Source organism: Plantactinospora sp. KLBMP9567, assembly GCF_033446045.1.
Lineage (GTDB): Bacteria > Actinomycetota > Actinomycetes > Mycobacteriales > Micromonosporaceae > Plantactinospora.
This window is the reverse complement of sequence record NZ_JAWQRR010000064.1, coordinates 1-57,671: the sequence shown is the minus strand read 5'-3', so window position 1 is coordinate 57,671 and position 57,671 is coordinate 1. Positions and strand designations below refer to the sequence as shown.

The 57,671-nt window shown below is 69.7% G+C and carries 44 protein-coding genes (1 of these 44 running past the window's edge); 27 read left to right on the top strand and 17 right to left on the bottom strand.

What is annotated here, in order from left to right; genetic code table 11:
• The 3 genes in view from R6Y94_RS43185 to R6Y94_RS43175 are tightly spaced (each overlapping or abutting the next) and all read left to right on the top strand, a layout consistent with a single transcriptional unit that may run on beyond the window.
• Positions 1 to 169, top strand: the 3' portion of a protein-coding gene (locus tag R6Y94_RS43185) for a hypothetical protein (RefSeq protein WP_318403068.1). It extends 374 nt beyond the left edge of the window; only the last 169 of its 543 coding nucleotides appear in the window; its start codon lies off the left edge, out of view; its stop codon occupies positions 167 to 169.
• A complete protein-coding gene (locus R6Y94_RS43180) occupies positions 94 to 621 on the top strand; it encodes a hypothetical protein (protein ID WP_318403066.1) in 528 nt (175 codons plus the stop codon). The genes R6Y94_RS43185 and R6Y94_RS43180 overlap by 76 nt, the downstream gene beginning before the upstream one ends.
• Positions 618 to 1,430: a CBS domain-containing protein gene (locus tag R6Y94_RS43175; protein WP_318403064.1), complete on the top strand. Its 813-nt coding sequence runs from the start codon at positions 618 to 620 to the stop codon at positions 1,428 to 1,430. The genes R6Y94_RS43180 and R6Y94_RS43175 overlap by 4 nt, the downstream gene beginning before the upstream one ends.
• Positions 1,431 to 1,443: 13 nt before the next feature.
• Here R6Y94_RS43175 and R6Y94_RS43170 read toward each other — a convergent pair whose 3' ends face one another.
• Together R6Y94_RS43170 and R6Y94_RS43165 are read right to left on the bottom strand one after the other, a co-directional pair.
• A complete protein-coding gene (locus R6Y94_RS43170; protein WP_318403062.1) occupies positions 1,444 to 3,126 on the bottom strand; it encodes a serine/threonine-protein kinase in 1,683 nt (560 codons plus the stop codon).
• A 123-nt stretch (positions 3,127 to 3,249) separates the two neighbouring features.
• A complete protein-coding gene (locus tag R6Y94_RS43165; RefSeq protein WP_318403060.1) occupies positions 3,250 to 6,429 on the bottom strand; it encodes a type I restriction endonuclease subunit R in 3,180 nt (1,059 codons plus the stop codon).
• 227 nt (positions 6,430 to 6,656) lie between these two features.
• Between R6Y94_RS43165 and R6Y94_RS43160 the strand changes: the two genes are divergently transcribed.
• Genes R6Y94_RS43160 through R6Y94_RS43145 form a run of 4 tightly spaced genes read left to right on the top strand, consistent with a single transcriptional unit; the run spans position 6,657 to position 9,836 of the window.
• On the top strand, positions 6,657 to 7,130 hold the full coding sequence (locus tag R6Y94_RS43160) for a hypothetical protein (RefSeq protein WP_318403058.1): 474 nt from the start codon (positions 6,657 to 6,659) through the stop codon (positions 7,128 to 7,130).
• Positions 7,131 to 7,982 carry a hypothetical protein gene (locus R6Y94_RS43155; RefSeq protein ID WP_318403057.1) on the top strand — a complete coding sequence of 284 codons (852 nt, stop codon included), beginning with the start codon at positions 7,131 to 7,133 and terminating at the stop codon, positions 7,980 to 7,982.
• Positions 7,975 to 9,366, top strand: a complete 1,392-nt coding sequence (locus R6Y94_RS43150; RefSeq protein WP_318403055.1) for an alpha/beta hydrolase — start codon at positions 7,975 to 7,977, stop codon at positions 9,364 to 9,366. The genes R6Y94_RS43155 and R6Y94_RS43150 overlap by 8 nt, the downstream gene beginning before the upstream one ends.
• Before the next feature lie 23 nt (positions 9,367 to 9,389).
• On the top strand, positions 9,390 to 9,836 hold the full coding sequence (locus R6Y94_RS43145; RefSeq protein WP_318403053.1) for a hypothetical protein: 447 nt from the start codon (positions 9,390 to 9,392) through the stop codon (positions 9,834 to 9,836).
• Between the two features lie 16 nt (positions 9,837 to 9,852).
• Here R6Y94_RS43145 and R6Y94_RS43140 read toward each other — a convergent pair whose 3' ends face one another.
• Both R6Y94_RS43140 and R6Y94_RS43135 read right to left on the bottom strand, forming a co-directional pair.
• Complete coding sequence (locus R6Y94_RS43140; protein ID WP_318403051.1) at positions 9,853 to 11,088, bottom strand: helix-turn-helix domain-containing protein; 1,236 nt, start codon at positions 11,086 to 11,088, stop codon at positions 9,853 to 9,855.
• Positions 11,085 to 11,234: a hypothetical protein gene (locus R6Y94_RS43135; RefSeq protein WP_318403049.1), complete on the bottom strand. Its 150-nt coding sequence runs from the start codon at positions 11,232 to 11,234 to the stop codon at positions 11,085 to 11,087. Before R6Y94_RS43135 ends, R6Y94_RS43140 begins: the two co-directional genes overlap by 4 nt.
• A gap of 233 nt (positions 11,235 to 11,467) precedes the next feature.
• Between R6Y94_RS43135 and R6Y94_RS43130 the strand changes: the two genes are divergently transcribed.
• The 3 genes from R6Y94_RS43130 to R6Y94_RS43120 are packed head-to-tail and all read left to right on the top strand — an operon-like array spanning position 11,468 to position 13,513.
• The gene (locus R6Y94_RS43130; protein WP_318403047.1) at positions 11,468 to 12,835 is read left to right on the top strand and encodes a hypothetical protein; all 1,368 of its coding nucleotides are present in this window, start codon (positions 11,468 to 11,470) and stop codon (positions 12,833 to 12,835) included.
• A 20-nt stretch (positions 12,836 to 12,855) separates the two neighbouring features.
• Positions 12,856 to 13,044: a DUF397 domain-containing protein gene (locus R6Y94_RS43125; RefSeq protein ID WP_318403045.1), complete on the top strand. Its 189-nt coding sequence runs from the start codon at positions 12,856 to 12,858 to the stop codon at positions 13,042 to 13,044.
• Between the two features lie 19 nt (positions 13,045 to 13,063).
• Complete coding sequence (locus R6Y94_RS43120) at positions 13,064 to 13,513, top strand: NUDIX hydrolase (RefSeq protein WP_318403044.1); 450 nt, start codon at positions 13,064 to 13,066, stop codon at positions 13,511 to 13,513.
• Positions 13,514 to 13,651: 138 nt separating this feature from the next.
• Here R6Y94_RS43120 and R6Y94_RS43115 read toward each other — a convergent pair whose 3' ends face one another.
• Genes R6Y94_RS43115 through R6Y94_RS43105 form a run of 3 tightly spaced genes read right to left on the bottom strand, consistent with a single transcriptional unit; the run spans position 13,652 to position 19,112 of the window.
• Positions 13,652 to 14,941, bottom strand: a complete 1,290-nt coding sequence (locus R6Y94_RS43115) for a restriction endonuclease subunit S (RefSeq protein WP_318403042.1) — start codon at positions 14,939 to 14,941, stop codon at positions 13,652 to 13,654.
• On the bottom strand, positions 14,938 to 16,989 hold the full coding sequence (locus tag R6Y94_RS43110; protein WP_318403040.1) for a class I SAM-dependent DNA methyltransferase: 2,052 nt from the start codon (positions 16,987 to 16,989) through the stop codon (positions 14,938 to 14,940). The genes R6Y94_RS43115 and R6Y94_RS43110 overlap by 4 nt, the downstream gene beginning before the upstream one ends.
• A complete protein-coding gene (locus R6Y94_RS43105; RefSeq protein ID WP_318403039.1) occupies positions 16,986 to 19,112 on the bottom strand; it encodes an N-6 DNA methylase in 2,127 nt (708 codons plus the stop codon). The genes R6Y94_RS43110 and R6Y94_RS43105 overlap by 4 nt, the downstream gene beginning before the upstream one ends.
• 207 nt (positions 19,113 to 19,319) lie before the next feature.
• Here R6Y94_RS43105 and R6Y94_RS43100 point away from each other — a divergent pair, with 207 nt between their 5' ends.
• The 5 genes from R6Y94_RS43100 to R6Y94_RS43080 all read left to right on the top strand — a co-directional run bounded on the left by R6Y94_RS43100 (position 19,320) and on the right by R6Y94_RS43080 (position 28,555).
• Entirely contained in the window at positions 19,320 to 20,546 is a 1,227-nt protein-coding gene (locus R6Y94_RS43100) for a DNA sulfur modification protein DndB (RefSeq protein WP_318403037.1), read from the top strand.
• A 113-nt stretch (positions 20,547 to 20,659) separates the two neighbouring features.
• Positions 20,660 to 23,113 carry an AAA family ATPase gene (locus R6Y94_RS43095; protein WP_318403035.1) on the top strand — a complete coding sequence of 818 codons (2,454 nt, stop codon included), beginning with the start codon at positions 20,660 to 20,662 and terminating at the stop codon, positions 23,111 to 23,113.
• On the top strand, positions 23,110 to 23,472 hold the full coding sequence (locus tag R6Y94_RS43090; protein ID WP_318403034.1) for a hypothetical protein: 363 nt from the start codon (positions 23,110 to 23,112) through the stop codon (positions 23,470 to 23,472). The genes R6Y94_RS43095 and R6Y94_RS43090 overlap by 4 nt, the downstream gene beginning before the upstream one ends.
• Before the next feature lie 149 nt (positions 23,473 to 23,621).
• A complete protein-coding gene (locus tag R6Y94_RS43085) occupies positions 23,622 to 27,683 on the top strand; it encodes an AAA domain-containing protein (RefSeq protein ID WP_318403032.1) in 4,062 nt (1,353 codons plus the stop codon).
• A complete protein-coding gene (locus R6Y94_RS43080) occupies positions 27,683 to 28,555 on the top strand; it encodes a hypothetical protein (protein WP_318403031.1) in 873 nt (290 codons plus the stop codon). Before R6Y94_RS43085 ends, R6Y94_RS43080 begins: the two co-directional genes overlap by 1 nt.
• A 301-nt stretch (positions 28,556 to 28,856) precedes the next feature.
• On the opposite strand, the gene R6Y94_RS43075 is transcribed toward R6Y94_RS43080, so the two are convergent.
• From R6Y94_RS43075 to R6Y94_RS43055, 5 genes are read right to left on the bottom strand one after another with little or no spacing between them, the layout of a single operon-like run.
• The gene (locus R6Y94_RS43075) at positions 28,857 to 29,192 is read right to left on the bottom strand and encodes a DUF4387 domain-containing protein (RefSeq protein ID WP_318403029.1); all 336 of its coding nucleotides are present in this window, start codon (positions 29,190 to 29,192) and stop codon (positions 28,857 to 28,859) included.
• Complete coding sequence (locus R6Y94_RS43070) at positions 29,182 to 30,555, bottom strand: acyclic terpene utilization AtuA family protein (RefSeq protein ID WP_318403027.1); 1,374 nt, start codon at positions 30,553 to 30,555, stop codon at positions 29,182 to 29,184. The genes R6Y94_RS43075 and R6Y94_RS43070 overlap by 11 nt, the downstream gene beginning before the upstream one ends.
• 29 nt (positions 30,556 to 30,584) lie before the next feature.
• Positions 30,585 to 32,249, bottom strand: coding sequence for an FAD-binding dehydrogenase (locus tag R6Y94_RS43065; protein WP_318403026.1), 1,665 nt, complete (start codon positions 32,247 to 32,249; stop codon positions 30,585 to 30,587).
• Complete coding sequence (locus tag R6Y94_RS43060; RefSeq protein WP_318403024.1) at positions 32,246 to 33,190, bottom strand: phosphoglycerate dehydrogenase; 945 nt, start codon at positions 33,188 to 33,190, stop codon at positions 32,246 to 32,248. Before R6Y94_RS43060 ends, R6Y94_RS43065 begins: the two co-directional genes overlap by 4 nt.
• Positions 33,190 to 34,449: an MFS transporter gene (locus tag R6Y94_RS43055; RefSeq protein ID WP_318403023.1), complete on the bottom strand. Its 1,260-nt coding sequence runs from the start codon at positions 34,447 to 34,449 to the stop codon at positions 33,190 to 33,192. The genes R6Y94_RS43060 and R6Y94_RS43055 overlap by 1 nt, the downstream gene beginning before the upstream one ends.
• A gap of 99 nt (positions 34,450 to 34,548) precedes the next feature.
• Between R6Y94_RS43055 and R6Y94_RS43050 the strand changes: the two genes are divergently transcribed.
• The 9 genes from R6Y94_RS43050 to R6Y94_RS43010 all read left to right on the top strand — a co-directional run bounded on the left by R6Y94_RS43050 (position 34,549) and on the right by R6Y94_RS43010 (position 44,710).
• Positions 34,549 to 35,238 carry a GntR family transcriptional regulator gene (locus R6Y94_RS43050; RefSeq protein ID WP_318403021.1) on the top strand — a complete coding sequence of 230 codons (690 nt, stop codon included), beginning with the start codon at positions 34,549 to 34,551 and terminating at the stop codon, positions 35,236 to 35,238.
• On the top strand, positions 35,235 to 36,317 hold the full coding sequence (locus R6Y94_RS43045) for a tartrate dehydrogenase (protein WP_318403019.1): 1,083 nt from the start codon (positions 35,235 to 35,237) through the stop codon (positions 36,315 to 36,317). The genes R6Y94_RS43050 and R6Y94_RS43045 overlap by 4 nt, the downstream gene beginning before the upstream one ends.
• Before the next feature lie 400 nt (positions 36,318 to 36,717).
• On the top strand, positions 36,718 to 38,049 hold the full coding sequence (locus R6Y94_RS43040) for a cytochrome P450 (protein WP_318403085.1): 1,332 nt from the start codon (positions 36,718 to 36,720) through the stop codon (positions 38,047 to 38,049).
• A complete protein-coding gene (locus tag R6Y94_RS43035; protein WP_318403018.1) occupies positions 38,046 to 38,966 on the top strand; it encodes a terpene synthase family protein in 921 nt (306 codons plus the stop codon). The genes R6Y94_RS43040 and R6Y94_RS43035 overlap by 4 nt, the downstream gene beginning before the upstream one ends.
• A gap of 155 nt (positions 38,967 to 39,121) precedes the next feature.
• Positions 39,122 to 40,696 carry a prenyltransferase/squalene oxidase repeat-containing protein gene (locus tag R6Y94_RS43030; protein WP_318403017.1) on the top strand — a complete coding sequence of 525 codons (1,575 nt, stop codon included), beginning with the start codon at positions 39,122 to 39,124 and terminating at the stop codon, positions 40,694 to 40,696.
• Between the two features lie 122 nt (positions 40,697 to 40,818).
• Positions 40,819 to 43,239 (top strand): nitrate- and nitrite sensing domain-containing protein, encoded by a 2,421-nt coding sequence (locus R6Y94_RS43025; protein WP_412103012.1) that lies wholly within the window; start codon positions 40,819 to 40,821, stop codon positions 43,237 to 43,239.
• Positions 43,240 to 43,293: 54 nt separating this feature from the next.
• Positions 43,294 to 43,716 (top strand): roadblock/LC7 domain-containing protein, encoded by a 423-nt coding sequence (locus R6Y94_RS43020; protein WP_412103011.1) that lies wholly within the window; start codon positions 43,294 to 43,296, stop codon positions 43,714 to 43,716.
• A 9-nt stretch (positions 43,717 to 43,725) separates the two neighbouring features.
• Positions 43,726 to 44,115 (top strand): DUF742 domain-containing protein, encoded by a 390-nt coding sequence (locus R6Y94_RS43015; RefSeq protein WP_318403014.1) that lies wholly within the window; start codon positions 43,726 to 43,728, stop codon positions 44,113 to 44,115.
• A gap of 19 nt (positions 44,116 to 44,134) precedes the next feature.
• Positions 44,135 to 44,710 (top strand): ATP/GTP-binding protein, encoded by a 576-nt coding sequence (locus R6Y94_RS43010; protein ID WP_318403013.1) that lies wholly within the window; start codon positions 44,135 to 44,137, stop codon positions 44,708 to 44,710.
• Between the two features lie 119 nt (positions 44,711 to 44,829).
• On the opposite strand, the gene R6Y94_RS43005 is transcribed toward R6Y94_RS43010, so the two are convergent.
• Together R6Y94_RS43005 and R6Y94_RS43000 are read right to left on the bottom strand one after the other, a co-directional pair.
• Positions 44,830 to 45,705 (bottom strand): alpha/beta hydrolase, encoded by an 876-nt coding sequence (locus tag R6Y94_RS43005; RefSeq protein WP_318403012.1) that lies wholly within the window; start codon positions 45,703 to 45,705, stop codon positions 44,830 to 44,832.
• A gap of 227 nt (positions 45,706 to 45,932) precedes the next feature.
• Positions 45,933 to 47,255, bottom strand: a complete 1,323-nt coding sequence (locus tag R6Y94_RS43000; protein ID WP_318403011.1) for an alkaline phosphatase PhoX — start codon at positions 47,253 to 47,255, stop codon at positions 45,933 to 45,935.
• Positions 47,256 to 47,716: 461 nt separating this feature from the next.
• On the opposite strand from R6Y94_RS43000, the gene R6Y94_RS42995 reads away from it, so the two are divergent.
• The gene (locus R6Y94_RS42995) at positions 47,717 to 47,845 is read left to right on the top strand and encodes a hypothetical protein (protein WP_318403010.1); all 129 of its coding nucleotides are present in this window, start codon (positions 47,717 to 47,719) and stop codon (positions 47,843 to 47,845) included.
• Here the strand turns inward: R6Y94_RS42995 and R6Y94_RS42990 are convergent, their stop codons facing one another.
• Together R6Y94_RS42990 and R6Y94_RS42985 are read right to left on the bottom strand one after the other, a co-directional pair.
• A complete protein-coding gene (locus R6Y94_RS42990; RefSeq protein ID WP_318403009.1) occupies positions 47,846 to 50,650 on the bottom strand; it encodes an AfsR/SARP family transcriptional regulator in 2,805 nt (934 codons plus the stop codon). It lies immediately after the preceding gene.
• Positions 50,641 to 50,829: a hypothetical protein gene (locus tag R6Y94_RS42985; protein WP_318403008.1), complete on the bottom strand. Its 189-nt coding sequence runs from the start codon at positions 50,827 to 50,829 to the stop codon at positions 50,641 to 50,643. The genes R6Y94_RS42990 and R6Y94_RS42985 overlap by 10 nt, the downstream gene beginning before the upstream one ends.
• An 882-nt stretch (positions 50,830 to 51,711) precedes the next feature.
• Between R6Y94_RS42985 and katG the strand changes: the two genes are divergently transcribed.
• Both katG and R6Y94_RS42975 read left to right on the top strand, forming a co-directional pair.
• Positions 51,712 to 53,925, top strand: coding sequence for a catalase/peroxidase HPI (katG, locus tag R6Y94_RS42980; RefSeq protein WP_318403007.1), 2,214 nt, complete (start codon positions 51,712 to 51,714; stop codon positions 53,923 to 53,925).
• Between the two features lie 163 nt (positions 53,926 to 54,088).
• Positions 54,089 to 55,090, top strand: a complete 1,002-nt coding sequence (locus R6Y94_RS42975) for a hypothetical protein (RefSeq protein ID WP_318403006.1) — start codon at positions 54,089 to 54,091, stop codon at positions 55,088 to 55,090.
• A 332-nt stretch (positions 55,091 to 55,422) separates the two neighbouring features.
• Here the strand turns inward: R6Y94_RS42975 and R6Y94_RS42970 are convergent, their stop codons facing one another.
• Positions 55,423 to 57,567 carry a tetratricopeptide repeat protein gene (locus tag R6Y94_RS42970; RefSeq protein WP_318403005.1) on the bottom strand — a complete coding sequence of 715 codons (2,145 nt, stop codon included), beginning with the start codon at positions 57,565 to 57,567 and terminating at the stop codon, positions 55,423 to 55,425.
• Between the last annotated feature and the right edge of the window lie 104 nt (positions 57,568 to 57,671).

Here is a 57,671-nt window from a genome sequence, read left to right as displayed (position 1 = left end):
CATCGTGCGCTGGTACTGGTGTGGCGTTCTCGGTGAGATGTACGGCGGTTCGACGGAGAGCCGGTTCACCCGGGACGTCGAGCAGCTCATCGCGTGGGCGCAGGGTTCGGGGGCACACCCGACACGATCACTGAAGCGGCCTTCCTCTCCGACCGCCTTGACAGCCTGATCACTCGTAACAGCGCCGCCTACAAGGGCATCTACGCCCTCCTGATCAAGCAGGGGGCGGTGGACTGGCATCACAGCGAGGCTCCGTTTACGCCTGGAACCCTGGTACAGAACTCCGTCGACATCCACCAGGTCTTTCCAAAAGCGTGGTTCGCCCGGCACGCTGGTCAGGATCGGCGCGGCAATTCCATCGTCAACAAGACTCCGCTGTCGTACCGGACCAGCCGGAGCATGACCGGCTCGCCTTCGGCGTACCTCAAGGTGCTGGCACAGGAGTCTGGTACCCGGCCTGAACGGTTCGACGACGTCATCGCGACCCACCTGATCGACCCCGCGACGTTGCGGCACGATGACTTTGAAGGCTTCTACGCCGACCGCTCCAAGCGGCTGCTCGAGCTGGTGAACGAGGCAATGGGTAAGCGTACGGTCTTCCGCGACCAGTCAGATCGGTGACGACAGTGATCACCCAGCCACCTACGCCGCAGCAGATAGGTGCACTCAAGGGCAAGAAGCTGCCGGTCTCCGAGCTACTTGCCATGTTCGGCGTCCGTGTACGCAACCACCAGACAGTCCCGGTCATCGTCGACGCGTTGCGGCAGGTCGGCCTTGACACCGTCCCGTCCTTCACCACCTGCAATCTCGGGGCAAACGTGTTCGTGGTCGCCGCGGAGAAAGCAGACGCGACCGAGGCGGAGGTCGAGGAGGAGGACTTCCAGCCCGGGACGCTGCCGCAGCAGTCGTTCAAGATCGGAGACGTTCCCTCCGCCCGTGCCGGAGTCGACTCCGTCCCGTCGACCGCACCACTCCACCACGCCATCCACATGATGCGCCAGAAGAACTACTCCCAACTACCCGTCATCGACGGGACTTCCCATCTCAAAGGCGTCATCACCTGGAGCGCTGTCGCCGCCTGCTACGAGCAGGGGAAGACACCCAGCCTCGGCACCACGATGTTGACAGACGACCTTCCGGTCGCCGAAGTTCATCAGGCACTCTTTCCCCATCTGACAGCCGTCGCCGAACATGGCTACGTCCTCGGGTTGTTGGACGGTGAGCAGTCCAACAAGGAGTTGCGGGCCAACGCCGACAAGAACTGGGCTACCCTCGGCTGGAGCAGTGTGAACCGGCCGCATTTTGTATACCAGCTGGATCAGGTGCGACGCATTCGCAACCGGATCGCCCATTTCGACGACACGCCGCTTACGCCAGAACAGATTGATGAGCTCATGCAGTTCTCCGGCCTGCTCAAACAGTTCATTTAGCTGACGATCGAGGTCACACGCACGGCCAGTGCTTGGTTGTGGGCTGACGCTCCGGGCCGGCGGAGTGGCGTTCATCGTCGCGTGGCGTCGGTAGCTCCGGCTGCGCCATGTTCCCCGCAAGTCGGAGTCGGGTCAGGATGTCCCCGATCTCGTGAGTTTCCTCGTGGTCCGGCCCATACAAGACCAGGAGATCTTCGTGTAGCGGGACGAGTTCGGCCTCTGCCTGCTCGACGTCCCGCTCGGCGAGCAACAGCATGGCAATGTCGCGGCGCAGTTCCAGAGCGGTACGGGAGGCATCGCCCTCGGCCGTGCGTACCTGGGCCAGGACCTCGCGGAACTGACGTAGTGCGATCGTGGACTGGCCGAGGTTGGCACGGCAGAGGGCCGCCTGCCGGAGGCAGGCCATCGCCTCGTCGCTTTTCGGTCCTCTCGTCCGGGTGAACGCTCCGACGAGCGCGTCGAACTCGGGCAGTGCCTCGCGAAAGTCGCCTCCGACGACGAGAACCGCCGCCCGGCGTTGACGCAACTGCAGTACGCGCGGGCTTTCCCGCCCCAGTTCGGCAGTGGCCGGCTCGATGACCTGGCGCAGCGCCTCGGCGGCCTGGGTGTAGCGGTCGTCGTCAAGCAGGTCGTTCGAGTACGCGACAGCCTCGTCGATCAGGTCCCGTAGTGCCGTGCCGGCGGTGGTGTCCGACCCCTGGGGCGGGACCGACGGCTGCGCCAGGGCGGCCGACCCGGGTGGGAGACGAGTTGGTTCGCTGCGCGGGCGGGGGGCGTTGGGGCGACGGTAGAGCAGCGTCGGGTCCGGTACGTCCGCAGGCTGCACCACCGTCGACGGCATGGCGCCGGGCAGCGGGAGAAAGGGCAGCAGTTGCTCGTAGACCTCGTAGGCATCGCTCGGCCGCTGCTCCGGTGCCTTCGCGGTGAGCCGGAGTACCAGCTGTTCGATCTCGTCGGGCAGGTCGGCGCGGAGTTTCCGCAGTGGCACGGGGGCCTGGGAGACGTGCTGGAGCATGAGCCGGAACGCGTTGTCACCGTCGAACAACGGTTTGCCGGCCAGCAGCTCGTGTAGCACGCAGCCGAGGGCGTACAGGTCGCTCTGCGGGGTTATCTGCGCGCCGCGAACCTGCTCGGGCGGCATGTACCGGTGGCTGCCGAGAACCTGGCCGGTCACTGTGAGCCGGGTGACGTCGGTACGCAGGATCGCGGCGATGCCGAAGTCGAGCACCTTCACGGTCCCGGTCTCGGTCACCAGGACGTTCTCGGGCTTGAGGTCGCGGTGCACGACGGGGATGGCATGGGCGTGCGACAGCACCGTGCAGATCTGCGCGGCGACCGCAACAGCCCAGCTGACCGGCAGCGGTTGCCCCGGCGTGAGGTAGGCCCGCAGTGACGTGCCGGGCACGTACTCCATGACCAGGTAGACCCGGTCGTACGACTCGTCGAGTACCGCGTCGTACACCTGTGGCACGCCGTGGTGCTGGATGCGCGCCGTGACGCGGGCCTCGCGCCGGAAGCGTTTCGCGAACTCCTCGGCGGCTTCGACCGAGGCGATCACGTCGGTCCGGATCAGCTTCACGGCGATCTCGCGGTCGAGCACGGCATCATAGCCGCGCCAGACCTGGCCCATGCCACCCGAGCTGATCTGCTCGACCAGTTCGTAACGGTCGGCGATCGGCTCTGGCCGCACTGCCACCCCTCCAGCGTTCGGCTATGTCCGCTGCGGAGAACAGTCTTCCCTCCGGCACGACAGCAGTCCAGAGCCACCGGGTCACCGAACGTAGACGGGTGGCCCGTTTCTCCGGGCCGATGGTGGACGTCAGGCCGCGTCGTCCGTGACGCCTTCCTGCTGGCGGATCATCCGCCAGGCGGCGCTGCGGGCGCTGCGGTTGAGCGAGCTGCGGAAGTCGCGGTCAGGCCCGAAGTACTTGCGGCCGAGGTCGGCGACGGTGTCGAAGTGGTCCATCATCTTCTCTTCGAAGACCGGCTCGAAGACGTGGCCGAAGTTCTCCTCGTCGTCGTTGGCGACAGCGGCGAGCCGTACCTTCGGATCGGCGACCGCCTCGTTGAAGGGCGTGACCACGTCCTCGTCGGTGAAGCTGGTGCCGAACCGTTCGTTGAACCGCTCGATCAGCTCGGAGAGCAGCGACTTCTCCGGCTCCTTCGCACCGCCGGCACCGTCGCCGAAGCCTGGCATCTCGGCCGGACCTTCCGGGTTGAGGCTGATGTTGTGCTCGCCGGTCTTCTCCACCCGCAGGTGGCTCAGGTCGACCTCGCCGATGTCGACGCCGCCGTCGCCGAGCCGGGGCAGCTTGTTGAGCAGATGCCGGCCGTAGAGGTAGAGCCGTTCGAGGTCCGGGTCGGCGTAGGGGACGATCTGGGCGAGGAAGCCGTACTTGCGGACGTAGTCGTTCAGGTCGGCCCGGAACGCTTCGGCGCTGTCCCGGTCCTCCTCGTCCTCGCCGTGCAACAGCGCGGCGAAGCGCTCGACGGCGGGGGCGAGGTGCCGGTACAGCTCGGCGTGCAGCTTCGCCCACTTCGCGGTGTTGCCGGCGGCCTGCTCCTCGGCCGCCAGGTACGCCTCGACGAGCGCCCGCATCTCCGCCTCGACCAGCAGCGATCGGGACATCACCCGGCTCTGCGCGGTGTAGAGCAGGTTCGGGTCCGAGGGCAGCGTCTCGGCCTCCTCGAAGTACGGCCGGAACGCCTCCTTGATCTCCTCGGCGTCATTGACGAAGTCCAGCACCGCCAGGTCACCCTGACTCTTTCGTTCGGCGGTGCGGTTGAGCCGGGAGAGGGTCTGCACCGCGGAGATGCCGGCGAGCTTCTTGTTGACGTACATGGTGGTGAGCAGCGGCTGGTCGAAGCCGGTCTGGTATTTCTCCGCGACCACCAGGATCCGGTACTCGCGCTGCCCGGCGGCGGTGCCGGCGCGGGCGCTCCGGTCGTCGGCGCGGGCGTAGCCGAACGCCTTGGGCAGGGACTTCTCCGGCAGCCCGCCGTTCTCCTTCGACTCCGTGACCTCCTCGCCGTCGTAGCTGAGGGTGCCGGAGAAGGCGACCAGGACGCCCGGGTCGGGGTAGTCGCGGTCGCCGAGGTACCGCTTGATGGCCCGGGACATCTGCACCGCGCTGTGCCGGGAGGCGGTGACCACCATCGCCTTGGCCCGGCCGCCGAGCCGACCGGCGGTGTGCGCCCGGAAGTGCTCGACGACGATTTGCGCGTGTTGGGCCACCGTGGACGGATGGGTCACCGCGTACCGGGCAAGTTCCTTGTTCGCCTTGGAAGAGTCGACCTCGCGTTCGTCCGGCTTCTGGCTGATCAGCTTCCAGTACGTGGCCCAGGTGACGTAGTTGCGCAACGGGTCGAGGATGAAGCCCTCCTCGATCGCCTGCCGCATCGAGTACGTGTGGAACGGGTGGTATTTGCCGTCCTCGCCGAGGGTGCCGAAGAGTTCGAGGGTCTTGTGCTTCGGCGTGGCGGTGAAGGCGAAGTAGGAGAGGTTGCCGCTGCGCTGCCGCCTGCGTGCGCTTGCCGCCAGCTTCTCGTCGGTGGTCTGCGGCCCGGCGGCGCTGGCGGCGCCCGCGTCGTCGGAGTCGGTGTCGAGGCCGAGGTCGCGCAGCACCCGGCGGACGTCGGTGGCGGCGTCGCCGGACTGTGACGAGTGCGCCTCGTCCACGACGATCGCGAACCGGCTGCCCCGGATCTCGGTCGGGCTGCGCCTCAGGTAGTCGACCAGGGCGGGGAAGGTCTGCAGGGTGACCGTGACGATCTTGCCGGTTTCCTGGGAGAGCGCCTTGGCGAGCTGTTCGGATTTGGCGCCGTAGTTCTCGTCGATCGTCACGACGAGCCCGGCGGTCTGCTCGAAGCTGCCGACGGTGTCCCGGAGCTGGGCGTCGAGGTTGCGCCGGTCGGTGATGATGACGATCTTGTCGAAGACCGGCGTGCCGGGCCGGAGGCCGGCGGCGAGCGCGTCCGTGTCGAGCGCGGCCGGATCGGTCGGGGTGTGCAGCGACGAGAGCCGGTGCGCGAGCCAGGCGATGGTGTTCGATTTGCCGGAGCCGGCCGACGCCATCACCAGGTAGTTCTGCCCGGCGCCGTGCCGGGCGGCGTGCGCGGTCAGCTGCTTCACCGCGTGCCACTGGTGATAACGCGGGAAGATCAGGACCTTTCGGGTACGCCCGTCCGCGCCCTTTTCCTGGTGCAGGTGGGCGAAGCGTTCCAGCAGGTCGAGCCAGTTGTCCCGCTGCCAGATCTCCTCCCAGAGGTAGGAGGTGGCGTACTTGCCGAACTCGGTGGCGGGCGGGTTGCCCTTGCCGCCGGGGCGTCCCGGTCCGGCGCTGCCGGTGTTGAACGGCAGGAACCGCGTCTTCGTGCCACGGAGCTGGGTGGCGACGAAGACCAGGTCGGGGTCGACGGCGAAGTTCGCGATCACCCGGCGCGAGAAGATCAGCTCGGTGGGGTCGCGCTCGGTCCGGTACTGCTCCTTGGCGTGCTCGACGCCGGAGCCGGTGAGCGGGTTCTTCAGTTCGGCGGTGGCGACCGGAATGCCGTTGAGGAAGAGCGTCAGGTCGAGTTCGTTGCCCCGGTCGGCCTGCTTGGTCGCGTACGCCAGCTCTCGGACCACGGTGAGCCGGTTGTGCCGGTAGTCCGTCAGGATCGCGTCCGATTCGACGAACGACGGCCGGAAGTACGCGAGCCGGATCCGTATCCCGTGGTCCTTGACGCCGTTGCGGAGTACGTCGAGCAGCCCGTCGCTGGCGATCGCCTGGTCGAGCCGCTTGGCGAAGCCGCGCTCGGCGTCGGCTGGGTCGCCGCCGTAGTAGGTGACCAGGTCAGCCCACTCGTCGGGCTGGGTCGCCCCGATGAAGGTGAAGAGCTGGTAGGTGTCGAGTCCGAGTTCGGGCCGGTAGTCAGCCTTGCTCCCCTCCGCCCAGCCGTTGTCGAGCAGGGCGGCGACGATCGCGTCGCCGAAGACCCGTTCGTGGTAGACCGCCATCTCGCCTCCCGCACCGGGTCCGCGTAACGGCCGGACCCCCCGCTGGAGCCTACTGCGCCGCGACCACCCGGGTCCGTGGTCCGACGTCGGCTGCGCCGAGGATCTGGCTTGCGGGTGTTGACCGGGTGGGACACGCTGGACGTGGCGTGTTGACGGACGGCGATGAATCGGATGCTCTGCGCGTCTGACGGCTGCTCCGCTGCGGCCTTGGCGTGGAGGGATGGCGCGTGCTTCGGATGTACGGGGATCCGGACGAGTTGGATCGGCTGGCGGGCCGGCTGCGGCAGCGGGCCTTCGAGGTCCGGGAGCAGGCGGCCGACCACGAGCGGCGGGGGCAGGCGGCGCGCTGGGTGTCGGTGTCGGCACAGGCGTACCGCGATCAGGTGGGCCGGGACCGAAGGCAGGCGGACCAGGTCGCGGACGAGCTGGACGCGGTGGCGGACGCGGTCGTGGCGCACGCCCAGGAGGTACGTGAACTGGTCGCGCTGATCGCCCGGATCGAGGAGCAGGCCAAGGCGTGGTTCGCCGCGACCGCGGAGCGGATGAGGGAACTGGCGCCGCTGGTCGGCGGCCCGTTGATGAAGGCTGCGATGGAGGCACCGTGGGCGGGTTGGCCGGTGCAGCCCGGCAACCTGCCGGCCTCCGGGGATCGGCGCTGGCTGGAAGTCGGCGACTTCCTCCGAGGCAGGGGAGTGCTCTAGGTGAGTGCCGACAGTGACGTGCTGCCGGCACACCGGCTGGTGCTGGCCGCTCCGGAGTGGACTTTGCTGGTCCGCCGCACGGGGTTGGCTCCGCCACCCGGGTTCGCCGTGCTGGACGAGCCGGAGTCGGACCTCCTGCGCGTCGCCGGGCAGGCGTTGGCCGCCCGCGGCGTGGTGACCGTCGACGACGATCCGCTGGAGTGCCGGCCGGTGGAGCCGGTGGCGGCGAACCTGGCGACCTTCGTGGCCGCGCGGGTGGTGATCCGGGTCGAGGCGTCGGTCCAGGGACGGTCGGCACGGGCGGTCTTGGCGGTGGCCGGGCCGGCGGGAGCGGCTCTCGTCGGGCTCGCCGAAGGTGCCGTCGAGTTGTCGATGTTCGAGGCGGTGGCACTCGGGCGTGAGCTGGTCCGGGTCGTACCGGCGGAACGGGACCTCGCGGGGACGACGACACGGCTCGGCCAGGCGTTCGGCGGCGGCGACTCGCGGGTGTCGGGGCGGCTGCCGCTGGCGGCGCTGGTCGAGTACACCCGTTCTGGTGACCTGGCGGGGGCGGCCGGGCGTGCCGAGGCGGTGGCGGCGTTGGGGTTGACGGCGGCGCAGGTGCGGCTGGTCGAGCAGGTGCAGGCGAGTACGACCGGGGTGTTGCGGGTGTTGGTGAGTGGCCGCAGCGGCGCCGGGGTGGGGATGGCGCAGGTGGTCTGGCTGGCCACCGAGGACGGCTGGCTCGGGTTGCAGGCGGAGCCGGATGGTTCGGGCCGGCGGATGGTGTCGGTGCGGCCGGTGGCCCGGGAGGAGATCGGGGTGTGGCTGGCGCCGTACCTGGGACAGCTCGTGGAGGGCGGCGATGGGTGATCCGGAGTTCCAGGTCAGCGGCGGTGCCGGTGGGACGGGCGCCAGGTACGAGGACATCGGCCTGCTGGCCCGGCACAGCGACGACCTGGCCCGCGACCTGGCCGGGATCAGCGTGCAGGGGCACGGCATGCTGGCCGACCCGGACCTGGTGGCCTCGGCGGTGCTCAACCCGGACGGGTTCGCCAGGATCGAGGCCGGCCTGCTGCGGGCGTTGGACGGCCCGCAGGGGTTGACCGCGTTGTCGTTCGGGTTCGGGCAGCGGGCGGTCGCACTGCGGACCGTCGTCGCCTCCTACCAGGCCGTCGACGAGGAGCGGGCCCGGACGATCGAGACCCTGCGTTGGGTCCTCGGCTACGGCCTCGGCACCGGGATCAAGGCCGGCGTGCTGGGGCCGGCGACGCTGCTGCCTTTGGCGCCGCTGGCCGCCGCCGGGGCGCTGGTGGCCGACGACGTCGACGGGGAGCAACTCGTCACCGACCATCCCGGGATCGTCGACACCCTCGTCGGGCTGGGGCCGGGGCTGATCAGCAGCCTGCCGGGCGCTCCGATGGTCGGTGACGTGCCGGGTGCGGCGGACCTGCTCGGCGAGTTCTACGACGACGGCACCTACTCGGTCACCGCGCCGGACGTGAACGGCACCGGCACCAATACCGACACCTCTATCCTGATGGTCAAGCCGCCGCAGGGCTTCGGCGACCTGATCGCCGGGCTCAACTACCGCAATGGCGAGTCCGACGCTGGTGAGCCGGATCAGATCGACGTACGGGTGATCACGCATCCGGACGGCAGCACGGCGTACGTGGTCGACATCCCCGGCACCAAGGAAATGAACATGCCGTGGAGTGCCGACAGTCCCTTCCTCAACGACATGGGCACGAACGTGCACGTCCTCGGTGGCGACACCACCTCCCGGCAGCACGCGATCGCCGAGGCGCTGCGGATGGCCGGGGCGGGCGCCGACGACCCGGTGATGCTGGTCGGGCACAGCCAGGGCGGCATGGTCGCCGCCCAGGCAGCCCAGGACACCGCGACCGGCGCTTTCCCCTACAACGTCACCCACGTCGTCACCGCCGGGTCCCCGATAGGAAACACGGACATCCCGGCCGGCGTGCAGGTGCTGGCCTTGGAGAACGCGCGCGACATCGTGCCGCACCTTGACGCAGGCGACAATCCTGACCGGCCCAACCTCAGCACGGTCACCTTCGACGACCAGCGCGGCACAATCGGCGAGAATCACAGCACGAGAGCGGCGTACCTGCCCGCCGCACAGGCACTGGACCGGAGCACGGACCCGTCGGTGCAGGCGTACCGGGACAGCGCAGACGCGTTCCTGAACGGCGAGGCCGTGGAGTCGAAGGTGTACGAACTACACAGGGTGCACTGATGCGAACCGACGGGAGAGCGACGATGCGGCGGTCGAGAAAACGCCGGCAGATCCGTGCTGGCGGACTGGTCGCGTTGGCGGTGAGCATGCTGGTTGCTGTCGCCTCCTGTTCCGTACTGGGGGACTCGGACCAGGAGCGGGCAGAGTCGGACGCGATTGCCACCGCGATACAGGAAACTCTGGCGCAACGTCCGGACGTGGTCCGGGTGAAGGTCGGGTACCAGAACAACATAAGCAATTCCGCGAGCGCCTCCGTCACCGCGTTCCTGAAACCCGGAGCCGACTTCGACCGGTTCATCGACGAGGCCGTCCGGCTGCTCTGGCTGAGCAAACTCAGTCCGCTCAGCGGAATCAGTGTCTCGGTCTCGGACGATGCCGACGTCCACCGCGGCACCACCCGGTACGTGGCACCTGCCGACGAGGACAAGGCTGAGCTGGAGCAGAAGTACGGGCCCCGCCCGCCGGGATAGTCGCGGTGTGCTGCGGTCACTGTCGGGTCAGGCCGATGGTGGCGGCGAGTCGGGTTACGTCGGCGGGGGTGGGACCGGTGCGGAGTACGGCAGTCAGTGCGGCGCGGGCGGCGGGGCGGGTGCGGGTCTCGGCCGGGGCGATGCGATCGGCGATGACCAGGGCGCGTCCGGCGGCCTGCGGGTCGCCCGCATCCAGGTGGGCGCGGACGATGTCGATCAGGTGGGCTGCCCGGTGTTCGGCGGGGAGTCGAGGCCAGCCGGCGCTGGTGGTGGCGTGCTGGTGCGTGGTGATGGCCTGCTGACTGTCGCCGAGTTCGGTGGCGATCAGGGCTCGGGCGAGGTCGACGGTGGTGGGGCCGAATCCGATGTCGCCGTTGTCGGGGCGGGGGTGGTCGCCAAGGACGGTGGCGAGTCGGGTGGCGCGGTTGGCGAGGTCGCGTGCTGCGGTGGCGTCGGCGCAGGTGGCGGCGGCGATGGCGGCTTCGGTGAGGAGGGTTCCGGCCAGGGCGAGATCGTGCGGCGCGGAGGCGCGGGACGGTGCCGGGAGGAAGCGGTGGGCGGCGGTTATGGTGGCGGCCATCGCGAGCCGGCCCCGGTCCAGGGCGCGGAGCGCTTGGGCGAGGGGGATGGCGGCGATTGCGGTGCGGCGTGGGTCGCCTGCGGTGGCAGCCATGGCGCGGTCGGCAGCGAGCCAGGCCAGGTCGGCGGCGTCGAGTTTGACCAGTGTTTGGCCGGCGAGGCGGTAGACGCTTACCAGAAGATCGGCGGTGTGTTCGGTGCCGGCGGTTGTTTCGGCGTGCCGGATGTCGGTGAGCAGGTCGGGGAGTAGTCGCATCACCTGTGGGTGGTGGGCGTGCCGGTAGGCGGCCCAGGCGTGCCGTAGTCGGCGGTCGAGGTCTGCCGGCGGTGGTGGTGGCTGGGGTGGTGTGTCGGTGGTGGTTGTGGGGGTGGGGTAGCAGGCGAGGGCGGCGCGGACGCGGTCGATGGCGGCGGTGAGGCCGGTGACGGGTACGCGGTGGGTGGGCTGGGGGAGTAGGACTTCCGGGTCGACGCCGAGGACGGCGGCGACGGCTTCGATGACGGAGAGCCGGTCGAGGGTACGCACGCCGCGCTCGATCTTGTCGACCCAGCTTTTGGATCGGCCGAGGCGGTCGGCGAAGACCTGTTGGGTCATGCCGAGTCGGGTACGGAGTTGGGCGACCCGGCGTCCGATCGGAAGGTCGGGACTGTTGGGTGGGTCTGGTGTGGTCATCGGGCCTGCGTCCGGTGGATGGCGTGGGTGGACTCGCCGCAGCGCGGACACCAGCGGGACTTGACCCGGAACGCGAAGAGGCCGAGGACGAAGCCGGGGAGCATGCCGCCGAGCGCGATCAACGAGATGCGGAGAACCACGATCACTCTCACCTTCTGGCGAGGCCGGAGGCCGGGCGTTGCCGCGCCCCGCCTCCGGCACTACTGCGACTCGAACCAGTTGCCGCTGATTCGCATGGGCCAGTTGACCCGAGCGGGGCGGCGGGCAGGGGAGGTGCGTGCGGTGCCTATCGGTGTGGATCAGTGCGGAGGACCCCAGCCCACGGAGGGTTCCGATACTGTGCGTATGAGTTGCCGCTACGCATGAAGGATCGGGGAAGGTGACAATCAGCGGAGAGCCGATAGCCCGTCTGCTGGCCGAAGTCGGCTGGCAACCCGAACAACTCGCCAGGCGACTCAACGAGTCCGCCGAACGGCATGGCCGCGCAGAACGGCTGCACCCCAAGACGCCGTACAAGTGGAAGAAAGGCGACGTGCCCCGCAGTCCTTGGCCGTCCCTGACAACTGCGCTGTTGTCCGAGCAGTTGCAGCGGACGATCACCCTTGACGAACTGGGCTGGCCCGACGATGGATTCGAAGCCGCGCCGGCCTCTGCGGGTCTGGAACTGCCCTGGTCATCGGCGGGGGCCTTGCGGGCGGCTGATGTCGTCAGCGAGTCTGAAGGCATGTTGCACCGGCGGATGTTCCTCACCCTGCTCGGTTCCGCACTGACGTCACCAGCGCACGAGTGGATGATCGCTAGGCCTCCCGAAAGCGTCGCGTCTGCCGCCGGTCGGCCGCTATCCGGCGAGGTCGTCGATCACATGGACGCCGTGACAGCCAGCCTCCGACGCATGGACGACCATCTCGGCAGCGGTCAAACCCTGGGCCTGGTCCGCCAGCACTTGAGCAGCGTGATTGACGTGCTGCGCAACCGCCGCTACACCGATGCGGTCGGCCGGCGCCTCCACTCCACGGCCGGTGAGCTACTACGCCTCGCAGGCTGGCTCTCCTTCGATGCTGGGCAGCACAGCCAGGCACAACGATTCTGGATCGCCGGTCTCTACCAGGCCAACGCGGCAGGCGACCGTGGACTCGGCGCAAACATCCTCGGCTTCATGTCCTGCCAGGCCAAGGACCTCGGTCAGCTCCGGCAAGCAGTGACCCTCGCTGAGACGGCGAGAGCGAGTTACCCGGGAACGAGCCCGAAGGTGTCGGCGATTCTCGACCTGCGGGCGGCTGAGGCATACGCCAATGAAGGGTCGGCCGTCAATGCCCAGCGTGCGCTCGACAGTGCCTTCGGCCGGCTCACGGACAATCGACCCGACCACGGCGACCCGGACTGGTCCTACTGGATCAACCAAGCACAGGCCCACGCGCAAGCCGGCTACTGTCACGTCAAGCTCGAAGACTGGTCACACGCCCGAGAGCACCTACGGACAGCGTTGCGCATGCAAGGCAACGAGTACACCCGCGAGGGGGCGCTGCGGAACGCCCTACTCGCCACCACGTATGTCCGGCAAAGCCAGCCCGATCTGGACAAGGCGCTTGCCCTCGGCGACCAGGCGGTTGGGACGTTGACCGGCCAGGTCACCTCCGCACGGTGCATCAAGCACGTGCGCAACCTGGTCGGCACCTTGACCCCTTACCGACGTACGCCCGCCGTTCGCCGGTTCTGCCAGGATGCAAAGGATCTCATCGCGACGTGAGGACAAGGAGTTGAGCAAGTATGGGCCGTAACGCCTGGCGCAAGTCGAGCCGCTCCGGCAGCAACGGCCAGTGCGTCGAGGTACGCGACCGAGGCGCCCAAGTCGACTTACGCGACTCCAAGGCACCTACCGCCGGGATGCTGACATTCGACGCCGCCGCCTGGACCGCGCTTGCCAGCATCCTGAAGGCTGCCGGCACCCTCCGGTAACGCACCAACTATCCAGGCGATGTCAGCCAGTTTGGGTCACTCCGTCAGCGTCGCTGCCGTTGTCGTCAACGACCGCACCCAGATCCTCGTGATCAGGCGCCGAGACAACGGCCGTTGGGAGCCTCCGGGCGGCGTTCTCGAACGCGGAGAGTCGATTATCGACGGGCTGCGTCGCGAGGTCCGGGAGGAAACCGGCCTGGAAATCGAGCCCGAGCGGCTCACCGGTATCTATCAGAACATGCCGCGTGGCATCGTTGCACTCGTCTTTCGCGCCCGGGTGGCCGGCGGTCAGCTCCATCCAACGGAGGAAGCCACCCGGGTCGAGTGGTGGGCCCGCGATCGCGTCAGCAGTCACATGGCCGAGGCGTACGCCATCCGGGTGCTCGACGCGCTGAGCGGAACCGAGCCGGCCGTACGCTCGCACGACGGCGTGTCCATCCTGCAGGGGAAGCCTGCGCTACCGAGCTGATTTTCTCAAGCCCGACAGTAGTTCTCGATCCGCACCCGGCTTATGAACGGCACGGGACCACGTGCTGGTGTACTGTCACGACACTTCAACGCTTTCCGGGGTGTAGGGCGACGGCTGCGCCGAGCTGCTGGTAAGTAGTCATGACGAGGTCCCCTCCGTGACTCCGCGCCCGCTAGCGGTGGAGACATCAATCTGCCCCGTCACTGCCGCTGTAATCAACGCCTGTCGCCTGTCGGCGATCAACGCGATTGATTGTTGGATCGCCCCTTGAAGTCGCACCGCAGGTTCTGTCTCCTTAGCGATGGCCTTCACGATTCGCTCCTGTTCTTGCCGAGAAGGAATCGGTGCTTTCAATGCGAGGAATGACTCCGGATAGAGGCGGAGGCGCGATGTCCAAACTCCCTTGGAGTGTCTTGTCATCTCGCAAACGTACTCGGGCGTTCGGTAGAGGTGGTCGAAGTAGCCGGGCACAGTCTCGTCCGAAGTGAAGCGATAGACTCCATAGGCTGGGCTAACGATCCCGCTATATTTGGACACTCCAAGTGCTCCCATCCAGGCCCAAAGTGTATTTATGACAAGATCGCCTTTTCGGCAAATTTTGTAACCTGTCAGGGAATCGGCCATAAACATGTACACTGTTTTTTCGCTGCGAGGCGTCACGCCAGTCAGGTGGGAGACGGAAAGTAGCTCCTCCTTGCCGTTCTCTGACAGGTCGGCTACCTCTGCAAGGAAGGACTTGTTTCGAGCAACCCTCCAGCTAGATGGGATTTGCCCGAGTGGGCCAATGTCGCTATCTCGCATTTTTTCGCAAGGGTTTAGGCCGCGAAGGCATAAGTGGCTAGCGAGCGAATTCCGGCGTTCGTCGATTAGCAGCGATGCGCGCCTCTTGGTCGCCACTAGCTTGTCGATATGGAGAGTTTCGGCGTCGAGGAAGTCGGCGATGCGCCGCTGTTCATGCAAGGGCGGATATGGAATGGGTAGATCGAGGATCTTCGAGCTGCTGGTCGAAGCGAGATTAGTAGTCCTGGTTCCTGTGCTTTCGAAATAGTGGCGGCTGGGTGACGCCTGGGTCACGTAAGCAAGGAATCTTGGGTCGAGAGCATTCCGGTGGGGTCGAAGGGCGAAGACATGATTCTGGTGCAGGCAATCGGATATTTCTTCCCGCCACATCGTCCCGCGCCCGAGTTTGTCGAGGTCGCCTCCCTCGGTCATTAGGACGTCACCAAATTGAAGTGCGCTTGCCTCCGCCATTCGCCGCGGCACGCTGATCTCGGTGACGGAATCTAGTTCCAGCCGGCCTGCTTGCACATTGGCAACGCGCAGGTAGGGCCGTGTCGCGACATCCCCAGTGACATCCCGCGACGCGTCAACGGTCAGCCCTCCCTGCAATCGGCAGACGCGTTTTAGCCGAATCATAGGGAATGTCACTCCGTCACCTCGCCCAGGAGTGCCTGAATCTCGGCCTCAAGCGCCCTGAGTTCGGCGTCGATCTCAGCCAACGGCCTCGGAGGCTTGTACACGTAGAAATGCCGAGTAAACGGGATCTCGTACCCGATCTTGGTTTTGGTGTGGTCGATCCAGGCGTCCGGGACGTGTGGCAGCACCTCGCGGCGCAGGTATTCCTCGACGTCCTCGTGCAGCGGCACGTTCTCGTAGTCGCGCAACTCGGGGTCCGGCTCCGGCTCGCCCTTGACCATCTGCACCTCGCCCTCCGGGTCACGCACGCCCAGGACCTCCCGCAGCGCCTTCTGGAACGGGGCGCCGCTCGGCCAGAGCACTCCGGCCTCGGCCATCGCCGACCGGACCGCGTCCCAGGCCGCACGCTTGGTCCCCCACGACCGCCCGACCAGCGGCTTCAACGCGGTCTCGAACGCGTCGACGTCCAGCGCCTTCCCGATCGGCTTCGAGTCGCGGGACCGAGTCAGGGTCTCCTCGGTGACCTCGAAGCGGAGCTTGAGTGGCCGCTCGACGGTGATCCGGCGATAGCCGAAGTCCTCGTTGGCGAAGACCTTCACCTTCTGGTGCTGCGGGTGCTCCGGGTCGGCGGCGGCGTGCAGCGCCTCGCCGTAGAGCCGGGTGATCTCCTTGATCTGCTCGTCCGTCAGGTACTTCCGCTTGTCGCCGAGCGACTTGCGCATCTTGGCGAAGTAGTCCCGGGCGTCGAGCAGGATCACCTTGCCCCGGTGGTCGGGGAGCTTGCGGTTGGTGAGGATCCAGAAGTACGTCGAGATGCCGGTGTTGTAGAAGAGCTGGTCCGGCAGCGCGACGATCCCCTCCAGCAGGTCGCTCTCCAGAATCCACTGCCGGATCCGGGACTCGCCGGACTCGGCCGCCCCGGTGAAGAGCGGTGAGCCGTTGAAGACGATCGCGATCCGGCTGCCACCCTTGCCGTCGGCGGTCACCGGTTTCATTTTTGAAATCATGTGTTGCAGGAAGAGCAGCGACCCGTCGTTGATTCGGGGCAGGCCGGCACCGAACCGGCCGCTCTCGCCCTGCTGCTCGTACTCGCGCTCGACATCCTCCTTGACCTTCTTCCACTCCACCCCGAACGGCGGGTTGGCCAGCAGATAGTCGAAGTGCTCGCGCTTGTGCCCGTCGTCGCTGAACGAGTTGCCGAACTTGATGTCCTCCGGGTCCTGGCCCTTGATCATCATGTCGGATCGGCAGATCGCCCAGGACTCCGGATTCAACTCCTGGCCGAAGACCCGCACCGTGGCGGCCGGGTTCAGCATCTTGATGTGCTCCTCGGCGGCGGAGAGCATGCCGCCGGTGCCGCAGGCCGGGTCCATGACCGTCCGTGCCACTCCCGGCACGCTCAGCGCGTCGTCGTCCGGGGCGATCAGCAGGTTCACCATCAGCTCGATGACCTCGCGCGGGGTGAAGTGCTCACCGGCGGTCTCGTTCGACTGTTCGGCGAAGCGCCGGATCAGCTCCTCGAAGACGTACCCCATCTGGTGGTTCGAGACGTTGACCCTGGGCTGACCGCGGTCGTCGAGCAGGATCTCGCCGGTCTTCGGGTCGCGCTGGACCGGGTCCAGGTCCAGGTCCGCGAAGCGGCCGACCACCCGGTAGAGCAGGTTCGCGCCGTCGAGCCGGCGGATCTGCTGCGGGAACTCGTACCGGTGCAGCACCTCCTGCGCGTTCTCCGAGAACGCCCCGATGTAGGCGAGCAGGTGCTTCATGGTCTGGGCCGGGTCGGCGGCGACCGACTTCAGCGTGTAGCCGCTGATGTTGTAGAAGCTGTGCCCGGCGGCGCGGCGCAGGAACCGGGCCACGTCCACATCGTCCCGGCCCTCGAACTTCTGGTACGTCTCCCGCACCTTGTCCCGGGTCGGCGCCAGCACACACTCCAGCCGGCGGAGCACCGTGAACGGCAGGATCACCTTGCCGTAGTCGGACTGCTTGTAGTCGCCGCGTAGCAGATCGGCGACCGACCAGGCGTGGTTAGCCAGTTCGGTGTGTTTCCTGGTGCTCAACGGGGTCCTTCCGAAGTGCCGTCGGGTGGGAGCAGGGCGCCGCCGGTGAGGCCGGCGGCCAGGGTACGGGCGGTCTCGTCGGCGAGCCGGTTGGCGAGATCCGCCGCCGTACGCATCACGTGGAGCTGGCGGAACGCCCGGCCGTACCGCTGCTGTTCGGCGAGCGGGAGCAGCGGGATCCGCAGCCGGCGCGGATCGACCCGCACCACGGAGGTGCCGGACGACGCCGCGCTCAGATTGTCCTCGGCGGAGAGGAATCCGGCGAGGAACCACGGGTCGAGTCGGGCCGGATCCGGCCGAAGGAGGTGCAGGGCTCGGCCGAGCAGGCAGCCGGCATCGCCGGAATCGGCGACCCGGGCGGCGCCGGCACCCTCGTGCAGCAGCTCGGGAAAGATGACGTCTCCCGGCCGGATCTCGATGTCCTCGTCCGAGGGTTCGTCGTCCGCGGCGCCGGAGGCAGGCCGGCGGGACACCACGTCCCGGGAGGTGAGGACGCGTGCCGGGCCGGTCTCCCGCCCGGCGGGGGCGGGGCCGCGGATCACCGCTGGGGCGCGGAGCAGCGTCAGCGCCTCGCCCCGGAGCAGGTCGGCGACGCTTGCGGTACGCCAGGAGACCGCCTCGGCGCCGGCCGGTGGCCAGGACTGCCCACCGCTGAGCCTTGCCAGGCCGCTCGCCGCCCGCCGCAGCCGGCTACGCAGCTCGTACGCCAGCTCGGCAAGCTCGTCTGGCTTGGCCGGGACCGGCGCGGCCCGGACATGTCGAGTCGGAGTGAGATCCACCGCCTCGTCGAGCAGGTCGACGACCGGCACCGCCCGCGCCGTGCCGGGGATCGGCTCGAAGTTTTCCGGCTGCCGGTCGAAATCGTGCCAGGCGCCGAGCACCGCGCCGCGCAGCGCGGACCAGTCCGACCCGGGGCGCCCGCCCGACCCGTCGGCGACGCGACCCGGCTCCGGGGAGGCGGCGTCCAGCATGAGCACGGTCGGCGGCAGGACCGCCTGCGGGTGCGGCCGTTCGAGCAGCCACAGGTGCAGGCTGATGTGCAGCGGTTGGGCGACACCGACGGGCAGCGCGAGCACGGCACGTAACGCTCCACTGCGGACCATCTCGGCCCTGATCCGCCGGCCCGACGGTCGGAATGCGGGACCGGGTGGCATCAGCAGCACCGCACGACCGCCCGGACTCAGGTGCGCGAGACAGTGCTGTAGCCAGGCGAGTTCCGGTTCGCCCTTCGGCGGCAGACCGAACAACCAGCGCGGGTCGTAGGCCAGGTCCTCGTGGCCCCAGTCGCGCTGGCCGTAGGGCGGCGCGCAGAGCACGGCGTCGGCGGCCAGCGCCGGGAACGCGTCGTGCCGCATGCTGTCGCCGACCTCGATCTGTGGCCTTGTTCCCTCGGCCTGGATCGCTAGCCGGGCGGCGGCCTGCGCGGCCACCGCCGGCACGACATCCTGGCCGTACACCTCGGCGGCCCCGCGTGCGGCGGCGGCCAGGAGCAGGCTGCCGCCGCCGCACGCGGGGTCGAAGACCTTTTCCGGGTACGGCTCGCCAGGGCCGGCGAGGAGGTCGGCGATCAGGTCGGCCACCGGCTGCGGGGTCAGGTACTGACCACTCGCCTTGGGGTCGTTGAGATCGCCCTCGGCGAGCACGTCCAGCGTCCGCGCCGGCCCCTCTTCGGCGATGCAGCGCAGCAGCGCGCGAAGTAGCCCGACCTCGCTGGCGTGGTAGGTCAGATTTCCGGTGCCGGGGATGCCTGCGGCGTGCGACCGGGCTGTCCGCTCTGCCCATCCGGGTAGCCGGTCATCGGTAAGTTCGGCGGCTTTCCGCACTGTGTCGGCAACGCGACTCACGGCGACGACGAGCGGGAGGAGTGTGCTGCGGTGTGCGACGTCGGATGCGGAGGCACGCAGGGCGGTGCGCAGGTCGTCGGCCGAGGACGCTGCGGGCAGTTGACCGCGTGCGGCGAGCCAGGCCCGGACCGCCGCCAGGTCGTACGCCGGGCTCGTCTCCGTTCCGCCCGTCGGCGCGGGGAAGTCCGGGTGACGCCGACGCCAGTTGCTCACGGTGGCACGGGTGACGCCGGCCAGCCGGGAGATCTCGGCGGCGGTCACCTGGCTGGACTGTGGCATGGGCGTCCTGTTCGGTCGTCTGCACTGCTCGTTCGCACACCTTACACGACCTCGGAAGCGTGTAAACGCTTTGACAGTGCTTTCATTTGACAGTGGTGCTACGGTGTTTTCAGTGACGGCAGACTGGGCTCCCCGCTCGGTCGCCGCTGATCTCCCCTGTCCGCGTACCGGACAGGCCTGTTCACCCCCGCCTCTGGAGGACCCTTCGTGTCCATCACCATGCCCACCGCTGCCGTCGAAGGCATCCAGCTCACCGTCACCCCGTTCCGCGCCGACGCGGTGGTCGGCACGATCGGGCTGCCGGCGCTTCTTCAGCTCGTCCCGTCGCCGAAGGTCGAGGAGGACAGGCGGGCGATGAAGTTCTCGCCGGGGGCGATCCGCCGCCACGCGGAGATTCGCTCCCTGGTGCAGCGCACCCTGAAGGCCAGCCAGAAGGGGCGCAACGTCGCCAGCTACGCCCGCTACATCGCCTCCGGCATCAACGGAGACTTCGGCTCCGGCTGGTCGACCCCGCCGATCACGCTCTGGCTCGCCGACGACCCCGGCGCGGTCAGCGACGAACTTGTCCCTGGCAGCGGCATCCGGCGCATCACCCTGCTCGCCGGATCGCCGGTCGTCGCGATCGACGGCGAGACCCAGGTGACCGCCCTGCACGAGCTCTACGACGACCCCGACCGGTACGGCACGACCTATCAGCAGCTCAACACCGTCCGGCTGCCGTTCGAGCTCTACTGGGGACTCGGCGTCGAGGACGCCCGGCAGATCTTCTACGACCGCAACGTCGAGGGCGTCTCGGTCGACAAGAACCTCGCCATGTCCATGGACCAGCGGGACTTCGGCACCCAGCTCGCGCACCGGGTCGCCGAGGCGGTCAAGGTCGAGCACGACGGCGAGATGGTCCCGTTCACCAGGCTCGTCCAGTCTCGCAAGCGGCAGCTCACCAAGACCGACCCGGAACTGGTCACGCTCTCCGCGCTGCGGGTCCTCGTCGTCACCACCATCTACGGCCGACCCGGGCTGGCGCTCTCGTCGGCCACCGTCCGGGCCGACGACCTTCCCGCTGGCTTGACCGCCGAGCAGGTGCGGCGGCGGGTCGTACCGCTGCTGTCCGGACTGCTCACCCAGCTCCACCCGCAGCTCGCCGGCCGGTCCGCCGCCTCCGCCCCGGCGGTGCTGGCCGGGATCGGCATCGCCGCACACCAGGCCACCGGCTGGGCCACCACCGGCCTCCCGCTGGCCGACGCGGACCTGTCCGACCTGCTGGCGGGCGTCCGGTGGGAGCGGGAGGCCCGGTACTGGGACGGCGTGGCCGCCAGCGCCAACGCGGCCGGCGTCCTCAACTTCGGCGGCGGCGCCAAGGACTCCGGCGGCCGAGTCGCCGACGCCATCCTCTACCCCGACTCGGAGAGCGGGCGCAAGATCCGGGGCCGGTAGCTCCGGTCGGTCCGAGTACCCCTGACGGCACCTCAGGACGGGATGCCGCATCACCGCCGGCCACCGCCGGTGATGCGGCCCGTCACCCCACCCACGTGATGAGGAGGCACGACATGACAGCCGACCCACACACCACCGTCGACCAGTTCATCCTCGATCACCTCGACCAGGCAGCCCTGCCCACGACCGCCGAGAACCTCATCGTCGCCGCCCTGCTCGGCGAGGAGGAACTTGGCGCTGTTCTAGGCGGGATAACGCCGCGGCGACCCCGGGCGCCCGAAGCGGACGGCGAGCCCGCCGAGCCGATCGGCACCTATCTCGCCAGCATCGAGGTGACCGGGTTCCGTGGCATCGGACCCACCGCCACCCTGAACCTCCACCCCGGACCAGGGCTGACGATCGTCACCGGCCGCAACGGTTCCGGCAAGTCGAGCTTCGCCGAAGCCGCCGAGTTCGCCCTCACCGGTGACAACAAGCGCTGGGCCGGCCGCAGCAGCATCTGGCAGCAGGGCTGGCGCAACCTGCACGCCAGCGGCGAATCCCGGATCCGGGTACGCCTCGGGGTGGAAGGGCAGCGCGACGGTGCCCTGGTGGAGTGCCACTGGCCCGGCGACGCCGGCCTGGGCGACGGCACCACCTTCCTCCAGGCTCACGGCCGGCGCCGCCAGTCCGTCGCCGATCTCGGCTGGGACAGGCCGCTGGAGCTCTACCGCCCCTTCCTCTCCTACTCCGAACTCGGTGGGCTCATCGGGGGCAGGCCCAGCGAAATGTACGACTCGCTGCAACGCATTCTCGGCCTCGGTCGGCTCGTCGAGATCGAGACCATGCTGAAGGCTGCCCGCCGGAACATGGACCAGCAGCGGAAGCAGGCCGGGGAGAGCCTTCCGACACTGCGGGTTGTGCTCGCCGAGCACCCGGATCCGCGCGCCCGGCTCGCCGAGCAGGCTCTTGCCGGCCGGACCGCCGACCTTGACCAACTTGAAGCCCTGACGACCAGCGCCGAGGCCGCCGAGGACGCGATCGTCGTACCGCTGCGTCAGCTTGACCTGCTGCACCTACCCGACCGGGACGAAGTCTCCGACCGGGTCGAGCGGCTCCGCGACGCACTGCGCCAGATCGACGACCTCGCTGGCACTCCGGTCGACGAGGCCAGGGCACTCGCCGGGCTGCTCCGCGACGCGCTGAAGCACCACGCCGCCCATCCCGACCAGCCTTGCCCGGTGTGCGGGGGTCGCACCCTGGACGAGGCCTGGGCCGCCGACGCGCAGGCCCAACTGCACCGGCTCACCCAGCGAGCGGAGCAACTCGAGGCCGCGTACCGTGCCGAGCGCGAGGCACGAGCGGCACTGCGCCGCGCGGTGCCCGCAGCACCTCCCGCGCTCGCCCTCGACCTCGGTCCGGAGCAGGTCAGTACCGCCGACCTCCGGGCAGCCTGGCAGAGCTGGGACAAGCTGCTCGGCACAGCCGACCCCGGCGCGATCGCCGCGTCGGCGACCAGGACGTTCGGTACGCTGCTCGGCGCCCTGGCGCCGGCGCAGGCCGCCGCCCGCGCGGCGCTGGAGCGTCGCCGGCAGGCGTGGCAGCCGGTTGCCGACCAGATCCGGAGCTGGACAGAGACCGAGCGCGCCAGCCGGCACGCCGCCGACATGTTCAGGGCCTTGAAGACGGCGGTCGGTGAACTTCAGACGATCGGGGCGAAGATCCGCGACGACAAGCTGGCCCCGGTCGCCGCCGAGGCCACCAGCATCTGGAACACCCTGCGCCAGGACAGCAATGTCCAACTTGGCGCGATCAGGCTCGCGGGGACCGGCAACGCCCGGCGGGTCGACCTCGACGTGCAGGTCGACGGAGTATCCGGTGCTGCCCTCGGTGTGATGAGCCAGGGTGAGCTGCACTCCCTCGCCCTGGCACTCTTCCTTCCGCGCGCCACGATGCCGGAGAGCCCGTTCCGGTTCCTCGTCATCGACGATCCGGTGCAGTCCATGGACCCGGCAAAGGTCTACGGTCTCGCCCAGGTGTTCGCCGCCGTCGCGAAGCACCGGCAGGTCATCGTCTTCACCCATGACGACCGACTCCCCGCCGCTGTGCGGCACCTCCAGCTCGATGCCCGGATCCTGGCGGTCAGCCGACTCGCCCGGTCACATGTCACCGTCACCGGTGGCGGCGACCCCGCCCAGCGCTACCTGGACGACGCCCGGGCCATCGCCTGTGACGAGGAGATGGCCGGTACGGTGCAAACGACCGTCGTCTGCAACCTGGTCCGGGACGCGATCGAGTACGCCTGCCACGAGCGGATCCGGATCCGGGGCTTCCGTACCGGCACCTCCATCGCCGACATCGAAGCCGCGATCGGCGAGGCACAGGGTCTGCGGCCGACGCTCGCGCTGGCCCTGCTCGGCGACCGCAAGCGTCTCGACGAGGTGAACGCGGAGCTGAATCGGATCGACTCCGCCGCGACCCGGGTGGTCCGCGCCGCGAACACCGGCACGCACGGCGGTCCCACCGCCAGCCTTATCACCCTGGTCGACGACGCGCGGCGCTTAGTGCGGAGGTTGAGCCGGCCATGACTCCGCAGCAGCTTCTCGACGAGGCAGCCGGCCTGCTCGTGGGGCCCAGACCGAGCATGCGCCGGTGTTGGCAGCGCGGCTGCGCCTGCCTCACCCGACTCGCCCTGGAAAAGGGACTACGCCGCTACTGGGACCGGGCCGCTCCGACCGTCGCGGGTTGTCCGATGCGGCACCAGCTCCTGGCGCTGCCGTCCTTCGCGGGGGCTCCGACGGCTCAGCTCGCCCGTACCGCATGGCACGGGCTCTCCCGGGCCATGCACCACCACACGTACGAGTTGGCGCCGACCCTCGCCGAACTCCACGCCTGGCACCACGACGTCGGCATCCTGCTCGAACGGCTGACACAACCGAATCCGTGAGTGCCGTTCGCGACCGGGACCATCACATCCCACTGTCGGAAACAAGCGTATTGACGAGCCTTTCCGAAGCCCTATTCTGGAGGGCTTTGCCTCCGCCGGCGGTCCGGCGGGATTCCTGCGCACACCACATCACATCAGACGGAGACGAGATGATGTTTGATCAACCGGATGCGCTCAGCATCGTCCGGCAGGCCGCGAGTCGGTGGGCGGATCGACTGATCGACTTCGGCCCCCGAAACACGCTGCTCTACTTCAAGGAGCGGCAGGCCAGCACGCTCGACCTCGCCGGAGCGGTCGAAGACGGGATCGTCGACCTGCTGCGCGGGCAGAAAGTGCGGCTGCGGGCACTCTTTCCGGACCAGGGCCGGCACAATGCCGCCTGCACGACGGCCCGCGGACTTCGGCGCAAACTGGTCGAGTTGGAGGAGGAGCAGGGTATCCAGGCCGGATGGGTAGCCCGCGGGCTTGTCTGCATGGTCGGGTCGTACACCCGGGGCTCGGTGCCGATGCAACCGCTTCGGGCGCCCCTGATCTTGCATCAAATGGCGTTGGAGAGCCGGACCGCCACCGAGAACGACTTCACGCTGGAGCTGCCCGAGGCGCCCGAGATCAACCCCGTCCTGCTCTACGCGCTCGAACGACAGTACGGCGTGGAGGCGGACATCAGCGCGCTCGGCGACCGGCTGACCGCGATGCTGGCCGAGACCTCCGATCCGAGGCGGCAGCTGAACACCGCGTACGAGCTGATCGCCAAAGCGGTTGCGCCCAGTGGCCTCGTCCTCCAGCTCGAACCGGCGGTGCTCGCCGGCGTCTTCAGCTTCGACAAGCTGCCCATGGTCGAGGACCTGCGAAACTCGGCCGAACTGCTGGCGCTCCACCCCGTGATCGGGGCGATGGCGGGAGACCAGACCGCCCGACAGGGGTTGCGTACCCAGCCCGCATCCGAGCCGAGTTCCAGCGCCGATCGGATCGACCCGGCTAACGAGTTCCTGGTCCACGACGCGGACTCGTCGCAGCAGCGTGTCATCGACGCCGTGCTCGCCGGACGGCACGTGGTGATCGAGGGGCCACCCGGCACCGGCAAGAGCCAGACGATCGCCAACATCATCGCCTTCATGGCGGCGATGGGCCGTAGCGTGCTGTTCGTCTCCGAGAAGCGGGCCGCCATCGAAGCGGTGATGAACCGGCTCGGGGACGTCGGGCTCGACAACCTCGTGTTCGACCTGCACGACCGCAAGATCAGCAAGCGTCGGGTGGCCGAGCGCATCGCGAAGGTCCTGGCCCAGGCCGGAGCCGAGCCTCCGGTCGAGGCCACCGAACTGCACCACCGGCTGCGGAACCGTCGCCACGCCGCGCAGCGGCACCCGGCCGAACTGCACGAGGTCCGGCAGCCCTGGGGCCTCAGCGCATTCCAGGTCATCGAGAAGCTGCTCGCCCTGCCGACCTACGACGTGAGCCGCTACAACCTGCGGGCATCCAACCTGCGCCAGCTGGACCGGAACGCCATCGAGATGGCGCGGGAAGACCTCCGGGCGTACGTGGACAGCGGTGGCCTGCGGATCTGGCGCGGGGAGTCGCCCTGGGCGAAGGCCGCGATCCGCACTCCCGACGACGTCGCCGGAGTTCTGGTGCACCTCGACCAACTCGCCGCTGGCGCGCTACAGGACGCGCAACAGCAGATTCGGGAACTCGTCGACCGGGCCGGGCTGGACGTCCCCGACGACCTCGCCGCCTGGACGGAGCTGTTCGACCTGCTCGGCAAGGTGGATCGCAGCATCGCCAGCTACGGTGCCGATGTCTTCGGCCCGGGCCTGGACGACTTCGTGTACGCCGTCGCGCCGAGGCGGCTCCGGCCGCGCCGGCCGGAACCGATCGGCCTGCTGCGCCGGATGCGGCTGCGCCGCGAACTGCGGCGAACCTGCCCGGCCGCGCCGCGGCAACGTTCCGAGATCTATCGAGGTCTGGTCGCCGCGATGGACCAACGGGAGCGGTGGCAGAAGCTCAGCCGGAAGGACGGCGCACCGACCGCGCTGGCCGGTGCCGACCTTTGCATGTCCTCCTTCGTCCAGGTGCGCAACCATCTCGCCGCGGTCGCCGCCTGCGCGCGTATCGACGGCCTCGATCGCGGGCCGGCGACCAGCGCGTCCAGCACCGTGGCCGATCTGGCAGCCGACCGCGACACCCTGTTCCGGATGCCGGAACTCAACAAGCGGCAGGAGCGGCTCCGCGCACTGGGGCTCACGCACCTGCTCAACGATCTCGCCAGCCGGCAGGCTTCGAGCGCCGAGGCGGCCGACAGGCTGCTGTACGCCTGGCTCCAGGTGGTTCTCGACGAGATGCGGATGCGGGTGCCGTACCTCGGCCAGTTCGTCGGCAAGCAGCATGCCAGCGTGGTCGAGGATTTCCGGGTGACGGACGGGGAGCACATCGGCAGGACGGCCGCACGGGTCCGGCGCAACGTCGCTGTCAATCTACGCAAGGTCCGTGACACCCACCCCGACCAGAACACCCTGGTACGGCAACAGGCGGCGAAGAAGAGCCGCCACCTGCCGCTGCGGAGGCTGCTCGGCGACGCGCCGGAGGTGCTTCTCGCCGCCTTCCCGTGCTGGGCCATGTCGCCGCTCGTGGTCAGCCGCATCCTTCCCGCCGCGCAACTGTTCGACATGGTGATCTTCGACGAGGCGAGCCAGATCGAGCCGCACGACGCCGTCGCCTCGATCATGCGCGGCAGTCAACTCGTGGTGGCCGGGGACCCGAAGCAGTTACCCCCTACGCCCTTCTTCCGGCGGTTGGCGCAACAGTCCGCGTCGGGCGACGACGAGGATCTCGTCGAGGAGAGCCTCGACGACTACGAGTCGGTCCTCGACGTCCTGGGCGGCCTGATCTCGGACCGGTACCGCCTGACCTGGCACTACCGCAGCCGCGACGAGCGGTTGATCGCGTTCTCGAACGTCGAGATCTACGATCGGTCCCTGGTCACCTTCCCCGGCGTACGGGTCGACAGTCCGCTGCGGCACGAGGTGGTGGACGGTCGGGTCGTACCCGGCCAGGGTTCCTCGCCGGAGGAGGTCGACCGGGTCGTCGACCTGGTCCTGGAGCATGCGGAGCAGCGGCCCGACGAGAGCCTCGGCGTCATCACCATGGGACAGAAGCACGCGCTGCGGATCGAGGCGACGCTGCGCAGCCGACGTCGGGAACACGAGCAGCTCGACGACTTCTTCTCGCAGGACCGTGCCGCGAGCCAGCGCTTCTTCGTCAAGAGTCTGGAGAACGTCCAGGGCGACGAGCGGGATGCCATCATCCTGAGCATCGGTTACGCCAAGACCCGGGACGGGCGGCTTCCCCTGCGGTTCGGGCCGCTGAACCAGGAGGGTGGCGAGCGGCGGCTGAACGTGGCGGTGACCCGGGCGCGTAGCCGGATGACGGTGGTCAGCGCCTTCTCGCACCACGACATGGATCCGAGCCAGACGACGGCGACGAAGAACCGCGGTCCCGAACTGCTGCGCCGCTATCTCGAGTTCGTCGCGCTCGACGGTGACCTCGGCGCGCGACAGCACACCGGAGTCGAGCTGAACGGCCTCGAACGCAGCGTGCTGCATGCCGTACAGCAGCAGGGCATTCGCGCCGTGCCGCAGTGGGGCGTGTCCGGGTACCGGATAGACCTGGCGCTGGCCCACCCGGAGCAGCCTGGCCGAATGGTGCTCGCGGTGGAGACCGACGGCCACACGTACCACCGGGCACACAGCGCCCGGGACCGGGACCGGCTGCGTCAGCAGCATCTGGAGCGGCTCGGCTGGGAGTTCCACCGAATCTGGTCGACCGACTGGTACGGGGATCCCGCCGGTGAGACGGCTCGGCTCGTGGCTCGGTGGAAGCAAGCGGTCGACCGGGCCGACCGCGCAGGCAAGCTCCAGGCGCGCCCAGCGGAACCGACCCGGACGGCCCCACCGCCACCGCCAGCGCCACCGGCCTCCCGCCGCGGCCCGCGCCCGATGGTCCCGAGTGGCCTCCGGATCACCGAGTACACCCGGGAGCAGCTGGTGCGGCTCAGCGCGTGGTTGCTGAGCGACCAACTTCAACGGGACCGGGACGAACGCCTGCAGGAGGCCATGACCGAACTCGGGTTCCGTAAGCGGGGCTCCGTCATCATCCAACGTCTGACCGAAGCACTCGAGATTGCGCAGCAGCGCGCCGACCGGGAGGCCTACTGATGCTCGTCGTCGACCCGCTGACCCTCGAACGGGTAGCACGCCTGATCTGTGACATCGACGGTCCGTACGAACGGACCGGAGCGCAGACCGAACGGTTCCTCCACCGGGTTCGCTGGCCCGGCGATCCGCAGTACGACGGCTCCCCACGGTTGCCCTGGCTCACCGAGATGCTGGTCGCGCGCGCCGACGACAGCGCGGCGCTCGACCGGCTGCTCTGCCGGATCTGCGACCCGCTCGAATACGACGGAGGGCTCGAGTCGGCAGAGCCAGTTGCCGAGGAACTCAACCGGATCCTGGCTCCCGAGCGGCTGACCGTCACCTACGTCGGTGGCCGTCCGGTACTCGGGCAGTTGGATCAGGCGGGCGACGCTCCCTTGTACGGGCAGCCGCCAGATCTCCGACAGCGGATAGGACGACTCACCGGGCACGGTGACGACAACACCGTCGGCATCCTCATGGCTCGTGCGGACGAGGCGTCGATCTGCCAGAGCAATGGCGCGTTCGCGTTGGCAATCATCGGTATCGGTAGCTTCGTGGAAGGCCTGCTTCATTCGATCGTCGTGCGGCACGATACGGGGGCCCGGGCGAGGGGCCTCGTCGATCGGCGGGGCCGCCGGATCCCCATCGACCGTGTGGGTCTGCATCTCCTGTTGGATCACGCCCACCAGCGGCGGTGGATCCAGACGGATGCCAAGGACTTCATGGAAAAGGTGCGCGACTACCGCAATTTCGTCCACCCCCGCCACCAGGCGCAGTACGGGCTGGTGCCGGACCTGGACACCGTTCGGATGTGCTGGGCCCCTGTGCATGCCCTGCTCAACGACCTGGAATCCGCACTGTTGGCGGACGACCCAGGTCCCGTGTCGCCCTGATCAACCCGATGAGAGCGCCGATCCGTGTCCGGAACGTGAGAGCGACGAACCAACGGCGCTGCACCATGCGGCCGACGCGGCAGACGACCTGGATCTGCGGACGGTTGGCCAGCCAGCCGGCGAGCGTGGCCGTTTCCCGGTCAGGTAGCAGGTCGATCGGGCGGCGGGTCGCGAGGGCGACGAACTACAGAAAGGCCCTGTCCGGTTCAGGCGGAGCCGAAGCCAGTTTGGCGCAAGGGTCACATCCACTGCCGCCAGCCATCAGCTCATCACGTACGGGCCGACCCGGCCAGCCTCACCGTCAGAACCGCTCCGGCAGCGGCAGCAGCGCGAGGGGGACGTGATGCTGCCCTGCGTGGATGTCGCGGTCGCGCAGGCTGCCCTGCGCCACGGGACGCGGGAACGAGATCTTGACGACGTTCAGCTCGGGTATCCGGAAGATGCGGATGGTGTCAGCCGGTACGCCGTAGAGGCGGGCGATCACCGTCGCGTCCAGGAAGCCGGGGTCGGCCACCACGGCGTACCCGGCAGCGTCGCGCATGAACAGCTCCATCGTCACCCAGAACGGGCCGGCGTTCTTCGACCGGACCTCCAGCGCGAGGTCGACGACGGTACGGGGACTGGCGTTACCGGACATCGCTGCCCTCCGGGAGGTGGATGCGGAACAGACTGGTGGGCGAGTCCACGTCGACGACGTGGTTGAGGACGAACTCGTACGCCGCCCCGCGCTCGGTCTCCGCGGGGGAGAAGGGGAACGCGAGGCTGGGCAGGTAGTCCATGTCGGGCGTGGGCAGGTGCAGCATCAGCGGATTGGCAATCTTCGCGATGGCGGTGGCCGTCTGCTGATCCGCGGCGCTGACCAGGAGCATCACGCCGACCTCGCGGGGCGGCCGGGTGTCCGGGTCCTTGGCCTCCAGCACGGCGTCGTAGCCGTAGAGACGGATGTCGAAGGCGTAGTCGTCGGTGCCCAGCCCGAGCGTCTGGGCGACCCGCTCGACGGTGACCCGGCGCAGGAGCTGCGCCCAGGTGGTGATCTGGCCGAGGATGTGCGGGTCGCGGATGGCGGTGAACGACATCGTCTCGTAGCCGGTGATCCGGGCGCCCTCGAGCTTGTTCGTGTACGGGGCCGGCTCGAACCGGGAGCCCTCCACGCGTACCCGTCGCTCGTCGAGGGCCCGGTAGGTGGCGTCGGCGACCATCAGCGTGCCGGCCGGCTCCCGCATCGAGAACGGGTCCGCGGTCTCGTAGAGCATGTGCGCCGCGACCGAGGTGGGCGTGCAGGCGACGGCCGGGTCGAGCGGCTCGATGGTGAAGCCGGTGGCGTCGATGGTGGCGAAGACCCCGCTGGAACGCGGGTTCGTGGTGCACTGCGCGCCACACTCGACGATCTTGGCGGCGTGCCAGGTCGGGCCGGCCGGCATGCCCGCCATGAGCGGGAACGCGGCGGCGACGGCCGTGTCGGTGGCGCGCCCGGCCAGCACCACGTCGGCCCCGCCCGCCAGCGCTTCCGTGATCGGCTCGTGGCCCATCATCGCGACGATGTGCCGGCAGCTCTCCAGCGTCGCCGGGTCGAGGTCGCCGGCCGGCGGGAGTGGATGGATCCGGCCCTGGCCGAGGTATTCCTTGAGGTCGGTGGCCTGCTGCTCGCTGTAGATGGTGGCGACCCGCAGTTCCAGCCCCTCCTCGGCCAGGATGCCGCGGGCGATCCCGGCGACCCAGTCCACGCCGGAGTCGGTGCCGCTGGTGCCGCACGAGCCGACGATCAGCGGGATGCGCGCCTTCGCCGCCGCCCGCAGCAGCAGGCGCAGGTCGCGGGCCACGGCCGCGGCGGTGGTCTTGGCCGTGCCGGTGCCCAGATAGTACGGGCCGGAGTCGGTGGACCCGCCGTCCACGGCGATGACGTCGGCGCCGAGGTCCAGTCCACGGTCGACGATCTCGGGCGGGAACCCGGAGCCGAGCATGCCGGAGGGCACGAGAATGTGTACGGAGTCGCGGGTCACGGTTTCCTTCTTTCGCGGGTACGGGCCGGTCATGCGACGGCGGTGGCCACGGCGCGGCCTGCCCGGCGTCCGGAGAAGAGACAGCCGCCCAGGAAGGTGCCTTCCAGCGCGCGGTAGCCATGCATGCCGCCACCGCCGAATCCGCTGGCCTCGCCGGCGGCGTAGAGCCCGGGCACCGGCTGCCCGGCTCCGTCCAGCACCCGGCCGTCGAGGTCGGTGTGCAGGCCGCCCAGGGTCTTGCGGGTGAGTACGTGCAGGCGTACGGCGATCAGTGGCCCGGCCTTCGGGTCGAGGAACCGGTGCGGCGCCGCGGTACGCATGAGCCGGTCGCCCCGGTAGTTGCGGAAGTTGCGGATGGCCGCGATCTGCATGTCCTTGCTGAAGCTGTTGGTCAGTTGCCGGTCGCGGGCCTCGATCGTGCGCCGGATGTCGAGCGGGTCCAGCAGTGGCTCGCCGGTGAGCGCGTTCATGCCCTTCACCAGCTCGTCCAGCCGGTCGGCCACGACGAAGTCGGCGCCGTGCCGCTTGAAGGCCTCCACCGGTGCCGGCGCGCCGGCACGGAGCCGGCCGAATACCTGCCGGACGCTGCGGCCGGTCAGGTCCGGGTTCTGCTCCGAGCCGGAGAGCGCGAACTCCTTCTCGATGATCTTCTGGGTGAGTACGAACCAGCTGTGGTCGTGGCCGGTGGTGCGCAGGTGGGTGAGCGTGCCGAGGGTGTCGAATCCGGGGTAGAGCGGCACCGGCAGCCGGCGTCCGCGCGCGTCGAGCCAGACGGAGGACGGCCCGGGCAGGATGCGGATGCCGTGCGCGTCCCAGACCGGGTTCCAGTTCTGGATGCCCTCGACGTAGTGCCACATCCGGTCGGGATTGATCACGGCACCGCCGGCGTCCTGCGTGATGGTCAGCATCCGGCCGTCCACATGGGCGGGTACGCCGCTGATCATGTGTGCGGGCGGGGTGCCGAGCCGTTCCGGCCAGTTGCGGCGGACCAGGTCGTGGTTGCCGCCGATGCCGCCGGAGGTGACGATGACGGCCTGCGCGGTGTAGGCGAAGTCGCCGGTCTCCTCCCGTGAGCTGGCGGTGCCGCGGGCGGCCTCGCTCGGTTCCAGGACGCGGCCCGAGGCGCCCACCACGGCGCCGCCGCTGGTGGTCAGCGCGTCGACCCGGTGCCGGAAGGCGAACCGGACGAGGCCGCGTCCGGCCGCCTCCCGCACGGTCGCGATGAAGGGTTCGAGAACGCCCGGGCCCGTACCCCAGGTGACGTGGAAGCGGGGCACCGAGTTGCCGTGCCCGGTGGCGTCGTAGCCCCCGCGCTCGGCCCAGCCGACGATCGGGAACAGCCTGATGCCGAGACCCCGCAGCCAGCCGCGTTTCTCGCCGGCGGCGAAGTCGACGTACGCCTCGGCCCAGCGCCGTGGCCAGGCGTCCTCGGGTCGGTCGAACCCGGCGCTGCCCTGCCAGTCCTGCCAGGCGAGTTCGTGCGAGTCGCGGATGCCCATCCGGCGCTGCTCGGGCGAGTCGACCAGGAACAGTCCGCCGAACGACCAGAACGCCTGGCCGCCGAGGCTCTGCTCGGGCTCCTGGTCGAGCAGCAGGACGGACCGGCCGGCAGCGACGAGTTCAGCGGTGGCCACCAGCCCGGCCAGGCCCGCGCCGATCACCATCACATCCGCGTCCGCTGTCCTGGTGGTCACGCCGGCTCCTTCGGTTCGGTGAGCGAGTGGGCGGGCCGGCCGTCGAGGGCGGCGACGAGTTCCTTGGCGCCGGCCATCCCCGCGGCCAGCCGGGCCTCGGCAGTCTGCCCGGCCATGTGCGAGTAGACCGTGATGCCGTCGACGCCGCGCAGGATGCTGTCGACCGGCAGTGGCTCCACGTCCACGACGTCGAGGGCCGCGCCGGCCAGCCGGCCGGACCGGACGGCCTCGACCAGGGCGGTCTCGTCGACGATCGGCCCGCGCGCCGTATTGATCAGGTGCGCGCCCGGCTTCATCCGGGCCAGCGCTTCGGCGCCGATGAGGTGGTGGGTGAGCGGGGTCAGCGAGGTGTGCACCGACACGAAGTCGGAGTCCCGCAGCAACTGGTCGAGCGGAACTCGGATGACCGGCACGGGCAGGCTGCCGGTGCACAGCACCGTCATGCCGAAGGCGGCGGCGAGCGGCGCCACGTGCCGGGCCACCGCGCCCCGCCCGATCAGGCCGAGCGTCTTGCCGCGCAGTTCGTGGCCGTCGGTGCGGGGCCAGCCGCCGGAGGCCACCCCGGCGGCCGTCGGCACCAGGCACCGGGCCTGGGTGAGCAGCAACCCGATGGTGTACTCGGCCACCGCGTTGGCGTTGATCCCGGGCAGGTTGCTCACGCTGATTCCGAGCCGGCCAGCCGCCGCCACGTCGACGGAGTCGTACCCGACGCCGGTACGCACGACGGCGCGCAGGTCCGATGCCTGGCGCAGTACCTCCGCGGTCATCGGCTCGTTGGCGATCAGCGCCCCCTCGACGCCGGCCAGGGCCGCGATCAGCCGCTCCGGCCGGCGTGGTCCCCGCATGGGGTCGTGCCGGGTCGTGAAGCCGAGGCCGGTCAGGTAGGTGTCCACCTCGTCGCCGGGGGCGAGGTAGTCAGTGGTGATGAGGATGGTTGACATCACTTGCTTTCGGTGAGGGTGACGGCCGGGGTGGCCCGGTGCAGACGCTGCAGGCGTCCGAGGCGTACGACGACGAGGACGGCGAGCATGGCGAGCACGGCGATGTAGAGCAGCATCCCGTCCCAGCCGACGAGGTCGACCACCGCGCCGATCACAGCGGGGCCGCCGAAGCCGCCCAGGTACCAGGTGACCGCGTACAGACCGGTGTAGGCGCCGAACACCCGGCTGGACGGCGCCAGGTTCCACAGTGCGACCGCCGCGTTGATCGTGAAGGCGGCGGCGCCGGCGGAGGCCACGCAGAACGCGACGACCGTACCGGTGGCGGTCTGCACGACGGTGCCCGCCGCCAGCGCGACGGCGAAGACGGTCATGCCCCCGGCGATGGTCCGCAGCAGTCCGAAGCGCTCGGCCAGCAGCGCGGCCGGATAGGCGGCAGCCACGTAGACGATGCCGCTGGGCAGGGTGAGCCCGCCTGCCTCGCCGCGGGTCAGGCCCAGGGCCTCCATGCCGTACGGGGTGATCAGCGACCGTGAGGCGAACCACGCCCCGCCGAAGAGCAGGACGGTCAGCAGCAGCAGTAGCCGGCGGCGGTCCTGGTCGGTGACCAGGCCGGCGACGATCTGCCGCAGCGGGAGGCTGGCCGGGGCGGGACCGGCGGACGCATCCTCGGCGACCGCGGCTTGGTAGGCCCTCGACCCGCTGTCGCGCACGTTGGCGAGCAGCACGACCGTCGCGGCCAGCATGATCACCGACGGGATGACGAAGGCCGCGTTCGGATGCTCGTCCACTACGAGCAGGCTGATCAGCGACGCGACGATGATGGTCAGCGCGGTCGCGATCTTCACGGCGGCGTTCGCCCGGCTGCGCCGTTCCGGGGGCAGGAAGTCCGGCACCAGCGACTCGGCCAGCGGCCGGGTGGAGTTGGCGATCAGCGCGTAACAGAACATCACCACGACCAGCGTGACCAGCGACGTGGTCCACGGCAGCAGCACGAAGACCAGCGCGGCCAGCGGCATGCCCACCGCGAGGTACGGGATCCGCCGCCCCCACCGGGTCCGGGTGTTGTCCGACCGGTTGCCGATCCAGGGCTGGATGAAGATCCCCAGCAGGTTGTCCATCCCCATCAGCGCGCCCACGAGCGCCGCGCTCGCCACGTGCTCGCGCAGCAGGACGGGCACCTGATTGTCATAGAAGTTCCACGTCGACTCCTGCGCGAACAGCGCGAGGGCGATGAAGAACGTGATCCGCCGGTGGGACACCCGTCCACCTCCTTGTGTCCCCGGTCACGTTAAATTGCTGTAGCAAACTCGTCAACAGTTGCAAACAGGCTTGCTATCTCTTGCGCTAGAGTGCCACCCATGACGACAGCCGGGACGCTCGCCGATCAGGCGTACCGTCAAGTTCGCACCGCGATCGCCACCGGCGAGCTCGCGCCGGGGGAGAAGGTGACCGAGCGAGGCATGGCCGAGCGGCTCGCGGTCAGCCCGACACCGGTCCGCGAGGCCCTGCGCCGGCTGGAACTCGACGGGCTGATCGAGCGGATCGGGCCGCGTACCGTGCTGGTCGCCGCCATCCGCGACGCCGCCATCGACGACCTCGCGGAGGTGGAGGTCGGCCTGCGCGGCCTCGTCGCCCGCTTCGCCGCCCGACACGCCACCGCAGACCAGCTCGACGCGCTGGACGCCATCCTCGACCGCGCCGACGACCTGCTCATCCTGCTCAAGGAGCGGAGTGCGCAGGGCCGGCCGGTGGAGCGGCACCTCACCGAGCTGTTCGACACCATGCAGCAGTTCAACGACACGGTCAGCGCCTGCGCGCACAACCCGGTGCTGGTCCGGATGCTCGAGCAGAGCCGCGTGTTCTCCCGCCCCCAGCGCCGCGAGCTGCTGCTGCAACGGGTGGCGGAGGACGACACGTTCGGCCTGGAGCGATACGCCAGCCATCGTGCCCTGGTCCGGGCGCTGCGCGCGGGCGACTCCGCCACCGCGGAGCGCCTGGCCATCGAGGACTCCCAGGGCGGCCTCGCGGCGCTGCGGGAGGCGCCGTGACCACACACCGGGTCGCGGTCATTCCCGGCGACGGCATCGGCAAGGAGGTCGTCCCCGCCGGCCTCGACGCGCTGCACGCCACCGCCGACCGCTTCGGCCTGACGCTCACGTTCGAAAGCTTCGACTTTGCCAGCGCCGACTACTGGCAGCGGCACGGAACGATGCTGCCACCCGACTGGGCGCAGACGCTGCGCGGCTACGACGCCATCTACTTCGGCGCGGTCGGCTGGCCGGCGGTCGTACCCGATCATGTCTCGCTCTGGGGCAGCCTCCTGCAGTTCCGGCGGGTCTTCGACCAGTACGTGAACCTGCGCCCCTGCCGGCTCATGCCCGGGGTCCGCAGCCCCCTGGCCGGCCGGGAACCGGGCGACATCGACTTCGTCGTCGTCCGGGAGAACACCGAGGGCGAGTACTCCAGTGTGGGCGGGCGGATCTTCGAGGGCACCGACCGGGAGACAGTCCTGCAGGAGACGATCATGACCCGCGTCGGTGTCGACCGTGTCCTGCGCTTCGCCTTCGAGCAGGCGAGCCGCCGGCCGAAACGGCACCTGACGTCCGCCACCAAGAGCAATGGCATCTCCATCTCCATGCCGTACTGGGACGAGCGGGTCGCCGCGATGGGCGAGCAGTTCCCCGACGTCCGCCTCGACAAGTTCCACATCGACGCGCTCGCGGCGCAGTTCGTGCTCCATCCGGAGTGGTTCGACGTGGTCGTGGCCAGCAACCTGTTCGGCGACATCCTTTCCGACCTCGGCCCGGCCTGCACCGGCACGCTCGGCATCGCCCCGAGCGCCAACATCAACCCCGAGGGTGATCACCCGAGCCTCTTCGAGCCCGTGCACGGCTCCGCCCCCGACATCGCAGGCAAAGGCATCGCCAACCCGATCGGCCAGATCTGGTGCGGCTCGATGATGCTCGAGCACCTCGGCCACCCCGAGGCCGCCGCCCACCTGCTCGGCGCGGTCGAGGACGTCCTGGCGTACGGGCCCGGACAAGCGCCCCTGACCCCCGACCTGCACGGAACCGGGACGACGGCGGAGCTGGGCCGGGCGATCGCCGAGCGGGTCAGCGAACGCTGACCCGCGACCGGGATCGTCGCTTTCCGCAGCCGGCGGTTCCCAGCGTGACCTGCGGGAGCAGTTGGCGGAGGCGTCCGGTGATGTCGACCGGTACGTTGTTGGGCTGGTCGCACACCGATCGGTCGCGCGGTGCCCTGGTCGGCATCCTCCTCGAGGACGGTGACACCGAGGCCGCGCTGCAGGTGCGCTGGGCCGAGAGGAGCGCGCTCCGACGAAGATGATCGATGGGCCTGGAGTTTGATCGATGAGCCTGGAGTTGCGGGTCCGCGCGTGGGATGATCGTCTAGCCGTACTTCACGAGTCCTACAAGGCCGCAGCCGACCTCGCTCTAGCAGATGGATGAGAAATCGTGGAGGTGCTCATGCCTGGGGCGGATGCCATCGCAGGCCGGGCTAGGTCGATCCCCCTACACCACGCGTTACCGCGCCTGCTTCGGGACCCGATGGCAGCGCTCGTCGACTTCGGGAACCGGTACAGCGGTGAGATCGTGCGGTTGAACCTCGGCACCTTCCACCCGTACCTGGTTACGCATCCTGACCACCTGGTGCAGATCCTGCGGGACACGAACAGTTACATCCGCGACGGTGAGAGCCTGCTCTGGCGACCTATCCGCAGAGCGGTCGGAGACGCGATCCTCGTCACCGAGGGAGCGTTGTGGGAGTCCAGCCGCGAAACCCTGCAACCGCTCTTCACCGCGAAGCGGGTCGAGACGCTGGTCGACCGGATGGCGGGGGCGATCGGTGAGGCGGTCGACGCGTTCGACGAGCCGGCGCGTACGGGGGAGCCGGTCGACGTCGCTGCCCTGATGTCGCAAATCGTGTGCCGGGCTACCACGCGGGTCCTGTTCGGCCGGAAGATCTCCGTCGAGGATGCGTTGCAGATCAACGTCGGCCTGGAGACCATCACCACGACGATGATCCCTCGCCTGCTCGCTCCGCGCGTGCCCTACAACATTCGCATGCCCGGCGATCGGGCCTTTCACGACGCCGTGCGGCGCATCGACGAGGTGATCCTGCCGATCATCCGGAAGGCGCGCCGGGAGCCAGATGACGGCGACGACATCATCGCCGCGTTGTGCCGGCCGCGTCAGGACGGCACCGATCCCGGTGAGGCGCAGATCCGTGGCGACGTCGTCGCCATGTTCTCCACCGCCACGGAAACGACAATCGCCGTCCTGTCCTGGCTGTGGCCGGTCCTCGAAGCGCACCCCGAGGTAGCCGCTCGGCTCTACGCCGAGGTCGACCAGGTGGTCGGGAGTGGACCGGTGGACCGGACCAGCCTCGCGGAGCTGCGCTACAGCCGAATGGTGTTGGACGAACTGCTGCGTCTCTGGCCCGCCGGGTGGATGATCCCACGCACCGCCGTCCGAGAGCAGGTCTTGGGCGGTGTGCGGCTTGAGGCCGGAGCGACCATCCTGGTCAGTCCCTACGTGACACAGCGAATGGAGGCGTTCTGGGAACGTCCGGAGGCGTTTGATCCAGAGCGGTTCTCCCCCGATCGACCGAAGCGGCAGTATCGCTACAGCTACTTTCCCTTCGGGGGCGGCCCGCATCAGTGCATCGGGCAGTACCTGTTCCTGCTTGAGGCGCCGATTATCATGGCCACGCTCCTGAGCCGGTTCCGGTTCCGGCTGGGCAAGGCAGCCGATCTCAGGCCACGGCTCGGTGCCTCGTTGAAGCCCCGCGCCAACCAGCTCACACTGGTGCCCCGCGATCGCTCCCCAATTCCATGACGTCGACCAGGCACATATCGGTCGCCGGCGACGACCTGCTCAGCGCGGCGGACCACGGACGAATCTGTGCGCTCGCTGTCAGACTCGAACGTGATCTGCACCTGGTCGGAGCCGGCCACGAGGACCTGTTTTCCGGCCGCCCCTTTGATTCGGGCCTGTTCAGCAGCATCGCGATGTCGATCGCGTTCACCGCGCCGGAGTACACGGCCGAGCAACTGCGGCTAACCACCCGGACACTGCTGTGGGTGTTCGCCGCCGACTGGCAGATCGACTATCTGGCACAGGCGGCAGACGACGTACGGAAGATCGCCGCCGACTGCCTCGCCGTTGCCGACGGCGCGCCGCCCTCCGACGGTCATCCACTGGCCCGGATGCTCGCCGAGATCCGGGACGAACTGGCGGTGGCGCCGGCGTTCGCGACCCTGCGGTCCGCATGGCGGGACGAACTCCAGCGGATGTTCGCGGCGGTCGCGCGGGAGTGGGAGTGGAAGACCGCCCGCGCCGCCGCCGCGCCGGACGCGCTCGCCTCGCCGACGCTCGACGAGTACCTCGGCAACTCCGACAACCTCGCCTGCTCGCTCGTCAACGTGTCGCTCTGGATCTACGCCGGCGATCAGGACTGCCTGGACCACCTTGCGGACCTGATGGTCGCGAGCCGCGAGGTGCAGCGCGTACTGCGGCTGGTCAACGACCTGGCCACGTATCGGCGCGACCTGCAGTGGGGCGACCTGAACGCGCTCATGCTGGTGGACGACCCCGCCGAGGTGACCGACCGGCTCGCCGCGCTCATCGAGGGCTGCCAGGAAATCATCCGGCCGCTGGAGACCACCTGCCCCCGGCAGGCCAGGTACATGAAGCGCCAGATCGCGTTCACGAGCGGCTTCTATCAGGTGTCGGACTTCTGGGGGAGCCTGTGAGCATCGAGGGCGAGGCGGGCCGGGTCGCGATCGCCGCCGGCCGGGACGAGACGGCCGCCGTACCCGCAGGTGCTGACGACGGCGGAGTCGACTCCGCCGTTCGTGACCTGATCGACGGTCTGGTGGCTGAGCCGTGGGGTCAACTGGCCCCGTCGGTGTTCGAGACGGCGCGGCTCGTGACGCTGTCGCCGTGGCTGGACGGGCACGCCGAGCGCATCACATTCCTTGTGCAGAGCCAACGGGCGGACGGTGGCTGGGGTCCGCCAGACGGGTACGCCCTGGTGCCCACGCTGAGCGCCACCGAGGCACTGCTCGCGACACTGCACCCGACCGGATCCGGTGCGCAGCGGTACGGCGGCACGGCGGACCTGGCCACTGCGGCTGACCGCGGCCTGCAGGCGTTGACCAGTTGGCTACGGAGAGATCTGCTGGTGCCGGACACTCCCGCGGCAGACCTTATCGTGCCGTCCCTCGTGGCAGCGATCAACCAGCACCTTGAGCGGGTTCCGCACCCGCAGACCGCACGCCCGGACGGGGGGCAGGGATTTCGTCTCGGCCTGCCGGCGGGAATGGACGAGACCCGCCTCGCCAAGGTCCGGCATGCGTTGGCCACCGGTGTCGCGCTTCCGCCCAAGCTGCTGCACTTCCTGGAGGTCCTGGGGCCAACCGCCCGTCCCGCTGCGGGCATCCACCCGGTGCCCCCTGGCGCGGTCGGTGCCTCGCCTGCGGCCACTGCCGCGTGGATCGGCGACCCTGACACGCTCGCCCCGACCGATCCCGCCCGGACGTTCCTGGCGACGGTCGCCGCTGGACACGGTGGACCGGTACCCTGCCCGCTTCCGATCACGGTGTTCGAACGGGCCTGGGTGATAAGCGGACTGAGGCGGGCCGGTGTCCAGTTCGCGGTGCCGCCGAGCCTCGTGGCCAGTCTGCGCGGCGCGCTGGGCCCGGTCGGCAGCCCAACCGGTCCGGGTCTGCCTGCCGACGCCGACACCACGTCTGTGCTGCTGTACGCGCTTGGGCGGCTCGGCCAACATGTCGATCCACGAAGTCTCTGGACGTATGAGACCGCGGACGGTTTCTGTACCTGGCCGGGCGAGGACGGCTTCTCGATCAGCACCAACGCCCACGTGTTGGACGCCTTCGGTCAGTACGTGCGCAGCGGTGTCGACCCCGCGCCGCGTTACGTGGCTGCGATCGACCGGCTGACGGCCACGCTGCGCGAGCACCAGCAGGTCGACGGAGAGTGGCGCGACCGATGGCACGCCTCGCCCTACTACGCCACCGCGTGCAGCACGCTCGCGCTCGACGACTTCGGTTCCGAACCCGCGGCCGAGTCGGTGACGAAGGCGGTCCACTGGATCCTGGCCACCCAACGAGACGACGGATCATGGGGGCGATGGGGCGGCACCCCTGAGGAGACCGCCTACGCCATGCAGGTACTACTGGCAACCCGGACGGGAGTTGCCGGCGTTGGCCCGGCGGCGAAGCGCGGCTACGCGTACCTGCGCGAAGCAGCCACCCAAACCATCGGGCCGGCACTCTGGTACGGCAAAGAGCTCTACCGGCCGACCGCGATCGTCCGGGCCGCCGTGCTCGCCGCCATGCACCTCGCGCGGCAGCACCCGGAATTGACCGCGCCAGCGGGCGGGCCGGCTCCCGCCACGGCGGCCACGGTTCAACCCAAGCCACGACAAACCAACGAGAAGCCGGTGATCAGGGCCGCTTGAGGGATTCTTCGGACACTGCTAGCGTCCCCTGTTGTCGCGCGCCGGACACTCGTACGCGCCCAGGTACCACCGATTCGCAAGCGGTAATGCCGCTGTTTCAACGGCCGACTGGGGACGGTGTAATGCGTTCTCGCAGTACAAGTATGCGCACCAAGGTTGTCGCGATGTTGGTGTCGCTAACCGCCCTGTGGGCTTTCGCGGCATGGGTAACCCTGCGGGACGGACTGAACCTGCTCTGGGTGAACACGCTGAACAGCGCCGTGTACGCGCCGAGCGAACCCCTGCTCAAGGCGTTGCAGGACGAGCGGCGACTCACGCTCGCTCACCTGGGTGGGCGTAACGGCCAGCCGCAGCCTGACCTGGAGGCCCAGCGACAGGAGACCGAGCGCCTTGCCGCGCGCTTCAAGGAGTCCGCACAGACCTGGCAGGCGGATCTGGCCGGCAGCGCGAAGCTGGCGCAACGGCTCGACGCGACCTACGCGAGTTTGGACGGCCTCGCAGCCACCCGCGAATCCGTCGACGCCCGGACCGTCGACCGCGCAACTGCGGCGAGCGCCTTCACGAACACGATCGACTCGATCTTCCACATCTACGACGCCACGGCAAGCCTCGATGACCGGGAGATCACTGGTTACGCCAACGCCCTCATCCAGCTCAACCGGATGTCGGAGCTGATCTCTCAAGAGGACGCGCTGCTGACCAGTGTCCTGGCCAGCGGGCGGATGACCGCCGCCGACCACACACAGTTCGCGCACCTCGTGGGTGCCCAACGATTCGTGGGTAGGGAGACCTCGGTCAAGCTGTCGTCCGACGACCTCGCCAGGTACGAACAGATGCTCGCCAGTACGGCCTTCAAACGTCTCCGGTCACTCGAAGACCAGGCGGTCAGCGGCTCGGCAGGCGCGAAGCCACGGGTGGATTCGGGACAGTGGCGCACCGCCGTGGACGAGTCCCTGGCCGAGCTGCACAAGGTCGTGACGGCGGGTGGCGATGGGATCGTCGGCAGCGCCACAACCGTCGCCATCTGGGTCATCGTCCGGCTGCTGCTCGCCGTAGGCCTCGGAACCACCGCAGTTCTCGCCTCGATCGTGCTTTCGATCACGACCGCCCGTAAATTGGTGGCACAGCTCGAACGGCTGCGAAACGCGGCGAACGAGCTTGCCGACGAGCGGCTGCCCGGCGTGGTCGCCCGGCTCCGCCGAGGTGAGCAGGTGGATGTCGCCGCCGAAGCCCCGCCGCTCAACTTCGGCGATGATCAGATCGGTCAGGTCGGCCAGGCGTTCAACCGCGTACAGGAGACCGCGATCCGCACCGCCGTCGAGCAGGCCGAGCTTCGCCGTAGCGTCCGCGATGTCTTCCTCAGCATCGCGCGCCGCACGCAGGCGCTGGTGCACCGGCAGGTCCGCTTGCTAACCGACCTGCAGCAGGGCGAACTCCCGCCCAAACAGCTCGAAGGCTTGTACACGGTTGACCACCTCGCCACCCGGATGCGGCGGCACGCGGAAAACCTGATCGTGCTGTCGGGATCCACACCCGGCCGGGCCTGGCGTCGCAACGTGCCGATGATCGACGTCCTTCGTGCCGCCAGCCAGGAGGTCGAGGACTACACCCGGGTCACCGTTCAGCCGCCCGGAAACGTGGCGCTGGCCGGCCGGGCGGTCGTCGACGTGATCCACCTGCTCGCGGAACTGATCGAGAATGCGTTGTCCTTCTCGCCCCCGCACACCAGCGTTCAGATCAAGGGCGAGATGGTCGCCAACGGGTACGTGATCGAGATCGAGGACCGCGGGCTCGGCATGCCCGAAGAAGTACTCCAAGCGGCCAACGAGCAGATCGCCACCGACCAGGAGTTCAACCTGGCCAATGCCAGCCAACTGGGCCTGTTCGTGGTGAGCAAGCTGTCCCAGCGCCACGGCGTGCGCGTGCGGCTGAAGGAGTCGCTGTACGGCGGCACGACGGCCGTCGTCCTCCTCCCGCAGGACCTCGTCACCGATATCACGGGGGGGAACGAGACGCCCAGCGCCGGCCCGAACGGGCGGGCGTCGTCGATCGGCGGCTCCACAGCGGGAGTCCCGCCGCGGACAGGGGCGGCGCGGCCGGGCACGTTGGCCAGACCCACACAGACGGCCGCGGACGCGTCCGAGATCCGCCCCCCGATGCAACGGCGGGAGCCGCGCCACCAGGCGTGGAGGGACCTCAGGATCGAGCCGGAGCTGGACCAACCAGTGAACAGAGACCAAACACCCGCCGGCCCAACCGCGCAGACCCAGCCCGGGCAGACACCGTCCGGACTGCCCGTCCGGGTTCGCCAGGCCAGCCTCGCCGCGCCGCTGCGCGGGCAAAGCCGGACCCCCGCAGAAGACACCGCGGCCGGCGACGGCCAAGCGGCGCGACCGCCGGAGCAGATCCGCAGGATGATGAGCTCCTACCAGAGCGGCACCCGACGCGGCCGGACCGACGCGACGCTCTTGCCCGATGAGGACAACGACGTCCCCTCGTCCACAGCGGTGGAGAGCCCGCCCGGGAACACCCCGCTCACCTGATCAATCTATGAGATCGACTCGGCGGTTCCCCGCCACCCAGAAAGAGGACATCGAGTGGTGCAGAAGACAGCTGCGAGCGCTGACCTGGCGTGGTTGCTGAACGATCTGGTCGGACGCGTGACACAGGCCGAGAACGCCATCGTCCTCTCCGTAGACGGTCTGCTGATCGCGACATCGGAGGGGCTGAGCCGTGACGACGGGGAGCACCTCGCAGCCGTGGCGTCCGGCATCCAGAGCCTGGCCAAAGGCGCCGGCAAGCGATTTGGTGGTGGCGCCCCACAGCAGACCATCATCGAGATGCAATCCTCGTTCCTGTTCGTCACCGCGGCCGGCAACGGGGCGTGCCTGGCGGTGCTGGCTGCGGAAGACGCGGACGTCGGACTCATCGCCTACGAGATGGCCATGCTCGTCAAGCGCGCAGGCAGATACCTCGCCTCGCCGTCGCGAACCAATGGCCAGCCGGCCGCCGAAATCTAAGGTGCCAGAATGCCCTTTCCCCCCGACGAATCCGCAGAGGACCAGTGGGTTGACGACCACGCCGGCCCACTGGTGCGGCCGTTCGCGCTAGCTCGCGGGCGGACCACGCCCGCCACGGGTAAGTTCGACCTGATCTCAATCGTGATCGCGACCCGATCGGCGCCGACACACGAGGTCGGCATGGGGCCCGAGCACCTTGCCATTGTCAGTCTCATCCAGCGGCCCTTGTCGGTGGCCGAGGTCGCGGCACATCTCAAACTTCCTCTCGGCACAGTCCGTGTCCTGCTCGGCGACCTGCTTGAGCGGCAGCTCCTCCGGGTACGCGAGCCGCGGCCGACTTCCAAGCTTCCCGACGACGACCTGTTCGAGGCGGTAATCAGTGGACTCAAAGCACTCTGACCAGGCTGACGGCCTCCACATGCCCGATGCCGTCAAGATCCTGATCGCCGGCGGCTTTGGAGTCGGCAAGACCACTATGGTCGGCTCGGTCAGCGAGACCAAACCCCTTCGCACGGAGGAGCTCCTCACCGAACAGGGTGTCGGGGTTGATGACATCTCCGGGGTGGAGAAGAAGACCACCACCACCGTGGCCATGGACTTCGGCCGGATCAGCATCAAGCAGGACCTGGTGCTCTACCTGTTCGGCACCCCCGGGCAGGACCGCTTCTGGTTCGTCTGGGACGAACTGGCGCTCGGCGCGCTCGGCGCGGTCGTCCTCGCCGACACCCGCCGGCTGGCCGACTGCTTCCCCTCCGTCGACTACTTCGAAAAGCACGGCACCCCGTTCATCGTCGCCGTGAACTGCTTCGAAGGCGCTCGCCAATACAGCCTCAGCGAGGTCCAACTCGCACTCGACCTCGATCCCGACGTCCCGGTAATGCTCTGCGACGTTCGGAAGAAGGAGTCCAGCAAGGAAGTACTGATCGCCTTGCTCCGGCACTCGAGGAAGAGCCGCGAGCAAGCACGCAGGACGGTTCCCGCGCCGGCCCCATAGATGATGGGAGCGGTCCGGGAGTGACCGCCTCCCGCCAGTTGGCGGCCGTCGTTCCGAGTCACCCGGGTCAGCGGTACCGGCCAACGCGGGCAAGTGCTGCGGCCCGGGTGGCATACCGGTCAGCCGGGGTCCAGCACCTCGCGTAGCCGCGCCGCGAACTCCTCGGGCCTGCCCGCGTAGCCGAACTGGCCACCGAGGAATCCGCCGTGGTGACTCGGGAACACAACGGCCTCTTGGCCCAGCAATGCCGCGGTGCCCACGGCCGTACGCGCGGTGTAGGTGCCGGCCGACTCCTCGCCGACCGCGATCACGATCCGGGTCGGTGTCGAGGCGAGCACGGCCGTGTCGGGACGGTAATCGGTGATCGCCCACGAATTCTTCGACAGCAGCGGGTCGTCGCGGCTGCCGTCGTCGTCGGCCGAGAGGCCGAACATGGCCGGCTCGGGTGCGGGCCGGGCAAAGTAGTCGTCGGTGAACTCGCCCTGCCAGGACGTCATCGCGATGAACGCGGCCATGCCCGCGCCGGTACCCCTCGCCTGGTACGCCTCGTGGAAGCCGGCCCGGGCGCGCTCGGCCGCCACGGCGTCGGGGAGCACGGCGTTGATCGGCGGCTCGTGCGCGACCAGCGTGACGACGTCGCCGGGGTAGGCCGCCACGAGTTCGAGCGCGGTCACCGCGCCGCCGCTGCTGGCGAACACGTCGACCGGGCCGGCACCGAGCGCCTCGATCAGCAGGTGCAGGTCGGCCGCCTGCTGCTGCGGCGTGTGATCGGACCGGCCGTCCCGACGGATGCTGCGGCCCAGGCCACGCGGGTCGTAGGTGACGACGGTGCGGTCCGTGAAGTGCGCGGCGAGCGCGTCGAAGCCGTCCGCCGTCATCGGCTGACCGATCATGAGCAGCGCGGGGCGCCCACCGGACGGTGGTAGCGGGCCGCGGACGTCGTAGACCAGGCCGGCACCGGGTACGTCGAGGGTGTGCGTGTGCTTCAGATGCATGCCGGTGAGACTACGGCCGCCGGGGGCGGATCGGGTCGTACCTGTCCTGACGCTGTCCGGTCAGCCGAGCGGCGCGATCGAAGCGCGCGTCCGGACCGTTCCGCCGCGCCCGATCCGCCGAGCAGGGCCGGGCGAGCGGGTACGGCAGGCCCTGGGATTGTTGACCCAGATGGCAGATGCGGTGGGGCCAGGCGGATCGCCCGACCCCACCGGTCGGTCTGGCCATGTCAGCCCAGGTACTTCTCCCAGGGGCCGGTGATGGCGAGGGTGAGGCCGGGGTCCTGCATGTTGACGAAGAGCACCTTGCCGTCGGCGCTGAAGGTCGGCCCGCAGAACTCCGAGTCGTTGAGTTGGTTGCGGGCGATGGCGTAGGTCGGGCCGCCCGGGACGGCGCTGAGCACGTGGGAGGCGCCTGAGCCGTCCTCGGCGAGCACGAGGCTGCCCCACGGGGTGACGGTCACATTGTCCGGGCCGTCGAAGGTGAGGTCGCTGTACTTGACCGGCGCGCCCTCCTCCGACGCGGTCTGGTGCGGGAAGTACGTCACCAGCTGGATGGTCTGGGCCCGGTAGTCGTAGAACCAGACCATGCCGTCGTGCGGAGCGGCGTCCGCCGGGAGGTCACCGTCGTCCCACGCGTAGGAGTTGACCACGTAGACGCCCTCGTCGGTGCCCCAGACGCCCTCGAACTTGCGTCCGCGGGTGACCTGGCCGTCGGTGAACTGCTCGCGTACAGGCGTGGTCCGCGCGTCGCGCTCAGGCACCTCGATCCACCGCACGGGGAAAGGGCGACCGAGCTGTGCGGAGGTCAGGTAGGCGACGTCCGGCAGCACCGAGCCGTCGTCCATGATGATCTGCATCGCGGCGAGGACGCCGGCGTCCGGGGCGAGGCGAGTGAGCACGCCGGGACCCAGCTTGACGCCGCGGGGCGCGGTCCAGCGGTAGAAGAGGCCGTTGGGTCCGTCGGCGTCCTCGGAGAGGTAGATTCTGGTGCGGTCCTTGTCGATCGCCAGGGCCTCGTGGGCGTAGCGGCCCAGGCACTTGATCGGCGTCGGGTGTGCGCGGCCGTCGGCCCAGACCTCGAAGACGTAGCCGTGATCCCTCTGGAAGACGCCGGATCGGCCGTCCTCCTCCCAGTCGTCCCCGGCGCGGTCCTCGGTCTCCTCGCAGGTCAGCCACGTCCCCCACGGGGTAGGTCCGCCCGCACAGTTCGCGACGGTGCCGGAGAGGGCGACGAACTCGCCGAGGTTGCGGCCCGAGCGGTCAGTCCTGATCACGGTGCAGCCGCCGGCGTCAACGGCACCGGGATCGTAGACGGTGCCCGCGACGTGTGGTACGCCGAACTCGGCGCCCGGGTCGATCTCGTGGTTCTGGATCAAGGTGTAACGGCCGCGGCCGCCGTCGTAGACGGCCATGCCGTCGTGGTCGGCCGGGGTCAGTCCTTGGCCGCCGTCGAGTCGGGTGACACCGGTCCGGGTGACCACGGCGTAGCTGAAGCCCTCAGGCAGCGCCAGGATGCCGTCGGGGTCGTCGACGAGGGGCGGGAAAGGCACATGGCCGGTGCCGGCCGGCGGGCGGGGTCGGCTCGGGTGGGCCTGGGCCAGGGACGGCAAGCCGCCGGCGACGGCAAGGCCCACGCCGACACCGCCAGCGAGGAAGGTACGACGAGAGGGAGGCACGAAGAATAACTCCTGTTCAAGACGACTGCGACGACTTGACAACCAACTCCTGCCGGCCGACACCGATGCGTCATTCAAACGATGGCCCGGCGACATCCGGGTAAAGAGTCGGGGCTACTCAGGCATCGCCTGGGCGACGGCGTACCACCCGAAACGCGGCGGACCGCAGAGCCGACGTCACCGAGAACTGAAGGCCATCGACGAATCGGGCGCTGTCGAGGCAGGCCGTTGCCGCAGCGGACGCGAGCATCCCGCTGCTGGTCAGTGTCATCGTCGCCGTCCTCATCGGTGCGCTGGCCGGCCTGATCGGCGATTCGTTCGGTGTGGGGATCGAGGTGGCCGTCGTCATCGGGGTCGCGGCCACCGTCGCCGCACTGGCGACCCTGGCCCTCGCCGTCGTCCGGCACGTCAACCGCACCTGGGACCGGCGCCGCGCCGCGAGCCGCAGCGACAACGCCGGATGATCATGCTCGGTCGCGCTGGTCGAGCCCGGTGTCGGGGCGGCCGAGTTTGGCGTGTACCCGCTCGGCGTCGGGCTCGCGGAGCTGCTCCAGCACGTCGAGCGCGTCCCGCCACGCGCGCCGGGCCGCTTCGGCGTCGCCGCGCGCTTCGTAGGTGTCGCCGAGGTGGTCGAGGGTGTTGGCCACGCCGTACCGGTGCCCGACCTCGCGGCGTAGCCGCAGCGCGGTCTGGTACGCCTCGACGGCCAGGTGGTGTTCGCCGAGGTGGTGGTGGGCGTACCCGATGCTGTCCCAGGTGGCCGCCTCGGCGACCCGGTCACCCGTGTCGGCGAGCAGTTCGAGTGCCTCCCGGTTGACGTGCAGCGACTGCCGGTGATCGCCGAGTTGGCCGTGGCACCAGCCGACGGTGCCGAGGGCGCGGGCCCGGTGCGCCCGGTTGCCGTCCGGCGGGAAGAGGTCCAGGGCACGCTGGGCGTGCCACAGCGCGGCGCGCGGGTCGCCGCGCCGCTCCAGGACGTACGACAGGCCGTGGTGCGCGCGTCCCCGGCCGAGCGGGTCGCCGAGTTGGGTGTACAAATCGAGGGCGTGCCGCAGGTGCAGTTGGGCGTCGTCGTTGCGGTGCAACCTGGTGTACGCGTACCCGAGTCCGCGGTGGGCGCGCGCCTGCTCCGCGCGGTGGTCCAGCCGGCGGGTGGCCTCCAGCGCGGCCTGCAGGCTGGCGGCCCGGTCGTGCCAGAGGCCCCGCCACTGCTGGAAGTCGGCAAGTGTCCACACCAGTTGCCAGGTGTGCGTGTCGAACGTCCCCCGACCGGCCCGCTCGATCGCGGCGAGCAGCCCGGTGTACTCGGCGCCGAACCACGCCAGCGCCTCCGCACGCCCGGCCGGTGGCCGGACCGACACGGCGGAATCGGCCGGGGCGAGGGGAATCGGCTCGCGTAGCGGCTCGATGAGCAGCGCGGCGGCGTGCCCGGTCTGCACGTAGTGGTCGAGCACGCGGCGCAGTGCCGCGGCCCGGTCGGCCGCGGCGTCGTTGGCGTGCGTGAGTTCGGTGGCGTACGCGCGGAGCAGATCGTGCAGCGTCCACCGGCCGTCGACATGTTCGGTCACCAGGTGGGCCGCGTCCAGTTCGGCGAGCAGGGGACGCAACTCGGCCGGGGGCAGGCCGGCGAGACTGGCCAGTGCGTCCACCGCGATGTCCGAACCGGGGTGCAGGCCGAGCAGCCGGAACAGCCGCATGGCCGGTTCGCTCAGTGTCCGGTACGAGTAGCAGAAGACCGCGCGTGCGTCGGTGGCCGCGTCGGGGGAGGCGAACTCGTCCAGGCTGTCCCGGGCGGCGCGTAGCTGCCCCGCGAGCGCGGCCAGCGGCAGCGCCGGGCGCTGGGCGGCACGGGCGGCGACGAGCGCGAGGGCGAGCGGCAGCCCGGCGCACCGCTCGACGATCTCGCGTACCGCCGTCGGGGCGGCTTGTACCCGCTCGGCGTCGAGGCGGCGGGCCAGCAGCTCGTGCCCTTCCGCAGCGGTGAAGAGGTCCAGCTCGACCGGGTACGCGCCCTCGACGGCGACCATGCCGGTGAGCTGGTTGCGGGTGGTCACGATCACCGCGCTGCCGGGGCCGCCGGGCAGCAGCGGCCGGACCTGCTCGGCGGCGCTCGCGTTGTCCACGACCACGAGCACGCGACGCCCATCCATAACGGACCGATACAGTCCGGCCTGGCTCTCCACCTCCGGCGGGATCGCCTCGCCGGGTACCCCGAGCGCGCGCAGGAAGAGCGTGAGCGCCTGTCCGGGCGTCATGGCCGGGCGGTGGTCGTACCCGTGCAGGTTGACCCAGAGCTGACCGTCCGGGAACCGGTCGGCGGCGCGACGCGCCCAGTGCAGCGCGAGGGAGGTCTTGCCGACCCCGGCGGTGCCGCTGATCACGATGATGGTGGCGGCTGGGCCGGAGCCGAGCGGCAGCGCGTCGAGGCGGCCGATCTCACGGTCCCGCCCGGTGAATCCGGACACCTCGGGCGGGAGCTGCCGTGGCACCGCCGGCAGCAGCACCGTGCCGCTGGCCGGCGACCGGAAACCGCCGAGGATGGTCGCGTGCACCTGCCGCATCTCCTCGCCCGGGTCGATGCCGAGCTCCTCGGCCAGGTGCCGCCGCCCGTCGTGGTAGGCGGCGAGGGCGTCGCCCCGCCGTCCGCCCCGGTGCAGGGCGGTCATCAGCTGCACCCAGAACCGTTCTCGCAGCGGGTGCTCGGCCGTCGCCTGCACCAGTTCCTGCACGACCCGTTCGTGCCGGCCGAGCCGCAGGTCCACGTCGAATCGGCGTTCCAGCGCGTACAGCCGCTGCTCGCGCAGGCGGGGCAGGGTCCGCTGCTGGAGGGTGTCCGAGGGTACGTCGGTGAGCGGCTCGCCGCGCCACTCGGACAGGGCCGCGTGCAGGGCGTACGCCTCGGCCACCGGGTCGGACCGCTCGGCGGCCCGGTCGGCGTCGGCCAGGCCGCTGCGGAACCGCTCGACGTCGACCCGTTCCGGCGGTACGTCGATGAGGTAGCCGTCCCCGTCGGTGACGATCGCGCCGGAACAGCCGACCTCGTCCAGGAGCGCCCGCAGCCGCACCACCGCGAGCTGGACGGTGCGGCGCGGGTTGTCCGGCTGGCGGGCGCCCCACATCCTCTCGACCAGCTCGCCGACCGGTACGGCCCGTCTAGCCCGCAGCACCAGGGTGGCGAGCAGGATGCGGTGCTTCGGGGAGCGGACCGGCAGCGCCTGGTCCGCCACCCGCATCTGGAAGGGACCGAGCAGCCCGAACGCTAGTGCCACGGGTCCGGGCGGGCTATGGGGGCGAGCGGGCCGTCGACCGCGCCACCCCGTTCGGCCAGGTTGCCGACCGTATCCGTCGAGGCGATCGGCTCGGCGGCGCCCGAGGTGACGTGGCTGACGTCGGCGGCCACGAGCAGCGTCCCGACCGCCGCGTCGCCCGCCCAGCGGATCCTTGACACCGGGCTACTCCAATTCATCGTTTATGTCCTGCAAGCACCATCCTGTGTACATCCGCTGGGAGTGTTCCAGAGGGCTGTTTCAGGTCGTATTCATCGCCGGTGGTCGGGCCGCCGGCTCGTCGCCGGGCCTTGTGCCGTCGGTCGGGATCGAGCCTCACCCGCTCGTACCGCCGAAGCAGGAACCTCTCGGCGGCGGACCGGCGCTGGAGCGGCAGGCGACAACGGTGGGGTTCTGGCTCGCGCCGCTGACCGCCGGCTCGCCGTAGACGGCTGAACCGGGCTATGGGGATACTGAGGGTACTTTCGGGCGATAGTATCCGGGTCTGGCGTCGGCCGACGTCGGTGGTCACCGAGGGCGCTGGCGGGGCGGCTACCCGCTCGGTGCCCCGAGGCAGGCGTCAGACGCCTCACGTGGCCCTACGGTTCGCGAACACGAGGTCGAGGACGGACGCCCGATACTTGATTGGTTCCAAAAAAAGGACGAGACTTCACGGGGTGCCAACGACGCCGGACCTCGACAGCACGATGTGCGGGACCGGGTCTGGCGCGGCGTTGCCAGCCGATCGGCTCGGCGGCGCGAACCGGGGAGAACCACCACCAACTCGTCGGTCCATCCCCGGGGCCAAAGCCGCCGTCGAGGTCGCGGTCGGCCAAACCGCCTGCCTGACACCCGCCGGCCCGCTGAGACGTCCGGGTTACCGGAGGGCCGAAGTCGAGGCCATCCCCCGAGGCAGGTGCTTCAGGGAGTCACGGCAACCTCCGCCGAGCCCGACGGCCGGTCGCGGCGACGCGGCGCTCGACACCACAGGCCCGCACAGCCGTGGACCCAAGCAACCGACGGCAAGAGCAACCAGTCACCAGAGCGAGACAGGAAGGACAGACGTGTCTGACAAGAAGGCCGCGACCGAGAGCATCAGCGAAAGCGAAAACCCCGCAATTCCCGCACCTGCTGTCAAGGCGACCCGGCCCAGGACGAATCGGGACTGGTGGCCGAATCAGCTGGACCTCTCGGTCCTGCACCAGCACTCGCCCCGGTCCAACCCGATGGGCGAGGACTTCAACTATGCGGAAGAGTTCAAGAAGCTCGACGTCGACGCGCTCAAGCGGGACATCTTCGAGCTGATGACGACGTCGCAGGACTGGTGGCCGGCCGACTACGGCCACTACGGGCCGCTCTTCATCCGGATGAGCTGGCACGCCGCCGGCACGTACCGGATCGTCGACGGCCGGGGTGGTGGCGGCAGCGGTTCCCAGCGGTTCGCGCCGCTCAACAGCTGGCCGGACAACGCGAGCCTGGACAAGGCGCGCCGGCTGCTCTGGCCGATCAAGCAGAAGTACGGCCGGAGGATCTCCTGGGCGGACCTGCTGGTCTTCGCCGGCAACTGCGCGTACGAGTCGATGGGGTTCAAGACCTTCGGGTTCGGGTTCGGGCGCGAGGACATCTGGGAGCCCGAGGAGATCTTCTGGGGGCCGGAGGACACCTGGCTCGGTGACGAGCGCTACAGCGGCGACCGGGAGCTCGCGGATCCGCTCGGCGCCGTGCAGATGGGGCTGATCTACGTGAATCCGGAGGGACCTGCTGGCCACCCGGATGCGCTGGCGTCGGCCCGGGACATCCGGGAGACCTTCGGCCGGATGGCGATGAACGACGAGGAGACGGTGGCGCTGATCGTCGGCGGCCACACGGTCGGCAAGGCGCACGGTGCGGTCGACCCGCAGTACCTCGGGCCGGAGCCGGAGGGCGCCCCGGTCGAGCAGCAGGGTCTCGGCTGGAAGAACTCCTACGGCAGCGGCAAGGGCGGCGACACGCTCACCAGCGGGTTGGAGGGCGCCTGGACCAACAACCCGATCAGGTGGGACAACGGCTTCCTGGACAACCTGTTCAGGTACGACTGGGAGCTGACGACCAGCCCGGCCGGCGCGAAGCAGTGGAAGCCGAAGGACGCCTCGGCCGACGGCACCGTGCCGGACGCCCATGACCCGTCGAAGCGGCACGCCCCGATGATGCTGACGTCGGACCTCGCGCTGAAGATCGACCCGATCTACGAGCCGATCGCCCGGCGCTTCTGGCAGAACCCGGACCAGCTCGAGGAGGCGTTCGCCAAGGCGTGGTTCAAGCTGCTGCACCGCGACATGGGGCCGGTCTCGCGCTACCTCGGCCCGTGGGTTCCGGAGCCGCAGCTCTGGCAGGACCCGGTTCCCGAGGTCGACCACGAGCTGATCACGGAGGAGGACACCGCCGCGCTCAAAGGCAGGATCCTCGACTCCGGGCTGTCCGTCTCCCAGTTGGTCGCCACGGCCTGGGCTTCGGCGGCCAGCTTCCGCGCCACCGACAAGCGCGGCGGCGCCAACGGGGCACGGATCCGCCTTGCGCCGCAGAAGGATTGGGAGGTCAACAACCCGGCCGAGCTGGCCACCGTGCTGGGGACGCTGGAGCGGATCCGGCAGGACTTCAACGCCGCGCAGTCCGGCGGCCGGAAGGTCTCGCTCGCCGACCTGATCGTCCTGGCCGGGTGCGCGGCCGTGGAGCAGGCGGCCAGGAACGCCGGGCACGACATCGCGGTGCCGTTCGCGCCGGGGCGTACCGACGCGTCGCAGGAGCAGACCGACGTGCAGACCTTCGCCGTCCTCGAACCGAGGGCCGACGGATTCCGCAACTACCTGCGTACCGGGGAGAAGCTGTCGCCGGAGACCCTGCTGCTGGACCGGGCGTTCATGTTGGACCTGAGCGCCCCCGAGATGACGGCGCTGATCGGCGGCATGCGGGCGCTCAACGCCAACACCGGGCAGTCCCCGCACGGGGTCTTCACCGACCGGCCCGGGACGTTGACGAACGACTTCTTCGTGAATCTGCTCGACCCGCGCACGGAGTGGACGGCGGCCGAGTCGGCGGAGAACGTGTACGAGGGCCGGGACCGCGCCACCGGCGAGGTCAGGTGGACCGCCACTGCCGTCGACCTCGTTTTCGGTTCACACTCCCAGCTCCGCGCCAACGCGGAGGTCTACGCGACCTTCGACGCGAGCGAGAAGTTCGTGCGTGACTTCGTGGCCGCGTGGGACAAGGTCATGAACCTCGACCGGTTCGACCTCGCCTGATTCCCGACGTCCGGGCCGGCCGTCCATCGGCCGGCCCGGACGCCGTCAACGCGTCCCAGGTCACGACGGCATCGCATCGCCTTGCAGGTGCCGTCGGCGGGGTGTGCGGGGACCGCACGGAGCGGCTTTGAGGACCGAGGTTCGGTGCTCGATAATTCGGTGCATGGACACGGCGACCTGGCGGCTGGTAGGGCGGGCCTTTCCCGGTCCGGTCGGGTTGGCGCTGTGGATCATGGTGACCGTGCCGGCCCCGTTGGTGTTCCACGAGTGGAGCCACCGGTGGGAGGAGGACCAGGAGGTCTCGACGGCGCTGTGGTGGACCGTAGCAGCACTAGCGGTGCTCAGCGCCGTGGCGGCGTCGAAGGCCCGGTACGCCCGCCAGCGTGGCGGCGCTGCCGGCCTCGTCCCGGCCGTGGCGGTGGCCATGCTGGTCAGTGCGGTGTTTCTGGGCGCGTCCATCGCGGTCTACCGGTGGGTCATCCCGATGAGTGGTGCGGTCGGATGGTGGAGTGTCCTGTTCGGCGGCGCCGTGTCGGCGACCTGCGGTGCGGCGGTCGGTCACCTGCTCGGGCCGAGGCTGCTGCGTCGTCGACTGTCGGATCCGTACGGCTACCTCGTCGGCGGGATCGTTGCCGTGCTGGGCATCCTGCTTGTGCAGCCGACCGTACGGCTGGGTGCCGAGGCCAGCACCGTGCGGTACGACGTCAACGGCTACGGGGGAGTGGGGCCGTACTCGACATCAGCCGGTACGCCGGGAGAACTGACGTTGCCGGCGGCAGGCCGCTACGGGATCTATGCGGTGGGCTTCGCACCGCGGGATCCTGCCTGCCAGGTCACCGGCGCCGGCCTGCCTGCTCGATCGGCGGAGTTGGTCACGACCCCGCCCGGTGACTACGGCGGCGACGCTGCCTCCTACGCCTGGGTCGCCGTCTTCGACGTTCCCGGACCCGGTACCTACGCGCTGACCTGCCGCAGCTCGGACGAGCAGGCGTCCTATTCGGTCGGGGACGTCCCGAAGATCCGCGGGGCGGTGGGTGCGCTGATCCATTGGCCGCTGGTCGCGATCTGGTTGCTCGGCGCCGTCCCCGGTCTACTGATCGTCGCGGACGCCGTCACCCGACGCGCCAGGCGACCCTCCCGACCCGTGCTCGCCCGGCCACGCTGAGCTGCGGACCCGTGCTCGCCCGGCCACGCCAGATCCGACGAACTCGACCCGGGCCCCGCGTGCCTCCCGCACCGTGACCGCACGACACCAGCACCGGGCAGGACGGCAGCCCGCGCTACCTGAGCGAGCCGGACGACTGGTGCCCGACCAAGCCGAAGCCGATTCCGGACCCGGAACCGTGGACGGTGTTCGGGATCCACACCTCCGGCCCGCACGGCGGTGGGCCCGGCGCGGTCAACAAACCTCGCCACCCGGATCACCCAGGCCGCGTACCGGAACTCATGTCCTGGCGGTGACCCTGACCTCGCGCGGGTGGGCGGCACCGGGTGTGCTCAGGGCGGTGACCCGTCCGGAGCGCACCCGGCGTCCGCCCGTACCCGGGCCTCGACCTCGGTACACAGCCTGCTGCGGAGTTGTTCGGCGTCCGGGTGACCGAGCCGGTCGAGGATGTCGAGGGCCTGCTGCCAGGCTGTCCGGGCCGGCACGGCGGCCCCGGTGGCGTGCCGGGTGTCGCCCAGATGGGTCAGGGTGGTGGCCTCGTGGTAGCGCTCGCCGGCCTCCCGCCACAGCGCGAGCGCCTGTTCGTAGCAGTCGACGGCCTGCCGGTGATCCCCGAGGTGGTGGTGCGCGGTGCCGAGGCTGTCCCAGGTGTGCGCCTGCCAGTACCGGTTGCCGACCCGCTGCTGTTCGACGAGGGCCTGCTGGCAGTAGCCGAGCGCCCGCCGGTGGTCGCCGAGCTGGATGTGGTACCAGCCGATGTTGTTGAGCGCGTTGGCCCGGCCGGCCGCGTGGTCGACGGCGTCGAACAGGTCGAAGGCCCGCCGCGCGTGGTGCAGGGCCTGTGGGTAGCGCCCCCGGCGTTCGGCCAGGATGCCGAGATTGAGCTGGGTACGGGCACTGCCGACCCGGTCGCCGAGTGCGCCGTAGAGGTCGAGGGACTGCCTCAGGTGGTGGTGGGCCTCGTCGAACTCGCCCAGTCGCAGGCACGCGATCGCCCGGTTGCGGTGGGCCCGGGCCTGGCCGTTCCGGTCGCCCACCCGCGAGGCGGCGAGCAGCGCCAGGTGCTGTGCGGTGGACTGGTCCTGCCAGGCTCCCAGCCGGTCCAGGTAGGTGTTCATCGTCCAGGCGAGCTGCCACGCGTGCACGTCGAAGCCGGTGGCGACGGCCTGGGTGACCGCGGCGAGCAGTACCCGGTGCTCGACGGTGAGCCAGCTCCACGCCTCGGCGCCGTCGGCCAGGTCCGGCAGCACCGCACCGGGCTGTGCCGGTGGCAGGCTGATGTCGTCCCGGTGGCGGTGCACCAGCAGGTCCGCGGCGTGTGCGGTGTGCAGGTAGTGGTCGAAGAGCCGGCCCAACGCGGCACGACGCGCCGGGTCGGAGTCGTCCGGGCCGGCCTGCTCGGCGGCGTAGGCCCGGAGCAGGTCGTGCAGGGTGTACCGACCGGGGGTGTGCTCGGTGACCAGGTTAGCCCGGGCCAGCGTCGCCAGCGACCGCCGGACCTCCGGCACGGCCCGGCCGGCGAGGCTCGCCGCCGCCGTCACCGACAGGTCCGGTCCGGGGTGCAGGCCGAGCAGCCGGAACAGGCGCGCGCTGGCCGGATCCAGGTTCCGCAGGGACCAGGAGAAGACCGTCCGGATGTCGATGCCGGTCTCGGCTCCGGCGAACCCGTCCAGGCTGGCCCGGGTGTCGCCCAGTTCGTCGGCGAGCCGGGCCAGCCGGAAGTCCGGGTGGGTGGCCGCCCGGGCGGCGACGATGGCCAGCGCCAGCGGCAGCCCGGCGGAGGCGGCGACGATCCGGTCGGTCGCCTCCGGCTCCCGCGCGACCCGATCCGGACCGAGGCGCCGGCCGAGCAGCTCGCGCGCCTCCGGCCCGGGCAACGGGTCCAGGACCAGCGGGTACGCGCCCATCTCGGCGACGAGTGTCGGCATCTGGTTGCGGCTGGTCACCACCACCAGGCAGCCCGGCGACCCGGGCAGCAGCGGGCGTACCTGGTCGGCGTCGTGGGCGTTGTCCAGCAGCACCAGCACCCGCTTGCCGGCGAGCAGGCTGCGGTAGAGCCCGGCCCGGGCGGCCAGCCCCACCGGGATCCGCTCCGCAGGCACGGCAAGGGCTTCCAGGAAGTCCCGCAGCGCCTGTTCCGGCCCGGTCGCCGGCCCGGTGGGGTCGAAGCCGCGCAGGTCGACGTAGAGCTGCCCGTCGGGAAACCGGTCGGCCACCTGGTGCGCCCAGCACACCGCGAGGGCGGTCTTGCCGATCCCGGCCGTTCCGCCGATGGCCGAGATCAACACCGCCCCCGGCGGGCCGGCCGATTCGGCGAGCAGCTCGGTCAGGGCGGCGACCTCCGCCGCCCGCCCCGCGAAGTGCCGCAGCGCGGCCGGTAACTGCCGGGGCACCGGCAGGTCGGCGGTCGGCGCCTCCGTCGCGACCGGCTCCGCCGGCCGGCCGGGCTCCGCCGGGTCGGGCGGAGCCGGTCGCACCGACGGGTCGACCCGGGCGGTATGGCGGCCGATCTCGGTGTACGCGGCGACGCCGCCCCCGGGGGCCCCCCCGGGGGGGTGCCCCCCGCGCCCCCCCCCCCCCT

Excerpts from the sequence above, each read along its gene's own strand:
- R6Y94_RS43125 (WP_318403045.1), top strand. The coding sequence starts at position 12,856 with ATGGGCCGTAACGCCTGGCGCAAGTCGAGCCGCTCCGGCAGCAACGGC.
- R6Y94_RS42975 (WP_318403006.1), top strand. The coding sequence starts at position 54,089 with ATGGACACGGCGACCTGGCGGCTGGTAGGGCGGGCCTTTCCCGGTCCG.
- R6Y94_RS43105 (WP_318403039.1), bottom strand. The coding sequence starts at position 19,112 with ATGCCACAGTCCAGCCAGGTGACCGCCGCCGAGATCTCCCGGCTGGCC.
- R6Y94_RS43025 (WP_412103012.1), top strand. The coding sequence starts at position 40,819 with ATGCGTTCTCGCAGTACAAGTATGCGCACCAAGGTTGTCGCGATGTTG.
- R6Y94_RS43060 (WP_318403024.1), bottom strand. The coding sequence starts at position 33,190 with ATGTCAACCATCCTCATCACCACTGACTACCTCGCCCCCGGCGACGAG.
- R6Y94_RS43080 (WP_318403031.1), top strand. The coding sequence starts at position 27,683 with ATGCTCGTCGTCGACCCGCTGACCCTCGAACGGGTAGCACGCCTGATC.
- R6Y94_RS43145 (WP_318403053.1), top strand. The coding sequence starts at position 9,390 with ATGCGGCGGTCGAGAAAACGCCGGCAGATCCGTGCTGGCGGACTGGTC.
- R6Y94_RS43120 (WP_318403044.1), top strand. The coding sequence starts at position 13,064 with ATGTCAGCCAGTTTGGGTCACTCCGTCAGCGTCGCTGCCGTTGTCGTC.
- R6Y94_RS43150 (WP_318403055.1), top strand. The coding sequence starts at position 7,975 with ATGGGTGATCCGGAGTTCCAGGTCAGCGGCGGTGCCGGTGGGACGGGC.
- R6Y94_RS43085 (WP_318403032.1), top strand. The coding sequence starts at position 23,622 with ATGATGTTTGATCAACCGGATGCGCTCAGCATCGTCCGGCAGGCCGCG.
- R6Y94_RS43035 (WP_318403018.1), top strand. The coding sequence starts at position 38,046 with ATGACGTCGACCAGGCACATATCGGTCGCCGGCGACGACCTGCTCAGC.
- R6Y94_RS43015 (WP_318403014.1), top strand. The coding sequence starts at position 43,726 with ATGCCCTTTCCCCCCGACGAATCCGCAGAGGACCAGTGGGTTGACGAC.
- R6Y94_RS43010 (WP_318403013.1), top strand. The coding sequence starts at position 44,135 with ATGCCCGATGCCGTCAAGATCCTGATCGCCGGCGGCTTTGGAGTCGGC.
- R6Y94_RS43050 (WP_318403021.1), top strand. The coding sequence starts at position 34,549 with ATGACGACAGCCGGGACGCTCGCCGATCAGGCGTACCGTCAAGTTCGC.
- R6Y94_RS43165 (WP_318403060.1), bottom strand. The coding sequence starts at position 6,429 with ATGGCGGTCTACCACGAACGGGTCTTCGGCGACGCGATCGTCGCCGCC.
- R6Y94_RS43075 (WP_318403029.1), bottom strand. The coding sequence starts at position 29,192 with ATGTCCGGTAACGCCAGTCCCCGTACCGTCGTCGACCTCGCGCTGGAG.
- R6Y94_RS43005 (WP_318403012.1), bottom strand. The coding sequence starts at position 45,705 with ATGCATCTGAAGCACACGCACACCCTCGACGTACCCGGTGCCGGCCTG.
- R6Y94_RS43090 (WP_318403034.1), top strand. The coding sequence starts at position 23,110 with ATGACTCCGCAGCAGCTTCTCGACGAGGCAGCCGGCCTGCTCGTGGGG.
- R6Y94_RS43095 (WP_318403035.1), top strand. The coding sequence starts at position 20,660 with ATGACAGCCGACCCACACACCACCGTCGACCAGTTCATCCTCGATCAC.
- R6Y94_RS43140 (WP_318403051.1), bottom strand. The coding sequence starts at position 11,088 with ATGACCACACCAGACCCACCCAACAGTCCCGACCTTCCGATCGGACGC.